The following is a 43,361-nucleotide window of genomic DNA, read 5'->3' as shown; positions in this document are numbered from 1 at the left end:
ACCCTACCTCTAGATCCCGCAGGAGTCGAGTGGCTTCCGCTCCATTTCACTATGAGCAGTAAGCCATATACAAAAGCTACGAAAAATGTCTTCTAAAAAAACCATTGATTATAAAAAGAGGGCAATGGCTAAAGCAATTCCTGTGGCGATGGATAGTGCTGTGATGATTGCCTCTGCTCCTCGGCTTACACCTGCGACTAAGTCACCTGACATTAGGTCACGAACAGCATTGGTTAACGGGATACCTGGTACTAGTGGCATTAACGTTCCGATGATCACTTGGTTCAGGTTTTCCCCTACTCCTAGTAATACGAGTCCGATCGCTACTGCTCCTCCAAGAAAAGCAGACATGAATTCAGCAAAAAACTTAACTTTAGTGTAATCTTGAAGAAAGACGATACACCAACTTGCGACGAATCCTGCAATAAACGCCGGAATCGTATCAAATAGGTTGCCACCGAATAAGTAGGAGAACGCACCCCCAGCTACTCCTGATGAGAAGTGGAGAAGAAGTGCAGAATAATTCGCTGGGGCTTTTGCAATTTTTTGAAGCTTATCCCATGCTTGGTCTCCGTTTAACTCACCACTTACAAACTCTCTTGACACTTGATTGACCAATGTAACTTTGTTTAAATCCTGCATTCGATCATCTACTCTGATCATTTGCATAACATCGCCTTTTCCATCTTCCTCAAACGATAAGAAAATGCCTGTTGTTGTCACAAAACTATGTACATTATTAAAATGAGCTGATTTCGCCATTCTTTCTAGCGTTTCTTCTACACGATAAGTTTCAGCCCCGTAAGTCAGCATAATTTCACCAGCAAGCAGGCAAATATCCATCATACGATCTGCATTCATCTAACCATCTCCAATTAGCCCTTACCATTAAACAATCTCGTTTACATCATTTGTCCAAATAAGTATAGGATATATATAAGGAGAAGAAAAGAGGTAAGCAGGAAGATTTCCACAAAGTAGGAAGATTTTTTTTCGTTTTTAGTTTTTGGCTGTTTATGTTTTACTTTTGGTCTATGTTGTTTAACCGGTTTAGGTTTATACGTTGATTTATTTGATACTGCCTTCACCATATCTTGCCTCATCTGAGACGCACTTGTGTATTTTCCTTGAATAGCATGAATGATGACGTCGCTGTATGGCCTTAACATGGACTTTTGATCTATTTGTTGTTTTAAAAATAAAACAGGTTTTTCTCCTTGTTTCTCAAAACGTTTAGGATAGGCCGTGTTGAGCATAATCATGGCTACCGCGAACAAATCATAACTTGGTTCTGCTTTTCTAGAGCCTAACCCCCAATAACCACGATCAAAAAACTCTGTGTATTCTTTGATAGAACGCCCGATAAGAGTTGTTCCTCCTACATCAAGCCACCTAATTTTAGCAGGAGGACCGACAATCAGAACGTTATCGGGTTTTAGATCTCCAAAAACCCATCCTGCGGAATGAAGTCGACTTAAATCTCCAAGCAATTGAATCATTAATATCCCTAACCATTCGGCCCCACGATTTTGCAAGTAGTCGATTAACTGATCACCTTTTAAGTACTCCATTGCATAAAAGGGAAAGGTTCCTTCAGGTGTAACGATGTCATCCACATCTAGCAAAGAAGGTCCAAGAACTTGTCCTTGAACCTTTGAAAAGTGCTTTAAAACATTGACCTCGGATGTAATCGACATACTATCTGTTCCTAATTTTAATGCAACAAGTCCATTTGTTGATTCTGCTAGATACACCGTCCCTGTCGCTCCTGCTCCAAGTGTTCTAACGATTCGGTACGGATGTTTGTGCCACTTCCCGAGAAACTTACTTCCAGATGGAAGCTTACATACCTGATTCTTCGAATAGCTGTTCTTCATCACCAGCCATCAAACTCCTTCTTGAACTTGACTTCGAGAATTTTTGCAGAGCCACTTGTAGAGCAGGCCCAGTAGGAGTAATGCCTCCGGAAGAAAGCTTTTGAAAAATACCTGTAAGAGAATTAAGTTGCGGTGACCAATCAAGCAACTTATCAATATCTTTTTTCTTACCAGGAAAAGAATAGAGTGCAAAACGGTTAGCCCCCATTCTAGACGTAAGACTAATAGATAAGTCTGTTAATGCCTCTTGAACCATTGGTAATTTATTTTTCATACTTGCACTTGTATCAACTAAGATTAAAACATCGAGATTCATTGTTTCGCCAAGTTCGTCGACCACTTCCATTACTTGACCTCTTTTCCCGGGTGATAAATCTTCTATTTCTTGATTTTGTCCTAGTATTTGTGAGAGTTCTTTATTTACAACTCCTTGAATGGTTTGTGTCATTGCTTTTCTTGTTACCATTTGAACGGTATGTGCTAGCTGTTTTGCATAAACGACTTGGCTGACCCCACCACCAGCCATTGCAATGGATTCTATTTCAGCAATTCCTTGTTCATTCAAATGATTTCCATCTACAACCCCAATTACATTGACAGTGATTCCTTCTTCTCGTGCTAGTGCAGCAATCGCAACAGGATCTTCGCCTTGATTTGAATGTCCGTCCGTTAATAGTAATATTTGCTTTAAAGTTCCTTTACCCACTAGTATCCCCTCCAAGTAGTCTGAATGTTACCATCATTCACAACCCCCTGAGGTTTTATACGTGCGATACCTTAGTTTTTCTACCTTTGCCTGTCTAATTCTCGCTTTTGTTTCAACCGAAGATTGTAAAATGTGTTTCCTATATGCTTTTTTCATATATACAAATAAAAAAGGAATTATCTCAAAAGGTCTCTACTTTGACCTTATGGGATAACCCCTTTGTCAATTAGGCGTTGGATTATCTTCATTCCTTTAAGAACTAACTCGTTTGCTTCCCCGTTTTTTTACGAGTTTAGGGGTCTTATAGATCGGAATAGCTGACCACTTCGGTGTGTTTCGTCTGATTTTTGCAACTACAACCGTCATGTCATCATCTATAGATCCATGTTCGTTACGTATTATTTTTTCTAAGATGAGGTCAGCAACTTCTTGAGGATCCTCTGTTTCTAATTCACCTAGCAGGCGCTTCATCCAAGCTTCCTTGTTTTCTACATGCTTTGGAGCATCGTAAATTCCATCACTCATCATTACTAAAAGATCTCCAGCTTTAAGTTGTTCACTAACAACATCTACATCAAACTCTTGAATCATTCCCATAGGAAGATTGCTTGCTTCAATCTTGATCACTTGATTACCTCTTTTAATAAAGCTCGGAATCGACCCAATTTTTAAAAATCTAGTATTGGCATCTTGCAAGTCAATCATAGCTAAATCTAGGGTTGAGAAAATTTCATCTGTTGTTCTCAGTGATAGAACGGAGTTGACAGACTTAATGGCTACAGTTTCTTCTATTCCGGACTGTAGTACCTTTTGTAACAGCTGCAACGTTTCATTGCTTTCTAAATGCGCACGCTCACCATTCCCCATTCCATCACTGATGGCAATTGCATACTTACCAGAACCTAATTCAATTGTCGAATAACAATCTCCTGAGACGTAAGCTCCTCCTTTAGCTACATGAGCTACTCCTGTATCAACAACAAACTGCTTAGCTGAACTAAACGACACATGATTATAACCATTAGGATAGAATCCTAATTCTTCTTTTTTGACAATAACCGTTTCTTTTAAAAGATCTGATAACATCGGCGCAATAATTTTCTCTGCTTGTCCATGTTTATTATTTGAAGAGATACTCATCTCGATCTCTAAGTTACCTTTTTCTAAACTATAAATATCCACATGACCAATTTCTAAACCTACACCACGTAAAGCTTCAAGCATTTGTTCTTCTTGATAATGATGGGCTTCTTTTTCCTTTTGAATTTCTTTTGCAAAATCACCCATTACCCTTGATACCCCTAATAATTGATCAGCAACTAGCCTTCTACTTTCTATAACTTGTTTTTTTAGTTTTTGATTAGCTTGGTATTGATTATGTTCATGCTCAATTGCTTTAATCACCTTTTCTGGTTTAATACAGTGTTTATTCCAATCTGCCATTAGAACTTGATCCCTAATAACTCCATACTCCTCTGTTTCAGTCATAATCTTTTGCAAAGAATCATATGTTTTAGAGAAGTTCTGTACCCAACATTTTTCTTTCTTGAAACAAGTTTGACATGTTTTCTCTGTCACATTGCTTAAAAAGTAATCCACCTCTCTTGCTTCATCTTCAATATTAGAAGCCTGCGCAGGTGCATGAAAACTATTTGATAATGTTTGAAACAAGGTAGAAAACTGTTCTACTCTACCTGCTGTAACATCTCGTATTTTTCTTAAATACTGTTGTTGTTCTTTTGAATGTTCAACCGTACCTGGTATATATCTAGCTAAATTACTGAACACACTTTTAGGTGTAATAAAAAAGATTAAAATAGCTAACATTGATTCCATTAATGTAACGGAAACTTCTGTGGCTCCTTCACCATACAAACCAATTAAAAGCGTACCAACTAATAGACCAATACCGACTCCCATTTTCTTACCTTCTTTTAGAAGGCCTCCTAGCAAACCAGCAAACGCAAGTAAACTCATTTGATAAAGACTAGCCACGCTAGCTAAACTTAGAATCAATCCCGTAACAACACCAACTGTTGACCCGATTGCAGCTCCACCGACAAAAGCAAAAGCGAGAACTAAGTATCTTGCTAGGACATGCTCAACCGTCATATCGTAGATCATCCAACCAACTGTTCCTGTCATAACAGAAGCTAGTAAAATAATTAAACAAACAATTTCTTCGTTTCGAAGCGGTTGTTTTAATTTACGAGCGGTAACAATCGGAACACTTTGAACAAAAATCATCGTTAAAATAAAACTTAAACCAGCTTCTACAGTTGCCATCATTAAAGCGTAATAAGAGAAGCTTCCTTCTGTAAAGAAGACAATACCTAGCCTTGTCAGCATGCTAGCAGCAAAAACCGTATACGGTAATGCCTTTGTTGCATCAGGTGCCCATTTCGTTACGACCTTTTGCAAAAGGACATAAACAACGATCGCGATAAGGACAAAACCTATTTGGCCATGATAGCCCGTTGCAGCTCCAGCTACCAAAGCAAGTGCTGCTATTCCAGCCTTCTCCCTTTTCAACATATAAACAGCTGCCAAATAAGGCAAAACAAACGGAGCCAGTTCAGAGAGAATCATAGCTCGTCCTAGTAAAAAGCCGATTATAGCAATCATGAGTCCATATTGAAAAAAGGCAACCCGTGCTAATGAAGATGTTTTTTCTGATACCCGTTTAGATATGCCCGACCATCTGTTTTCAATTATTGTTTCTTGTTCAGCGGGTTCCGTCCATTCTTTCGCATACTTCTGAATCATCAACATCCACCACCCTAAGTTTTATTCGTGTGTTCATTATAATCAAAGAGATGTTCATTTTTTGTCAAAATCACAAAGCCAATCGCCAAAAGTGTTCGACTTCTTTCGTCTCAAATACAAAGCAAAAGCTATAGAATGCAAAAATAGACGACACATCTACTCTTTTTTTAGGAGATAATTGGGTACTATGGGGAAAGATGCAGAAGGATTTTATGTATAAATTTCATATTGCATGTTTAATGAATATTTATTAAAGCAATATAGCATTTTTATAGAAATCTACTTTCGCATACATTTGAGTTTCTTCAGACGTGTTCGTTCCATTCCGCTACAGTCACTCGCTTTCCGCGGGGAGGTGTCGAGTGACTGTAGCTCGATTTCACCAAGAGAAAATTACATTGCACACACTCAATCAAATTAGATGCTTAATAACAGAAAAAAACCTACATTCATAAGAATGTAGGTTTGAGTTTATGTAATTGGTAGCGGCGGAGGGAGTCGAACCCACGACCTCACGGGTATGAACCGTACGCTCTAGCCAGCTGAGCTACACCGCCACATTATTATTGCGACAAGAATTACTATACTATCATTCCAAGATAAAGTCAACAGTAAAACAAAAAAAAAGATTAGGTGAAGTTTCACCTAATCTTTTATCTATATTCGTAAATAGAGCAGCAAATTATCCTCGGCGGGCGCCTCGACCTCCACGCTTAGATTCTGTTTGACGCTTCAAAGTTGAGATGCGCTCCTCACTATCTTTTAGGAAACGACTCATTTTGTCTTCGAAAGAAACCGTCGGACGAGCTTGATTAGGTCTTGGACCTCGATTACCGCCTCCACCACCTTGAGGGCGACTTGGACGTTGTGAGTTGAAAGGACGATCTGGTCGACTCGGGCGATCCGGTCTACTTGGACGTGCTGGGCGTTCAGATGCTGGTTTATCTACCGCTTTACGAATAGAAAGACCAATTTTACCATCCTTTTCGACATTCACTACTTTGACCGTAACTTCGTCTCCAACCTTTAAAATTTCATTGATGTCCTTAACATAATTATCAGCGACTTCACTAATGTGTACAAGGCCTGTAGAACCACCCGGCAGCTCCACAAATGCACCAAAATGAGTGATTCCTGTAACCTTACCCTGTAACTTGCTGCCTACTTCGATTGACATGAAAAAATAGATCCTCCTTAAGAAATCTGAAAATGTTCATTTTTTATATTATACCTGAACCTCAAAAAAAGTGTCAATTTGACTGGGAATCAGGTAATTTAAACAAAGTTTCACCTGGCTTTGAAAGATAATAATCACGTCTAGCAATTTCTGCAATATAATCTAGATCATTATAGTTTTTAATATCTTCATGTAGGCGTTTTTCTTCTAGCTTCAACTGTTCTAGACGTTCTTCTAGGGCTATTTTTTCCTGTTTCTTTTCCTCTATAGAATTCGCCTGGGCATACACTGTCACAAAACCTATACTTCCTAAAGCTAGAATAATAACAGCCATAGCCGTTAAGCGCCGTAAAAGGCCTCGACGTTTACGCTTTTCGTATTCAAGCTCCTGTTCACGTTGCTGGATATATGCTTTATCCATCTCCCTAACTCTAGATGTACGATTTGTGACCATGTTTATCCCTCCTTATTCTTTCTTTTTCCTCATCGACTGGATGAATTCCTTTATTTTATTCAAAATGGGCTTATATTTATTTACGAGCTTGTTCAGTCCTGTCCATTTGTATAAAAGAAGGAGAATCCATCTAAGGGGGTTCCAGATGAGTTTAAATAAGAATAATAGAACCGTTAAACAAGCTGTTAATACCATAATACATAAGGAATAGAGGACTTTCAATAAGTACTTAATCGGGTTAATAAATAAAATTAAAATTAACTTAACTGTTAATTGATAAAATTGGATCGTTCTTATGATCATTCTTTCCAAAAGCTTTTGATAGAAGTTTTGAAATAAAGCTCTATAAGCTGCGAATCCACAAAGTAAAGCTAAAAATATATAAAAGCGTATTTCACCATTATTTGATTGTAATAATACATAAAAGACAACAAGGGCCTGTACGAGCCAAAATAAAATGTCATTGCATATGACGAGCCAATTGACGGAAGGTCTCTTACGGGTAAACCGTCCATACGTATCAATAGCTGCACCAAGATATAACCCCATGGCAGCCATTGATAACATTGTATAGAACTGAATTGTTAGAGTCACTTAAATAACTTCCCAAAAAAGCCTTTTGTTTTATCTTGTTGATTTTGGTCAAGATAAACAAGGTCATAGACCTTACCCTCAATTGAGACAATCCCTTGCTCTACATTTAAATTCTTCATATGCAGATTTTGACCGCGCACAGATAAAAAGCCCATTACTGTTTCTAATAGAAACTCTTCATTGTCGAAACTCTCAACTTGCTTCACACCTGTAATATCTAATTGTCTTCTCGCTTTTAAGATTACATCGTGGTCATTTGTTTTACGGTCACGACCCATTGGTGTTCCAAATTCATAATGCTGATCCATCTTTTTAGTCCCTCCTCCATATTGCTTTCATAGCAGTGTATGAGAAAGGGAGTTAAATTAGAACAAGCCTAACTATTATGAATTACGATTGAGAAACAGGCGTTTCGCTTGTAATCGTGTACATCATCGCCGCCTCTTCTTTTCTAACGACATCTCTTACATCATCAATTCGAACAGTCACTAATTTTTGACCAAATCTAACGACTAGTTCATCACCAGCTTTGACTGCTGATCCAGCCTTAGCAACCTGACCATTAATCGTAATTCTTCCTTGATCACACACTTCTTTTGCAAGAGTACGTCGTTTTATTAATCTCGATACTTTTAAAAATTTATCTAAACGCATACGAACACCTCAATTTTTATTTTCTAATTTTTTTGCAGCTTCCCATATTTCATCAAGTTCCGTTAATGACATATCTGTCATGTTCTTGCCCTTTTTCATGACTACTTCCTCAATGTATTGAAAACGTCTTCTGAATTTATGATTGGTCAGAAGCAATGCTTGTTCGGAATCAATTTTATAAAATCTGGCGAGATTAACAACAACAAAAAGGATGTCTCCTAGTTCTTTCTCCATCTTGTCTGTATTTCCTTCTTTTACTTCTACAAGAAACTCATCCAACTCCTCCTGAAGCTTCGCCCAAATTGGAGCCACTTCATCCCAATCAAAACCAACTTTAGCGGCTTTTTTCTGTACCATATTGGCTTCCATTAAGGCAGGTAAACCCTTTGGTATTGAAGTAAGGAGTGATTCCTTTTCATTCAATTGCCCTTTCTCCATTTTCTTGATCTCATCCCAGTTTGATACCACCTCATCTGCATCGTTTACGGTTACTTCTCCGAAAACATGCGGGTGCCTACGGATCATCTTTTCAGTAACTGCAAATATAACGTCACGAATCGAGAAATAGCCATCATCCTCTCCAATTTGAGCATGTAACATAACCTGCAAGAGGACATCTCCAAGCTCTTCAATTAAGTGATCATCGTCTTCTTCATCAATTGCTTCTAATGCTTCATGTACTTCTTCGAGAAAATACTTTTTTAATGATTGATGTGTCTGCTTTTGGTCCCACGGACAACCATCAGGACCTCGCAAAATAGAAATGACATCGCGTAACTTATTAAACTCACCGTAAAGAAGTTTCTCTTCTTGAACTGGAGGTACATAAACAGCCGTTAAATTGTTTAATGTTGTTTCATGGTCAAGTTGATAAAGTGGGACAGTTGTTAACCTTTCTTCTCTTGAACCGACAGCTGTTGCAATCGTTACTTCGTAATCATCAGGTAATCTCTCCATTAAAGTCAGCTTCACCTCTGAAGCAATCATTGCATCGTAAACTTGCACGATAATCAAATGGTGTTGCAACTCAATCTCATCACGTTTTAAAGATGTTCCATCGACAATTTGACATCCTTCAATTGGATCAATACGTAGCGCTGTATACATGGCATCTAGGAAGCTCTGCCCCCCTAGGAAAGCTAATTCAATATCATGATTCTTCTCTTTTTCTACTAATAGCTGAACTGTTCTTTCTGCAACAAACGGATGACCTGGTACCGCATAAGTGAGGTCCCCTTCACCCGACCTTGTTAGTAATTGCTCTACAATCGACTGATAAACTTGTTCAAAATCATCATGCTCTTCATACGTAGAGTCAAACGCGTGAAAGCGTACGCCCTCACGTTCTAAATCGTGTATAACTGGGTGATCCATCGTACGTACAAAAATTTTATTTTGAGCAAGTAGATGTCGATAAATACCTAGTGGCAGTTGTTCTAAATCTCCTGCACCTAATCCTACTACTGTAATTTTACCCATTTAAAATCCTCCATTTTATCTCAATTACCACTTTTTCAATCCTTCTTTTATCTTCTTTCTGATCTTATTTAACTTTGGAATCTGATTCCACTCCTCCTCGTGGAAAACGGGATAAACTAGTAAACAAATAGCTAGAAACCCTCCTCCAATTGCAACCGATGATAAAGCAATGAAAGTATCTATCCCTCTAGATACTTCAGAAATAAATATAGCAAGTCCCCGTTGCCAAATCCAAGTTACCACTCCCATTCCAAATAAAACAGTCAAGATAGGCAGATAAGTTTGAGATAACCCTACATATAATTTTCGCTTCCTTTTTAAAGCATAAAGTAAAAAAATAACCATAAATGCAGTTGATATAACTGTAGACCATGCGGCTCCCATTGTGCCAAGTTTGGGAATGAAAAGAAGATTAGCTACGACCTTTACAAGTAATCCTAGAAAAACGGCAACAGCAGGCAAATGAGCATAATTATACCCTTGTGACACAGCTGCTCCTGTCACAAAAAAAGAGCTAAATAAAATAGCTAAACTCATCACTCTAATTACATTAGAACCAGTTGTGTCGGTGAATAACATATGATTGGTTGGTTCAATAATGATAAATAGTCCTACAGTGGCTCCTCCTCCAATTAACAGAGTTAACCGGTAAGAGAGGCTTTGATACTGTTTAGCTAACTTCATATTCCCTTCAATTACTGCTTTTGAGAGCATGGGAACTAAAGCCAATGTAAAAGTCGTTGTTAAAATGGTTCCAAGTTGAAGAAGCGGTTGACTTCGGTCAAATACACCTTTAGCCTCAAATGCCACAAATTCTTCTACTCCATTTAACAGCATTAACCGAACAACACTAAAAGCATCAATTAATTGAAATGAAACAAAAATTAACGCACTCAAACAAATAAATACGCTTTGCTTAATGATTTCAACATGACTTCTAAACATTTTCTTTCTGTTCAGTTGAAACGGAGAAACTAAATGCTTTAACCACCTTGCTCTAGTTAATACAACTAAAGTTAAAACACCGGTAACACCTCCGAGTACAGAGCCGTATGCCGCACCTGCTCCAACTGAATAAGCATCATATCCTTTTATGACGAACCAATATGTAAGTACTAAGATAATAAAAACACGAATTAATTGTTCAAATACGTGTGAAAAAGCTGTCGGAACTAAGTCTCCTTCACCCTGATGAAATCCTCTACCTATACTTAAAAAAGGAAGAAGAAGCACAACATAGCTCATTGCTTGTATAGGTGTTGATAATAATGGATCACCCATCATTGTCGCAATCACATCTGCCGATAAATATAAGATTCCCCAGATCAAAACAGCAAAGAAAAGCAAACCATAAAAAAATAAACTTAACATGTTCCGGGCCATATCTATTTGTCCCTGTGCCAATAATTCTGCTCTTTGCTTAGATAAAACAACAGGGAATCCATACATCGCTAGCACGACTACAATTCCATATAAAGGATATACTTGTTGATAGACATAATACCCCAGATCACCAGCTAAGTTCTGGTAAGGAATTCGATAAGCTGCACTTAAGATTTTGGCTAGTAATGCCACTCCAGATAAAAGAGCTACTCCTTTTATAATAGACTTACTACTTGAAGATATATCCTGCAATGTTCATATTCTCCTTTAATCTTATTCATTTATCTTATCATAGTTATACGAAGATAAAATAGAAGGCCAAGGACGTTGCCTAACCGAACTATTCGTGCTACTCAGAAAAAAGCTCATTCCTTAAATGTCGGAATGAGCTTTTACACTAAGTATTTTATTGCTCCATTTGTCTTGCTAAAAAGCTTGCTGCTGTTTCTGCCAATTTCTGTTCAATCATTCCAGAAAGTTCTTTTTCCTTACTGAAAATCGCTACAGCTCCAATTGGATCACCATTTGCAATAATTGGTGTAATCACATAACCTTTTAATTCATCTGAATGATCTCCAACAAGGTTGTACTCACCTGCACTCGTTTCAACCTGTGTCTTACGTTCATCCATACATTTTTCAACAACTTCACCAATACCTTTATTTGCGTACTCTTTTTTGGATGCACCTGCTACGGCGATAAAAGTGTCGCGATCTGCAATTAATACATAGTGGTTTAAACTATCAAATAATGCTTCCGCGTATTCCTTTGCAAAATCACCTAACTCAGAAATTGGCGAGTATTTCTTTAAAATCACTTCGCCATCACGATCGACAAAAATCTCAAGAGGATCTCCTTCACGGATTCGAAGTGTTCTTCTGATTTCTTTCGGGATTACTACCCGCCCTAAATCATCAATACGGCGTACGATACCTGTTGCTTTCATACTGTATTGCCTCACTTTCTAATGATGTATTCACTTGATGGTAAGTGGTAAGAAAATAACCATTTCTTTTCTTAACTATAGTATCTTTCTTAAAAAAAGAACTATTCACCAATCCATGAATTTGTTTGATTAACTAAATAATCCAACAATGGATTTTATTAGAAAGTTGGCTTTTGATTTTTTGACCTGAACCGTTACTTTTTCCCTTTGTTAAGCCCTTCGACAACCTTCTCAATATAGCTTAAGACTTGTTCATCACTTAACGTTTTTGTTTTAATAACAAATTTAATTTTTTCTCCTGCGGTCCCTAAAATAACTTCTCGACCAAATTTATGAGTCATTTCAAACAATTTTGCCCCATCCATTAACTTTGAAGTCTCAGCACTAACAATGATTTCAACCTGATCCTTCGCCTCAATAATTTGCTCAACTCGCTCTTGATTAGCAAGTAGTTTAATTTGAGTTAACCGAAGAAGAAAATCAACTTGTTTTGGATATTCTCCAAAACGATCAAACATTTCATCCTTAAGGTCTGTTATGTCTTCTACAGAGTCTGCCCCTTTAAAACGTTTGTACATTTCTATTTTCTGTTTCGCATCTTGAATATAGTTCTCAGGTATATAAGCGTCAATTTTCACATCCAACTCGACCTGGAACGGAGGCTCTTTTGGTTTATCTCCTTTTCTCTCTTCAATCGCTTCTTTTAGCATTTGAGAGTACAGGTCAAAACCAACCGATTCAATGAACCCATGTTGTTGAGCCCCCAAAAGATTCCCTGCTCCTCGAATGGTCAAATCACGCATGGCAATTTTGAAACCTGAACCAAGTTCAGTGAATTCCTTAATAGCTTGTAATCTTTTTTCTGCTACTTCTGTTAACACCTTATCTCGTTGATACGTGAAGTACGCATAAGCTACCCGGTTAGAGCGTCCAACACGTCCACGAATTTGATATAACTGTGATAATCCCATTCGGTCAGCATCATAAATAATAAGTGTATTTACATTAGGGATATCAACACCCGTTTCAATAATTGTTGTTGTTACTAAGACATCACTATTTCCTTCTAGGAAATCCAGCATTATCGTTTCCAACTCACGCTCATTCATTTGTCCATGAGCATAACTGATTTTCGCATCTGGGACGAGCATAGATAGTTGTTCGGTCATTCTTTCAATATCTTCTACACGGTTATATAAAAAGTAAACTTGACCTCCACGCGTCATTTCTCGTTCAATTGCTTCTCGAACTAGAGCAGCATTATATTCCACTACATACGTTTGAACAGGAAAACGATTTTCTGGTGGGGTTTCTATGACAGATAAATCTCGAACTCCTAACATAGACATATGTAACGTCCTTGGTATTGGCGTAGCCGTTAAAGTTAATACATCAATATTCGATTTTAATTGCTTAATTTTTTCTTTGTGAGTCACACCAAAACGCTGCTCTTCATCAACGATAAGCAGCCCTAGATCTTTAAATACAACATCTTTAGATAAAAGTCGGTGCGTACCAACGATGAGATCAACAGAGCCAGCTTTTACCCCTTTTAGCGTTTCAGTTTGTTCTTTTCTTGATCTAAAACGACTTAACACCCCAATATTGATTGGAAAATCGGCAAAGCGTTCTTTAATCGTTTCATAATGTTGTTGAGCTAAAATAGTCGTCGGAACCAAGATTGCTACTTGTTTCCCATCCATAATTGCTTTAAAAGCTGCACGTATGGCAACTTCTGTTTTTCCATAACCAACGTCTCCACATAACAAACGATCCATTGGTCTAATTTGTTCCATATCAGCTTTTATTTCTGTAACAGCTCTAATCTGATCTTCTGTTTCTTGGTATTGAAATGAAGATTCAAACTCGGCTTGCTCGTTTCCATCCTTCGAGAAAGAAAATCCTTTGCTAGCTTCTCGTTCCGCATATAGTTTAATTAAATCATCAGCAATGTCTTCAACAGATGACTGAACTTTCTTTTTGACTTTTTTCCAATCATTACCGCCGAGAGCATAAATTTTCGGATCTTTTTCTTCTGATCCAACATACTTTTGGACCTGATCTATTTGCTCAACTGGTACATAGAGTTTATCATTACCTGCATAGCGCAAATGTAAATAATCTTTATGGAGACCGTTTATCTCCAATGTTTCCACACCTAAATATTTCCCGATACCATGATTTGTATGAACAATCAAATCTCCAACTTTAAGCTCAGAATAACTTTTAATTCTCTCAGCATTAGAGATCGCTTGTTTTCTTTGCGGTCGTTTAGCTTGCTTTTTGGCAAATACTTCTTCTTCTGTCACCACAACTAACTTGTTAGAAGGCAACTCGAAACCAGCTTGAATCGAACCGACCATAATTTGAACTTGCCCATTTATTAAATCCGTTGCTTGTTCAACAATTCTAGTATCAATTCCTTCTTCTTCTAAATTAAGAGATAACCGCTTTGCTCGTTCTTCAGATCCAGCCATGAACACAATCGCTTGATTGCTTTTTTTCCATCTTTCAATTTCAGATTGCAGTAGATGCAATTGACCATGAAATTGCTGCATGGATTTACAATTCACTGAAATGATATTTGCTGGGTTTGTCGATGCAACATGTTTTAAAAACAAAGATAAATATAAAATAGCATTAGACGTTTTCTTTAACTCTTCAAATACAGGCACAGACATGGTGACATCATGGATAATTTCACCTTGCTCAAGTAGCGCCGTATTCCATTCTGCTTCTTCTTTTTCTAGATTATCGGAAATTTCTTTTACTCGAGATATTTCATCAATTACAATGACCGTTTCATTCGGAAGGTAAGAAAGCAATGAATGATCGCCTTCATAATAAAGTGACATGTATTTGTACATGCCTTGAAAAGTTGAATTTTGTTTTAATTGACTTATTTCATAAGAAATATGACGAGATAGTTTTTCCTTTGATTCCTTAGCTTTCATTTTTCGCAAAGTAGTTGTTAAGCCATCTGTCAATAACTCTGCTGCTCTTTTATAATGCTCGTTTAATAAAAGTACTTCTTGTGCTGGTCCAATAACCGCCGTTTTTCGTTCATCTTTTGATCGTTGATTATCGACTTCAAATGTTCGAATAGAATCAATCTCTGTATCAAACAATTCAATCCGGTATGGATCTTGTTCCGTTAAAGGATACAAGTCAATTATGCCTCCCCGGACACTTACTTCTCCAGGAGAAGCTACCATATCCACTCTTTGAAAGCCCATCATCACTAATTTTTCTAAAAAGGAATTAATATCACCAATGTCCGTTCCTACTTCAAGCTCAATTTGAGCCTTTTTCCAAATTGAAGCGGGAGGTAATTGACGCCTAACTCCTGCTAAAGGAGCAATTATAATTCCATCAAAGGATTGGACAAGCTTATTTAACACATCTATACGCTGAGCTTTCATTTCTGGACTGGCGATAGCAATTTCTGCTGAAATTAATTCATTAACTGGATATAAAAGAACTTTTTCTTCTGAAAGAAACCCTACTAAATCATCATAAAGCTTCTGTGCTTGATATAAATTATGTGTGACTACAAGCATCGGCTTATTCGTTTCTCTATATAGGGCAGACATAAATAGTGTTCTTGCTGAACCCGTTAATCCTGAAATTAACTGTTCTTTCATATTGGCTTCAAGACTCGATGAAACCGCTTTTACCTCTTCGTTTGATCGTAAGTATTGTTGCAATCCTAACATGTTCTTCCCCCTGTTATCTCTTCACCTACATAAGTTCAATTCTACTATGTAATGGACTCCTGCATCCGCTTATCATCTAAGATATTCAATGTCTCTTTTCTCTATTCTTGCTCGAGAACTAGAATCCTGCCAGTTTATAAACTTAGTTGGAACAGAAAAATGCTTTGGTTAAGAACCAAAGCTTTTGTTGCCTTTAATTTATTGAATAACGTGATCTAATTCATATAAGTCTGGATTTCGCATGAGAGCTTCATGACAGTCCTCACAAATGGCTTCTACGTGAATGTCACCATTTGAAGCATAGGTTACCATATCGGTACGCTCACTGCTTGATAATTGATCAAATCCTAGAGCATTTGACTCAACTTGTTGGTCAATCTCACCTAATTTTGTTTTACAATGGCGACACTGATAATGAATGGCCAAGGCAAAAGCCTCCTTTTTTGCTAGCGTAGTAAAGATATTACTATTCTTAACAGCAAAGAAGCTCTCTATACGATTCTAATTAAATTCATTCATAACTTCAAGGAAAGACTTTTGTGTCCAGGCTTCAACAGCTTTAGTAGACTGAACAATTGATTGTTTTACGTCTTCAAGCTCCTCTGGATGGTAGCTACCTAAAACATAATTAACAATTGATTCTCCGTTTTTAGGACGATCCACACCAATTCGAATTCGGTTGAATTCTGGTGTACCTAAATGCTGAATGAGCGATTTAATTCCATTATGTCCACCAGCACTTCCTTTTTGTCTTAATCTAATTTTTCCTGCTGGCAAGTCCATATCATCATAGATCACAACAAGGTCTTCAAGATCAATATTAAAGTAATCCATAAACGGTCTAACTGACTCACCGGATAAGTTCATGTATGTAAGTGGTTTTAACAAATAAACTTTTTCCCCGTTTACGAGTCCACTTCCATAAATCCCTTTGAACTTTGTTTGTGATATATCAATATTCATTTCGTTAGCACAATAATCAATGCAATCAAAACCAACATTATGTCTTGTTCCTGCGTATTTTTCACCAGGATTACCAAGCCCAACAATTAACTTCAAGACAATCTCTCCTCATGCTTGTAAAAAGAGGATGACTAAGTCACCCTCTTTTTTGCTTGTTTATTCTTCTGCTGGTTTTTCTTCTGTTTCTTCAGCTGCTTCCGATCCACTTACTTCTTCTTCACCAGCTTGACCATTTTCTTGTTCAGCTGCTTGAATTTGTACTGTTACAATTGTTTCATCATCATCATTTGTAACTTGAGCAGAAACTGAATTGCGGATATCAGCTATTTGGATAGAGTCCCCAACATTCAAGTTTGAGATATCAACTGTTATTTCTTCTGGAATATCTGCAGGTAAACATTTAACCGTAATCTCATATAAAAGGTGCGATACCATTCCACCTTCTTTTTCTCCAGGAGCTTCTCCAGTTAAATGAACAGGTACACTTGCTTCAATTTCAGAAGTCATATCTACTTCAAAAAAGTCAATATGTTGATACTCATTTTTTAATGGATCTATTTGCAAATCATGAATCATCACTTGATGATTTTTTTCACCTGAAACATCAAGTGAGAACAAGCCATTTTTACCAACAGACCGCACTGTTTTTAAAAACTCTGCCCCATCTACTGAAACAGGTTGACTATCTATTTTATTGCCATATAATACAGCTGGAACCTGTCCTTGCTTGCGAATTTTCTTTGTTGCAGACCCTCTTAGATCTTCTCTTGGATTTGCTTTTAAAACTGTAGCCATGATCACATCACCTCATATTAGTTTTAAAACTCTCTCTATACATATGTTCCCTTCTAGAGAAAATTTAAACGTTTTATGTGAAATATGTAAGGATCTGTCACATGGTTGGTACTTTGCTTCGGCCTTATCTGTGCGTACATGTGGCAATGGCTCCGCTCGCTGCGCGCCTCTTTGAGAAAACCGCTCAAAGTGGCTTAAGATCTTTGCAGCGGCTTTGCTTATGCTTCGATTTTTATAAAAGGAGAGCCCTTTCGCTTCGGCCTTATCTGTGCGTACATGTGGCAATGGCTCCGCTCGCTGCGCGCCTCTTTGAGAAAACCGCTCAAAGTGGCTTAAGATCTTTGCAGCGGCTTTGCTCATTGCTTCGATATTTTTAAAAAAGGTGAAGTTCACACCTTTTTTAAAAATATCTTAATCAAATAATTTGCTTACTGATTGGTGTTCGTGTACTCGTATGATTGCTTCTCCCATTAGAGCGGCTACTGAGAGTTCGGTTACTTTCTCGCTTTTCTTTTCGTCTTCTAGGACGATTGAGTTCGTTACAACAAGTTCTTTGATTTTTGAGTTATTAATACGTTCCATTGCAGGGCCTGATAATACTGGGTGCGTACAGCATGCGTATACTTCTTTTGCTCCATGTTCAACAAGGGCATTAGCAGCCAACGTTATTGTTCCAGCTGTATCAATGATATCATCAATGATAATAGCTGTTTTGCCTTCAATATTACCAACGATGTTCATTACCTCAGAAACGTTTGGCTTCGGCCTACGCTTATCAATGATCGCAATAGGAGCTTTAAGTCTATCTGCCATCTTACGAGCGCGCACTACCCCACCATGGTCCGGAGAAACGATTACAATATCATCTAATTCTTTTTGAGAGAAGTAATCAGCTAAAATCGGCACGCCCATTAACTGGTCAACTGGGATATCAAAGAAGCCTTGAATTTGTGTTGCATGTAAATCTAATGTCAAGACTCTAGTTGCACCAGCTGTAGTAATAAGGTTAGCTACAAGTTTTGCTGTAATTGGCTCACGAGCACGGGCCTTTCGATCTTGGCGAGCATATCCATAGTATGGCATAACTAAATTAATCGTTCTAGCTGAAGCACGCTTCAGTGCATCAATCATAATAAGTAACTCCATGATATGCTCATTTGCAGGAGCAGACGTTGATTGAATTAGATAAACGTCACAACCACGAATGCTTTCTTCAATATTAATTTGAACTTCACCATCGCTAAAGCGAGTAACTGAACTTTTTCCCATTTGAACACCAATATGTTCTGTAATTTGTTCAGCAAGTCCTTTATTTGAATTCAACGTAAAAACCTTTAAACTTGGATCGCCATATTTAGCCACTATTATTCCCTCCGGTAATCTAATTCGCTCTTATTTCTTTTTTAAATAATCAGGTTTATTCGTTTGTCTTGCACGTGCAATCGAAAGGGATTCACCTGGAACATCATCTGTAATTGTCGATCCTGCAGCAACTAAAGCATTTTTCCCAATCGTTACCGGGGCAATTAAATTAGCGTTGCAACCAATAAAAGCACCATCATCTATTTTAGTTTTATACTTGTTTTTGCCATCGTAATTTACAGTTACGGCACCGCAACTAAAATTAACATTGTCGCCAATTTCCGCATCTCCAATATAACTAAGATGTGAAGCTTTGCTTCCTTTACCGATGGTCGCTTTTTTCGTTTCAACAAAATTCCCAATTCTAGCATCATCACCAATTAGTGAATCTGGTCGGATGTGTGCAAATGGACCTATATTAACATTGTCTCCAACTTCGCTATTATACACTACAGAATGTTTAATGACGGTATTATTTCCTATTTGGCTATCTTTAAATTCAGAATGAGGTCCAATCTGACAATCTTCACCAATTGTTGTTGCACCTTGAATAATAGTTCCTGGTAGAAGCACTGTATCTCTTCCAATTTTAGCATCTGTTGATATATAAGTATTATTCGAATCAACAATCGTGACGCCTTGTTTCATCCAGTATTCATTCACTCTTCTTTTTAAAATAGACTCAGCTTGAGCTAAGGCAACACGATCGTTTACTCCAATTGTTTCATCAAAGGAAGGTGTTTGATAGGCTGAAATGGTTTCACCGTTGTTCTTTAATATTTCAATAACATCTGGAAGATAATATTCACCTTGAGCATTGTCATTACCTACTTGCTTTAAAGCTGCAAAAAGAGCCGCGTTATCAAAACAGTACGTTCCTGTATTAATTTCTTTTGTGGCTCGCTCTTCTTCTGTAGCATCTTTATGCTCAACAATTCGTGCAACAAGTCCGTCATCATTTCGGATGATTCTTCCGTACCCTGTTGGGTCATCCGCTACAGCAGTTAGGATAGTAGCTTTCGCCCCTTCATTAGCGTGACAAGAAAGAAGTTGGTCAATTGTTTCTGCTGTTAAAAGTGGTGTGTCTCCACAAAGAACAACAGTTGTTCCCTCTTTATTTTCTAAGATGTCAGCTGCTTGCATAACCGCGTGACCTGTACCTAGTTGTTCTTCTTGAACGACATAACTCACTTGGTCTCCTAATTGCTCTTGAACAATTTCCGCTCCAAAACCAACTACGGCTACTTTCTCGTCAAATCCTAAACTAGAAACTTGATCCACGACGTGTTGAACCATCGGCTTCCCGCAAACTGGGTGTAGAACTTTATATAGCTTCGATTTCATTCTTGTTCCTTGACCTGCTGCTAATATTACCGCATAACGATTGCTCATATTTCCCCTCCAGATGTTCCGTTTTCCATTACGAATATATCTTAAAACCACGGGTATTTCAAGGAATTCTCGCATAAGTCTCATTGACAACTTTTTGACAGGTTAAAATTACCACAGGAAAATAAAAAAAGAAGTTCTCAAAAAAGGGAATTTTCCGCTCTTTTAAGAACTTCTCTTAACAGTTTTTTTAAGATGCTCCTGCTTCTTCAAACTCGATTTCTTCAAATTCGCCGGCTTTTTCATATTCCGTTAACACAGCGTTTTGAATTTTCTCTCTCGTCGTTGAAGAAATTGGATGTGCAATATCTCTGAATTCTCCATCTGGAGTTCTTTTACTCGGCATTGCGACAAATAATCCGTTATTGCCGTCGATTACGCGAATATCATGAACTACAAACTCGTGGTCAATTGTTATTGAAGCAATTGCCCTCATTCTTCCTTCTGTGTTTACACGTCGCAATCTCACATCTGTTACCTGCATGCTGGCCACCACCTATAATTGTGTTTGTCATACTAAATCAATTCTCTAAAAAAATGACAAATCCTTCTTAAATTAAAAATTTTTTTCAACTTTTTATCTGTTTTTTTGACATTATTGCCATTTTCGTAGTATATGTAAGCGATTTCCTAAATTAATAAACCTAAAAGGCTTTACAAAACATTAAATTTTTCAAATAAAAAGCCTGCGTCTTTTAACTCTTGCAGGCTTTTCGGCTTGCTTATTTATTTTACAAGTGCAATTACTTCGATCTCAACTAATACATCTTTCGGTAATCGCGCTACTTCGACACATGATCTAGCAGGTTTATGTTCAGTAAAATATTGACCATACACTTCGTTAATACGCGGGAAGTCATTCATATCTTTAATAAAAACGGTCGCTTTTACAACTGTTTCAAAAGAAGCACCCGCTTCTGTTAATACTGCTTGTAAATTTTTAAAAACTTGATGGGTTTGCTCTTCCACTGTGCCGTTTATTAAATCACCTTCAGCAGTTAACGGAATTTGACCAGAGCTATAAAAAAGATTATTTACAACTATTCCTTGAGAATAAGGTCCAATTGCATCAGGAGCTTGATTTGTGTAGATTGTTTTCATCGAATTATCCCTCAACTTCCATCTTTTTTAATAAGTCTAAAACATTACCTTCTTCAATCTTTATTGTCTTATTTCTTACATCTACTTCTGATAGTCTAGTGATTGACATATACTCGTCAATCAACCTTTCTTCAACTCCAACCGTTTCAACCAAAACACCTATTCCGACCAATTCAGCTTGAAACTCTTCAAGTAGATCCATCATGCCTCGAATCGTACCACCAGCTTTCATGAAATCATCGACGATAAAAACTCGAGAACCAGGCGCTAAACTTCTTCTAGCTAATGTCATCGTTTGGATTCGTTTAGATGACCCAGATACATAATTAATGCTAACCATAGATCCTTCTGTCACTAAATGGTCTCTTCTAACAATACTAACCGGGACATTTAAATATTGTCCAACTGCATAAGCAAGAGGAATCCCTTTCGTGGCAACCGTTAGTACTGCATCAATTTTTTGATTTGCTAATACGGAAGCAAAGACTTGACCTAGCTTTTGTATGAATTTAGGGTTTCCGAGCAAATCCATCATATAAAGATAACCACCAGGTAGTATCCTCTCAGGTACTGCCAATTGATCAATTACTTCAGTGACAAAATCATTTACTTGTTCACGACTAATCCGAGGTATGTATTTAACCCCACCACTTGCTCCAGATATAGTTAAAAGGGAACCATAGCCCTCATCTTCAAAAATTTCTTTAACGATAACCAAATCCTCACTAATCGAAGACTTTGCCGATTGATATCGTTCAGAGAAATGAGTGAGTGAAATGACTTCATGGGGATGCTGGAGTAAAAAATGGGTCATATCAACTAGACGACCACTGCGCTTTAGCTTTTTCATGCTACCTCCATAAAACCGAATATTTTTTTATAATATATCACGTTCGTTCGGTTTTAATCAAGTATTTGTCGAACGTATTAACCTTACTGCAAATACATCCTGACAAAATCCCCTTAAGCCATTGTACACTCGATGCAAACGAGATTCATGTTCTACAAGGCCGAAAACAGTTGGCCCACTTCCGCTCATTAGGACACCATCTGCACCAAACCGAATCATTTGTTCTTTAATATTTCTTACTTCTGGATACATATCCAACGTTACTGACTCAAGTACATTATGTAAGTTTTGACATATCCCGGAGAAACTTTGGTTCTCTATCGCCTTAATCATGGCCTGAGTATCTGCATGTTCAATTTCATTCACCTTCAGACGTTTATACACATCTGCTGTCGAAACTCCAATAGGAGGCTTCGCTAAGATTACCCAGCAAGGTGGTGGAGATGGAATTTGTTTGATAATTTCTCCTCTTCCAGTTGCAAGAGCTGTTCCACCGTATACACAAAAGGAGACATCTGATCCAATTTCTGCTCCGAGCTCAGCTAGCTCGTCCAAGCTTAATCCTAATTGCCATAGTTCATTTAATCCTTTTAACGTCGCAGCAGCATCACTACTACCCCCAGCAAGCCCTGCAGCAACAGGGATCCTTTTTGTAATGTAAATAGAAACACCTTTACTCACATTACAACGTTCTTGTAATAAAGATGCAGCCTGATAAGCCAAATTACGATGATCGTTTGGCACAAATCCCTCTGAGACATCTACTTTTATCTGTCCATCAGCGATTTCAGTTAAATCTATCCGATCAGCCAAATCTACCATCGTCATGATCATTTCAACTTCATGAAAACCATCTTCTCTTTTTCTTATCGCGTCGAGCGATAAGTTGATCTTCGCTGGTGCTTTTACAGAATATTTCACACTTGTCACCTTCTATAATCCATTTGCTTACAATATTTTATCATTTGTACACTCAACATACCACAGTTCGAGTATTTTTCTACTATATTTGATTAATAATCAAAAAACCGGGTTTTGACACCCGGTTACTTACCTATTTTTATGGTCTTGTTGATTTACTAATTGTTGCTCTGCCATTTCAATAGCTCTTTTTACCATATTCCCTGCATCCTTGGAACGTATACTTCCCCATCCACCTTTTTCAACAGTTTGGTAAAAGCCTAGCTCTTTTGCTAGCTCCTCTTTGAATCGGCTAGACATGATGCCTCTTTTTCTACTCATGTCACACAACTCCTTTTTAAGAACCACATTTAGACTGCCGTAACTTGACTACGACAATCTTATTATGTACTAAAACACAAATATAACCCACTGAAGTAGTTACCTCAGAGGGTTATGTTTGTCTGTATATCTAGTTCTTACGTTATGCCTTTAAAACTGCTGACTCTTCTTCGTCACAAAGCATCAATTCAACCGTTTCTGTTAAGATGTCCGCATAACTATAAGAAACTCGTTCGAACGCATTTTGCTGTTCATCCAACTTCACGATAAACACAGAAGGGTATGTTTCTTCAAGGAGACCTGAACGTTCTGACGTTTTCCGACGACCACCATTTGCCTTAATCGTGATTCTCTTACCAACATTAGCATCTAATGCACGCTTAATGTCTATTAACGTTTTTGCCATTACTACACCCCACCTCACTGTATATGTAGTATAACACATTCGTCATTTTTCGTCAAACAAATAAAAAATTATATCAATTAGACAAGATTATTGTCAATGGGTTTGACGAGAAAAAATAAAAATGTTACAACTACAGGTCTCCTTTAGTATGGCAAATGACGGAAAAAATTATGTATAGAATAAATTATTAGTATTTTATAATTATTATCTTTTTTTAAAATCTAAAAAACCCTGTAGTTATATGACATTTCTAAGTCGATTCACTACAGAGCTTTTTCATTGGATTAATTTCTATTCATCTTCATATTTCATTGGCATTCCTCGTCGCATAACTCCTTTTGTCTCAACTCCACCTAATCCCTTCTCGCCTGTAATCGTATTACGTAGCACCTCAGTTAAGCTAATTCGGTCCATGAATGAAGTTAGACTAACCCTAGAGGCGATATAGACTGGATCAAGTGCATGAATGTTAATGCGTTCAGGAGAGCTAGCGAAATTTGCACCTGCTTTTATTAACGTCTCAAAGTGAGATTGACAAGCACCAGCAAAAATAACTAATTCATCACGATGGCCATTATATTTCCGTGCGACTCGTACACATTCTGCAAAGTATTTTGTATGACGGTATGACCTTGTATCATCCTCAGAACCTCTACTTTTTAAGAATGCGTCATGTCCCGTAACAACGACAATATCCGGCTGGACCATTTCGAGTAGAGAGGAGATTTGTTCTGGCATCTCTCTCTCATTCAGGTGAACACCATAAACAGGAACACCTAATTTATTATAAAGCTCCGTACATTTACGTAAATAAAGTGGATCTCCATCGATATGAAGCACGCGTCCACGCAGTTCAAAAAAATTCACATCACTTTTATATCCAGATGTTACTTCATACTCGCTACGCTGTTTCATGAGCCTTGCATCTTGCCTAAAAAGCTTATAAGAGTTTTCTTCAAGTTCTTTGGCTTTTAGCTCATGAGCGGATCTGTCTTTTTCTGAAACAATGACTACATCTTCTAATGGAGCATCAGCAAGTAAGCGCATATCTTCGCCTGCAAGTTCGACGTAGTCTGGGTACAACTCTACTACCCTAAATAGCAAATCACATTGATATGAAGGGCGAGCGACGATATCTCCTTTTTTTAGCTTCATTGTCACGCCTCCTCTCCACTTAAAATATGTCGAGAGAAGGGCTAGTGTTCCAAGTTTAAGCTAATCTTTTTAAAAGGGCATCACTTAACTTTGCAAATTCGGCCAACGATAACGTTTCGCCACGCCTTTTAGGGTCAATTTCTGCTTCTTCCAAAGCAGCTTCTATTTCCGATTTTTTCTCCTTGGGCCCTAGATTATGAACAAGGTTATTTAAAATTGTCTTACGTCTATTAGCAAAGCAGGCATGAAAAACGGTAAAGAAATAATCTTCCGACTCTACCTGAACGGCTGGTTCTTCACGAATCGTCAAACGTAATACAGCAGAATCTACACGAGGTTGCGGAACAAAAACAGTTGCAGGAACTGTCATAACCTTCTCAGCTTGAGCGAAATATTGAGCTGCAATGGACAGAGCACCATAATCTTTTGTTCCCGGCTTAGCTGCAATCCGGTCTGCAACCTCAGCTTGAATCATTACAACAATCCCGCGAATTGGTAAGTGCTCCTCTAATAACTTCATCAAAATCGGTGTCGTTACATAATATGGTAAATTGGCTACAACCATAATATCATCAACATCCTGAAAATGTTCTTCAATCATTTCTTGAATATTTGCTTTTAGAACATCGGAATGAATAATCGTCACATTATCATAAGGAGATAATGTATCTTTTAAAACAGGAAGTAGCCTTTGATCGATCTCATAAGAAACGACTTTTTTTGCTTGTTTAGCTAACTGCTCTGTTAAAGCACCAATCCCCGGTCCTACCTCGATTACTCCGGTAGACTCTGTTATATTTGCAGCATTTACAATATTACGCAAAATATTTGTATCAATTAAAAAGTTTTGTCCTAAACTCTTCTTGAAGCTAAAGCCATATTTATTTAAAATTTCTTTTGTTCTCTGCGGTGTAGCAATATCTTTTAACATTTAATTAGTTTCCTCCTCAAACACACGTTGCATAGCCGCTCCAAACTCCTCAGCTGTTATTCGAAAGGTGTGTAATCGTTTATGTAGTTGCTTTCCGTTAGCATAGCCAATTCGAAGCAATTCTCCTAAACGCTCTCTTCTTTTTTTAGCATGTACACCAGCAATCAATCCTGCTGCATGTAGATCCTGCCATGTAACTACTTCATTAAATTCAGTTGTTTCTTGTTTGGCATGCAACAAAGCTTCTCTTATCGCTTCAGGCGTTGCATTTTCTACGCCCAGGTCATTTTGATTTTTTGAAATTGCTTCTTTTTTAGGTAGAAATGCATGTTTACAGGTAGGAACTCTACCGCTAACAATCTTCCTAATTCTCTCTCCAGGATAATCTGGGTCTGTAAATACTATAACCCCTCTGCGTTCTTCAGCTAACTCAATTTTTCTAAGTGTACTCTCGCTAACTGCAGAACCATTCGTTTCAATTGTATCGGCATCAACAGCTCTTTTGACAGCTACCGTATCATCCTTGCCTTCAACCACAATGATTTCTTTTATTTTCATCCCTTTACTCCTAAAATATAAAATAACTTGTCTTATTGTAGCCCATTACTTGCGTTTACATAATAAGCTCACTTTATGTAAAGAATCATTCTTTACTTTAACACGTTCATGAAGCAAAAGACTATCTTATCTATTTTTCACATAAAAAACTAGCAGAGATTTACTCCTTTATATGTTCTCGAGTTAAATGCTACTTTCTTATATTATATTTTTTTCTATTAGTGAAATGGAGCGGAAGTCACTCGACTCCTGCGGGATGCAGAGGTAGGGCCGAGACCCCACAGGCGTAGCCGAGGAGGCTCGGCACCTCCCCGCGGAAAGCGAGTGGCTGTAGCGCAATGGAACGAACATGTAGAGGAGGTATACCCACAGAAAAATTTTTTATAGCAATAAGTTTCAAGCATTCCATTAAAAAAAAGCACAGTGTGGCGTCGCCACTCTGTGCTAACATGCTAATTTAAAATAGTTACTTTTACCGTTCGATTTCCCCAACGGAATGCATCTGATTTCGTAGGTACATGCACATCAATTTTATTGCCTTTGATTGCACCACCAGTATCACCTGCGATAGCTTCCCCGTAGCCCTCAACATAAACTCTTGATCCTAGCGGGATCACATTCGGGTCAACAGCGATTACTTTCATGTTACGGTTTTTATTAAGATTAATGCCAGTTGCTGTAATTCCGCTACAACCACTACATCCAGCAGTGTAAGCTGTAGCCGTTACTGTTAGTGTGCGACCACTTCTAGCTTCACCACTAGAACTAGAACCTGCACTTGAACTACTAGAACTAGAACCACGTGATACAGTTGGAGCTGGCTGAGTACCTACTGCTACAATTCGGTCCTTGCCTTCTTTTACCGTTTCCGTTTTAACAAGTTCACGCGATACTTCTTCACCATCTTCAAGAACTACTTCATAATGTTTATTTACTTTTCCGTTTTCTCCTGATTGAACGACTTTTTCTGTTCCCGTACGTAACTCATTATCCTTGCGGGTAACCGTTCCAAAAGCAACAGACTCTTCCACCACATCGGTGACTTTTTCTACCCGTATTACTTTAACTTCTGATTCTTCGCCAAGCCTTGTTTCTAAATCTGGCTCGACCCGATCAAGCTCACCTAGCGTAACACTTTCTCTCTCTAAAAAGTCAGCGACAGTCGTCGAAGTTGTCCATAATTCATGTTGTTCACCGTCACTAGTAAGCTCTACTTGAAAAGCAGATTCATAGATTAGATTCATCTTATCTGAAATCTCTTCACTTAATGCTGGTGCAATAAAATCATGTTCACTTACTTCAATACTTAATTCATCAATAAATTCTTCTACATTATCTGCGGTGGTCCAAACAATTTCTTCATGATTTTGAATCGTTACGAAAACTTGCTTCGCCTGATCCCATGTAATTGACATATTTCCATGTATTTCCGTATCTAAACTAGGCTCTACTTGATCATATTCTTGGACGTTCCATTCTTGCTCCTTCATCAACTCAGCAACTGTGGATGCATGTGTTTGCACCAAAATTTCTTCTTCTCCGTCAATCGAGATTGTTACAGTTGCCTTTGTCGCCTCGTATACAGCGTAAGTAATCACGCCTCCGAAGAGAATGAGACTGACAACGGAGATAACCAACTTCTTCCATAAACTCATAGCCGGAAGGAAGTGGCTCCTGTGTGCTTCCATCTCAAAACATTCCTCCTTCTTTAACGTCAAAAATTATAAACACTGTACCCCCTTTTGTCAACGTACTAATTTTTGCTAACTGCCCGCATTAGACTTATTATCTACGAAAACAAGAGCAAAGGAAACAAAAACTTATCGACACGTCCAATCTATGCAATCGTTGTTCTTTGTAGAACTAGTACGAAAAATAGAATATGTAGACAAGCTTCGTCACCATTAGTCAAAAATTGCTATCAAGAAATGCCAAAAAGTTTTTTTGCATTTAACGTTGTTTGCTTTGCTACTTCCTCGTAGTCTAGTTCTTTCAGCTCTGCAATTTGCTCTGCTACAAGCTTAACTAGAGCTGGTTCATTCCTTTTACCTCGAAAAGGATGTGGTGCTAAGTATGGACAGTCTGTTTCAATTAGTAAACGATCCAATGGAATTTCTTGTGCCACTAATTTAGGACGTTTTGCATTTTTAAATGTAACTGGCCCCCCAAGAGATATATGAAAGTTCATTCGTAAACATTCCATCGCAATTTCGACACTACCACCAAAACAATGCATAATGCCTCCCACTTCAGAAGCTTCCTCTTCCCTTAGGATATCTACAATGTCTTGATCTGCATCACGATTATGAATAACAATAGGCAATTTTACTTTCTTAGCTAGTTGAATTTGTTTTCTAAAGACTTCTTTTTGAACCTCTTTAGGTGATTTATCCCAATGATAATCTAATCCCATTTCTCCTAAAGCAACAACTTTTGGGTGAGCACTTAGTTCTTCTAACCATCTTAAATGAGCATCGGTGAAATCTATTGCGTCAACAGGATGCCAACCAACGGCAGCATAAAGAAATTCATATTCTTCAACAAGTGCTAATGCTCTATTTATCGTTTTTTCATCAAAACCGACAACGACCATATATTGCACTCCTGCTTCTTTTGCTCTTGAAATCGTTTCTTCTAAATCCTCATCAAACTGATCTGCATTTAAGTGTACATGTGTATCAAATAACACGCTTTCCTACGCCCCTTTTTTTCTCAGATATAGTAAGGGGTTATCGCAAAAAATCACTTGGATTTTTTGCGATAACAACATTTCATTATTTTACTCTCGCTCCATTCGGTAACTGACCATCAATCGTTGCAAGTTGTAGTTTTTTCCCTTTGGAGCCCGCTAAAATCATTCCTTGAGAAAGTTCACCACGTAACTTAACTGGCTTTAAATTCGTAACACAGATAACTTTTTTGCCGACTAATTCTTCTGGGGAATAAAACTTTGCAATTCCTGATACAACTTGACGTTGTTCAAACCCAAGGTCTAATTGTATTTTCAAAAGTCGATCGGCTCCTGATACTGGTTCTGCCTTTAAGACTTCCGCTACATGAAGTTCTACTTTTGTAAAATCCTCAATTGTAATCTCATTTTCTTCAACTTCAGGAATATCTTGCTCAGTTTTTGTTACTGCAGCCGTTCCCCCACCCATTAATCCGACAATATGAGCAACCTCTTCTTCCATATCTAGTCTTGGAAAGATCGGCTCTCCTTTTTGAACACTTGTTCCACTCGGGATTAAAGCAAATGACTTAAGTGATTCCCAATTCGTTATGTCATTATTAAGTCCTAATTGGGACCAAATGCGCTTAGGTGTTTCTGTCATAAACGGTTGAATCATAATAGATACTTGACGAAGCGCCTCAGCCAAGTGATACATGACTGAACCAAGTTCTTCCTTTTTAGCTTCATCTTTTGCTAATACCCATGGTTGTGTTTCATCAATGTATTTATTCGTACGACTAATTAATTGCCAAATAGCCGTTAACGCCACTGAAAATTCCATTTCTTCCATGGCATTTTCTACTTTTACAACTGTCGCTTCAACTAATTCAACAAGACTTGTATCAAATGGCGTTGCATCTTTGACGTAAACTGGAATATTACCATCAAAATACTTATTAATCATTGCAACAGTTCGATTAAGTAAGTTTCCTAAATCATTCGCTAAATCATAATTAACACGCTCTACAAACCCTTCAGGTGTGAATACCCCATCAGAACCAAACGGAACTTCTCGTAACAAGTAATAACGTAACGCGTCCAAGCCATAGCGATCAATTAACGGAACAGGGTCAACGACATTTCCTTTTGACTTAGACATTTTTCCGTCTTTCATCAACAGCCATCCATGACCAAATACTTTTTTAGGTAGTGGTAAGTCTAGAGCCATCAGCATAATTGGCCAATAGATTGTATGGAAACGTACAATCTCTTTTCCTACTAAGTGAACATCCGCTGGCCAATATTTTTGATAAAGCTCTTCGTTTTCACTTCCATAACCGAGCGCCGTAATATAGTTGGATAGCGCGTCAATCCAAACATAAACAACATGTTTAGGGTTACTAGGAACTTGAACACCCCATTTAAATGATGTACGAGATACAGCTAAATCCTCTAGCCCTGGTTTAATAAAATTATTAATCATTTCGTTTTTGCGAGATTCTGGTTGAATAAATGTAGGATTATCTTCATAAAATTTCAGCAAGCGATCTGCATAGTTACTCATTTTAAAGAAATAAGACTGTTCACGAACTTTTTCCACTGAATGACCACTGTCTGGACTTTTCCCTCCAATGACTTCACCCGCGTCATTTTTGACAGGATCTACCAATTGTCGCTCAGTGTAAAAAGTTTCATCCGGAATCGAGTACCAACCTTCGTACTCATCAAGATAGATATCTCCTTTTTCGAGCAAACGTTCAAATATTTGAGCGACAACTGTTTTATGACGGTCTTCTGTTGTGCGGATAAAGTCATCATAAGAAACATCAAGTTTTTTCCAAAGTTCTTGAATTCCAGCAACAATTTGATCGGTAAACTCTTGTGGTGTTTGACCCTTTTCAGCTGCTTTTGTCTCAATCTTTTGCCCATGTTCATCGGTTCCTGTTAGAAAACGAACATCATAACCACGTAAACGCTTATATCGTGCCATTGCATCTCCAGCAACAGTTGTGTAAGCATGACCAATATGAAGCTTATCACTAGGATAGTAAATAGGGGTTGTTAAATAAAAACGTTTTTTGTTCTTTCGTCATTCCAATTTCCTCCTCATTTTCTGCATACAAAAAGCTCTCATCCCAGAGGGACGAGAGCATAACTCACGTGGTACCACCCAAATTCCCTTTTCATTTCACAACAAAAAGGCTCATGAAGTCTCAGACTTCTTCTGTTAACGCCAGCTACGTTACTCCCTTATGTCAAACACTCGAAAGTAAACTCCTCCCAGGACCATCTTCAAACCATCATCTATACCGGTTTTCAGCTACCCCGGCTCTCTTCATAGCATAAGCTACCTATAGACGGTTGATTCTACTCATCCCTTCATCGGAAAAACCATATTCAATCAAATTCTACCCAAAATATACCTAATCCATTCAAACTAGTCAAGGTCGTGTATATAAAGTAGCAAATGGGGTCTTTTGTTTCTTTATAATCCCCTCGCTACTTAAACGCTCTAATTCCTGTTTCCACGTTTGAACATCCCAACTTTTCTCCGCCTCTTTATTTAAGCTTGACAACTGTTGCATTAAGCTCATCTCTGCAAGTGGTAAAAAGGAGTCTAAAGCTTTCATGAGCTGATCCGCATCTTGTTCTTTCATCTTCTTGAGCTCATCAAACGGATTTAACGTGTGTGGACTCGCTGAATGAGCATAACGTATTCGCACCGCCATTGTTCTTCCCATAATAGCAGAAGAAACAAATACATCACCAGATCTTAAATAGGGAAGTCGTTTTCCTTCATCATGAGTAAGATCGGTTTCTTCTTTGATCGTCTGAATATCAGTTCCCCTAACTGTTCTAAACACAAATTTAGAATTTAGCTGAGCTGTAATCGTCTCATCAAGAAGGGTCGGTCTTTGTGTAGCAAAAATAAGGAACACACCATATTTCCTTCCTTCTTGAGCAATTTCTTTTAATACTGATTTTGCTGGTGCGTCAAAACCCTTAGGAGCAAAGTTATGAGCTTCGTCTGTCACGACAATAAAAGGAGGAAAAAACTCTCCTTGTTTTTGTTGTAACTTTGCATCTCGAAATGTCCGGCGCTTTCCATATAAAGCTCCGATAACATAGCTTGAAAACACTTGTAGCAACCAAACAGCTCCTTGAATCACAACTAATTTCCCGGCATGAATCCCTTGTTCAATCGCTCTAATATTTTGCTGAAACAATCCCGCCTGATTAAGCCTGTTAACCCTCCATTGAATGCCTTTAACAGAAGCTAATGGCAGGCTACCATACTGTTCTAGCAATTTCCTAAACAAACTAAATCGACTAATTTCATCTCTTGTCATCCCACCATCATGAAGCAACGACTCTACTTTCTGTTTTCCAAGTTCTAATGCTTCAGCTAAATGGGCAACTCTGTCACTAAAAGATTGATAACTATCTTTTCTTTTATGAATGGATTGGATCACGTTAATCATAGATTCTGTCAAAGAACCAGCTGCAGAAAGCAAACGTTCAACATCTCTTGTAGACAACGCAGAAAAATCAACTCCTACATCCTGGCCAATTTGAACAACGATGTATCTTTCTCGGTAAGCTAGGGTTCCAGGTACTTCTCCCTCAGTAGCGAAATTCATTTCAAAATGAGGGTCAAACACAAGTGTTGGAATTTGAAGCTTCATAATTTCCTCAAGCATGACACGAAGTCCAAATGATTTTCCAGATCCAGATCCGCCAAAAACGCCTATATGTGGGTATTGCTGCATCGCTCTAATATCAAAAATGAAAGGCACACCATTTTGTTTTCGAAGACCATTGTGATCATCAATATGTAAGAGCCCTGTAAGTGATTCAGGCAAACTCGGTGCTATGAAATCAGTTGATTTAACCTCACCAAGAACTAGACCATTTTCAGGACTTGTTTTAACTAATAAAGATGAAATTTCACTGAATTCTGGATGTCGAACGGCTGCCCCCGTTTGAATAGGTTGGACTGCTTCTTCAAACAAACGCACTTTAGCAAGATGAATATCATCTGCACCAATGTCATAACCAATTTGCTCTAATGTCTTTAATACTTGTTCATCTGCCAATCCTTTATCAAATCCCATTGGGATGTAACGATTATAAGAAAAAGTTTCAACCACTTCTCCTTTAGGCTGATACAAGGAGTCATCCTCTATCACTAACATCTCATTCATTCTAAATTTATGATTTTTAGAAGCAACAAACACTTCATGCTGTGTAGTAACCCCAACAATTTGCATAAGCTCGGATCCCCCTTTGTCAATGTTTTTATAAAGGTCTTGCTCCTCGTTTTTTCTCGAAAAATCTTTTTCGCATCTCAGGTTCTATATACTGTTCTACTAATGCCTCAACTAACTTGTCCGTTACCCTTACTTCACGGTCAATATGATCCAACCAAAGCGGGATACCTCGGCCACCACTTGGAGTTAACGTTAATAACAGACTTGCGATCTCTTCTTTTGAAGTTGCTTGTTCCTCTAAAACATCAAAACCTGTGATCGCTGGGTCTGTGCTTAATCTTACCCAGACAGACTGTAACCCGGCTTTACTTTGAATACTCTCTACAAAAAGCATCTCTCCTTTTTCAAGTACGCCAAATAATAAATCTCGATCGTATGTATAGGGTTGTTTCCTGAAAGATTGAAACGGTTCAAGCTTCACTAAATTCTCTGTTGTTATCTCTTCTGAAACGCCTACTAGCAAAACATCCTTTTCTATCGCTTTTCTCTTCAGTTTCTCCCATTCCAAAGGAGCGTCAATTCGGTAATGAAAAAGGGCACCATCCATCATGATAATAGCTAGTGAACTTTCCTCGATTAACTGAAGAGCGACTTGTAATTCTAGTTTAGCTAATAAGTGAGATCTCCAATTTTTTTGAATTCCTCCCTCTAGTTCATCCATATTTACTTCATCTATTAACGGCGAGTATATATCTGTAGCCTGACAGGCCTGACCAGAGATTGTTTTGGCTAATGCTTGAAATAAATATAAAATATGTGGCGGTTCGCTTTTCGTTTGGTTTACAGAGCCATCAACGGCAGCTACTTCATTGCCTTTTAACCAGATTTTTAAACTATTTGTCGAAAAACGTTCAATTTGTCGAATTTCCGCTCCCGATTCGATAAGTTTTTGTCGAATAATCATTTTATTGTCACTTGAATATTGGTAAAAATGCTGCAGGTTTTCATTCATTAATTTTAACTTTTTTACTAATTCAGGATATATCTGTAACATGATTTTTTATTCACCTCCGGCTGTAACTTGCATTTTATCAGCTTTTTGCAATCTTTTGTAAAAAATTTCTTGTGTTAAATTCATTAAAAAAGAATTGACTTGATTTGGAAACACTGGTACTCTAAATGAAGATAGAAAAATGTCGAATAATGACACTAAAATAAATTGTTTTGTACTCGAGAGGAGAAAGCAGAATGAAATCTACAGGTATCGTTCGTAAGGTTGATGAATTAGGACGAGTTGTTATCCCAATAGAATTACGTCGTACATTAGACATTGCAGAGAAGGATGCACTTGAAATCTACGTTGATAATGACCGCATTATCTTGAAAAAATATAAGCCTAACATGACTTGCCAAGTAACTGGCGAAGTTTCAGATGAGAACTTATCTATTGCTAACGGAAAAATTATTCTTAGCCCACAAGGCGCTGAAGAAATTATGAAAGACTTACAAGAGTATCTTTCACGTACACAAGCATAATTTAAAAAGGGTACCTACAGTTTACGTTCTACCCAAAACTCCATGAAGAGTTTTGAGTACGTTCATGCTGAGGTGCCCTTTTTTTTATTCTTGATGAAACTCTGCATAGACCATTCTTTTTTGAATGTTTCGCTCACGAGCTACCTGTTTAATAGCATCTTTTGAAGACATACCTAAACCAATGTAATGCTCCACATGCTGAGGAACGGAAATTAGATTCCACCACTCTTCTTTTTCTTCCTCTAACGAATTTCCTTCAACTACAAGACAAAATTCACCCTTAATTGTCCCAGTCTCACACCATTTAATGGCATCCTCTAAAGTTCCTCGTTGATATTCCTCAAACTTCTTCGTTAACTCTCGGCTAATCGTCATATTACGGTTACCTAAGACTTTATACATGGCTTCTAGAGCTTCCTTTAAACGGTGAGGTGATTCGTAAAAAATCAAGGTTGATTGGTTATTCTTGATTTCTTCTAAAAAGGTTTGACGTTGCTTGTTTTGTCTAGGAAGAAAACCTATAAATTCAAACCGATCTGTTGATAACCCTGAAGCAACTAAACTAGTCAATGCTGCATTTGCTCCTGGTAGCGAAATTACTTTAATTCCAGCTTCTATTGCTTCTTTTACAAGATCTTGGCCTGGATCTGAAATAGCTGGCATTCCTGCGTCACTCACTAACGCAATGTGTTTGCCTTCTTTTAATTTTTCAATAAGTGTCTCTCCAGCTTTTCGTTTATTATGTTCATGATAACTAACTAAAGATGTCTCAATCTCAAAATGTCTGCATAATTTCATCGACTGCCTTGTATCTTCTGCAGCTATTAAATCAACTTCTTTTAAAATACGGATTGCTCGAAACGTCATATCCTCGAGGTTCCCTATTGGTGTTGGTACTAAATACAATAGGCCACTTGTATCTTCACCAACAAAACTTGTTTGTTGTCTCATTTCATTATTCCTTCCTTTAATAAATCATTATTTTCCTTCATAAACTTGGCTAAATTCTGGTCGGTATTCCCCAGATTCATTGTACACAACTAATGGCGGAAGACAAACGACTCCAGCCTTTCCATCTTTAATTCCTTCAATTAAAACCATATTTGCTTCTTTACCTTGTTTCGGGTGGATAAATTGAATTCTTTTCGGTTCAATACGATAAGCACGCATGAACGTCATAATGTCTGTTAATCTCTCTGGTCGATGAACAAGAGCTACTTTACCTTTTTGTTTAACATAGCTACTGCATACCCGAATCACCTCTTCTAATGAGCAAAGAATCTCATGACGCGCGATAGCCAAATGTATGTTTTTATTTTTTTCTTCTTCTGTTACCGTTTCAAAATAAGGAGGGTTACACGTAACCACATCAAAGAAGTCCTTCTTTATATTTGCTGGAATGTAGTTTAAATCTGCTTCAATGATCTCAACTTGATTATGTATTTCATTTAAGGTTAACGTTCGTCTTGCCATATCAACGAGTTTAGATTGAATTTCCACACCAACTAAAGATGCTTTAGTTCTCGTTGTTAGTAAAAGGGGAATTACTCCATTACCAGTACAAAGATCGAGAATATTACCTTTTTGGATCGGAACTTGAACAAACCGTCCAAGTAGGATAGCATCAATGGAAAATGAAAATACATTTGGACTTTGAATGACTTTCAATGGTGTCCCTGCAATAAAATCAATGCGCTCTTCTTTTAACAAATTCACTTTTATTTAAACCCCCCTTACCTTTCTACACTCTAATGTTTTATCTATGTGTCATTTCCAGGAAAATTATCATGAAGATAACTGATAAGAAAAAAGCAGACCCTCAATTTTGAAAGATCTGCTCCGATAACCTTTTATTTTTGGTGTAAAAATGACAAACAGAATAAACAATCGTCTCCGTCTGATCGGATACTTCCATAATGGGTATTACAAATATGAAAACCTTCTTGATACAGTCTAGCTAAATTGTCATAGCCCTCACCGACAAATGACTTTTTAACATTCACTGTTTTTTTATCTCCCACTTCTTGAATTTCTTCTTGAGCTTCTAATCGCTCACGAAGATTTTCATTTTCAATGTGAAGATAGTGATTTTCTTCAATTAAATAGGCTAACTGTTCTTTTAAGCCTCTTAATTCATGATGTAATTCCCCTAAGCGCTCTTCTAGTTGGCTCACCTGTGTAAAAATTGCTTTTTTATCCACGATGCCCCCACCCCATTATTCTGCAGCCTCAGTCGACACAACTTCCTTCGCCATTAGTTCATCCATTGTGTACTCGACTACTCGTTCCCCTTCAGTTAATTCTACTTGAATCAATCGCTCTAAAAGGTTAAGTCCTACAACCTTTCCTCTTCCATCAGGAGTCTTAATCCGCTTTCCGATGTCTGGTAGCTCTTGTTTTGCTGACTCATACATATCATTTTCATATTTCAGACAACACATTAACCGACCACAAAGCCCAGATATTTTAGCTGGGTTCAATGATAAACTTTGATCCTTCGCCATTTTAATAGAAACTGGTTCGAAGTCGCCTAAAAACGAAGAACAACATAGTACACGTCCACAAGGTCCAATTCCACCAAGCATTTTTGCTTCATCACGGACTCCAATTTGACGCAACTCAATTCTAGTACGGAAAACAGCAGCTAGATCTTTTACAAGTTCTCTAAAGTCAATTCTTCCATCTGCAGTAAAGTAGAATAAAACTTTGTTACGGTCAAACGTATATTCAACATCAACAAGCTTCATATCAAGATCATGTTGACTGATTTTCTCTGTACAAACTTCAAAAGCTTTTTTAGCAGCATCGAGATTTTCTTGTACGATTAATTTATCCTTATCTGTTGCTGTTCTAATCACTTGCTTTAGCGGAAGAACAACGTCGTTATCATCAACCGTCTTTATCCCAATCACAACTTGTCCGAACTCAACGCCTCTTGACGTCTCGACAATCACGGCTTCTCCCTTCGCTAACTGAAAAGTACCGGGGGAGAAATAATAGATTTTACCCGCTTTTTTGAAGCGAACACCCACAACTTGATGCAATCTTCTATCCCTCCTGTATAGTAAGTAACAACTTTTCCATTAAAAGCTGAGGATTGACATTGGAAGCAAGATGCTTTTTTGCTTGCAATACAGCCGACATTCTTCGGCTTAATACATCCTGAGTACTATTTAATGCTTGTTGCTCTAATTTATTTTGTTGGTCAACGTAGGTAAGGGAATCTAATTTCCCTACCTTCATATACATAAGATCGCGTAACCATAAGAGAATCATATCTAACCCGATTTCTTGTTGGGATTTTTCCTTAAATAAAGGTATCCACTTTTCTTGAACGGTAAACAAAACCTGACTCGGTCTAGAATATGTCTCTTCCATCAATTGTATCACTACGGTTCGTGCTTGTGCAATCCAATCTCCTTCTAACAGTTGCAAGGTTTCCTCATAACTCGTTGTTAAACTAGCTAACATGGTCGCTATTGTATTAGAATTGCCATCTTCTACTAATATATCAATGAATTTTCCCCGTAATAATGGAGCGAATGTTAGATGTTGGCTTCTTGAGTGAATTGTTGGTAAAACCTTACTTCCTTGCTCTGTTAAAAGAATTGCTAGTGTTTCAGCTGCTGGCTCTTCTAGAAATTTCAAGATACTATTTGCTGCTCCTACTGTCATTAAGTCAGCATGAGAAACAATATATACTTTCTTTGCTGATTCAACTCCCCGATAAGAAAATTCCTTTTGTAAATGTTCAACCTGGTGTTTTTTAATGGACTGCCCATCTGGATCAATGATATGTACATCTGGATGGTTTCCATGTTCAATTCGCTTACAATCTCGGCATTCCATACAAGGATCACTTCCTTGTCTTTCTCCGCAAAAGAAGCTCTTCGCAAGTTGAAGAGCTACTTTCTTCTTCCCTGTCCCTTTACTTCCTTCAAATAGATAAGCATGGGCTAGTCGATTTTTTTCCAGAGTACGAACAAGGAGATTGATAATTTTAGGTTGGGTATCCTTTAGTTGTTCCCACGTTTCCATTTGTTTCAACACCTTTTAGAATTGCTCAAATTGTTCAACTGGTAGTACAAATACAGTTGCTCCTCCAACTTGCACTTCAACAGGATAAGGAACATAAGAATCTGCATTACCTCCCATTGGAGAAATTGGAGCAACTAATTGATCACGACTTTTGCAATTTTCTTTAATAATGTTCATAACATCTTTCACTTTTTCATCTTCTGTACCAATAAGAAAAGTGGTATTTCCTGCTTTTAGAAAACCACCTGTACTTGCTAATTTAGTAGCGCGGTAGTCTGCTCTAACTAAAGCATCAGAAAGTCGGTTACTATCCTTATCTTGAATAACAGCCATAATTAATTTCATGTAAAACAGCTCCTTTATTCATAAAGTACGCGACTCAACAAATTGATTAATCACATTCATTGCCGCGGTGAATACAAGCTCAATTGGTTGATTAGCATCAATTTTAATGATTCGATCTCGGTAAACTGTCATTACTTTCGAATAGCCTTCTCGAACTCGTTCGTGGAATTCCAATTTTTCTTGATCCAAGCGATTGACTTCTCGGTTATAATCAGCATTAATTCTAGACATTCCAATGACCGGATCAACGTCAAAGAACAGCGTCAAATCTGGCAAGTGACCTTCTATCGCAAATTCATTAATTTCTTTAACTTCATTGAAACCTATCTTTCTTGCATATCCTTGATAGGCTAAGCTACTATCAATAAAACGATCACAAAGAACAATTTTTCCTTCATTTAAAGCAGGAATCACTTTTTCAACAAGATGCTGTCTCCTAGCAGCGGCATATAATAATGCCTCTGTTCGACTATCCATTTCTGTATGATTAACATCTAAAATAACCGTTCTGATCTGCTCTGCAATTCGAATTCCACCCGGTTCACGGGTTCGAATGACATCACGCCCATCTTGCTTAAGTTGATGTTCAATTTGATCAAGAACAGTTGTTTTTCCTGCCCCTTCTCCACCTTCTACTGTGATAAAAAAACCTTTACTCATTTTCTTCCTCCGAATCAATTACCAAGACATCAGTGACTTCTTTCTCCGATTGAAACCGAGCCCCAGCCCGCTTTAACGTTTGGATTTCACTTATGACAGATTCATCTAATTTTTCTCCAGGTAAAACAATAGGTACACCTGGCGGGTAAGGAATAATTGCTTCTGCAGCAACATATCCTATTGCTTCTTCTAATAAAATTCTTTTTTTACGTAGACTACGTATTTGCTTTGCTGTTAGCTCTAATTTTTTAACTCTACGTGAAAAAGAAATTGGTTTTTTGTTAAACTCTTGATCTAACACCTCATATTGACTTAGATCTTTTGCTAAATTTCTTATAACTTCCATTGGCAGTTGACTTTTACCTAAACCAAATACTAATAAAACATGTTTGTCATCTGCTAATTCTGTATAGAGGCAATGTTTGTAAAAAATCTTTTGAAGCTCAAACCCTGAAAGTTTAGTTGTTGTCCTTATTGTAACTTTTAATGGGTCTAAAAGATAGCTTTCGTCCCACTCCACTACTTGAATTTGTTTGATTAAAGCTAATTCTTCTTTTACTTGTTGAATCCCTGCCATAATTTCATTTATTTTTTTCTTATCTAAAGACTCGACATAGGCTCTAGCCCCGTCTAAAGAGGCCATTAGTAAATAAGATGGGCTACTCGATTGAAACATCGTCAGAGCTTCCTTTACCCGTTGTTGCATGGAATCCGGTAGTTTATTACTCATATGCAAGAAAGAGCTCATCGTTAAGGCTGGAAGCATTTTATGAGCAGATTGCACCGTAATATCTGCGCCTTGCTCTAAAGCTGAAGGTGGAAACGGCATGCCTAAACAATAATGCGGAGCATGAGCTTCATCTACTAGCACCAGTAATCCTTGTTGTTTAGCATAAGAGATAAGCTGATTAATGTTTAAACTACTTCCATAATAATTAGGATATGTCAGCACGAGCCCTTTTGCCTCAGGGTATAAATTAATAGCTTCCTTTAGCGTCTCTAATGTTAAACCAACAGCTAGTCCTGTTTTTGCATCAAACTCAGGTGTGAGAAGAGCTGGAGTAAGGTCAGCAATTTGAACAGCATGAAATATGGATTTATGACTATTTCTTTGAATAAATATGGTATCACCTGGCTCAAATAATCCGTACATCATTGCAATATTCCCGACAGTCGTACCTCCAACTAAAAATAAAGATTCCTTTGTATTATATAAGCGACTTACCGCTTGTTGTGCTTCTTGTATGACACCCGTAGGCGCATGTAAATCATCAAGCCCTTCTAACTCCGTAAGGTCATAAGTAAACACACTGGAGAAATCCGACATTGAAGGATGAAAGAATTCTCCATTCTTATGTCCAGGAACATGAAGGGAAAAAGGCCTTTGTTTCAGATGCTTTTTTAAAGCGTCAATTAATGGAGTTTCCAAAACCTTGTCCTCCTATTTAGTACTTTCCTTTATGATACTTGAATAATAACTTAATGAAAATTAAAATAGCAACATCATTCAAACATGCTACACTAACTTTATAAAGTCGTTCTTAGGAAAGAGGATTTAGATGAAGAAAAAAATTGTTCTTATCACAGGAGCTAGTAGTGGCTTTGGCTTTCTAACGGCTATCGAATTAGCAAAGCAAGATTACGTAGTAATTGCAACAATGAGAGACTTATCAAAAAAAGAAATATTAGTGTCAACTGCCAACCAACTGCACTTGGACAATTTAAAAATACTTCAATTAGATGTAACTAATCTTGATCAAATTAATGAGTTAAAAGAGTCCATTTATAAACAATATGAAACAATTGATATTTTAATTAATAATGCTGGATATAGTGTTGGGGGAATGACTGAACATGTTAGCTTACAAGAGTGGAGGGAGCAATTAGACACCAATCTTTTTGGGGTCATTGCGGTTACGAAAGCTTTTTTACCTTTAATGAGAAAAAAACGTGGGGGTAAAATCATCAACCTCGGTAGCATAAGTGGTCGATTTGGATTTCCTGGACTTGGCCCCTATGTAACTTCTAAATTTGCGTTAAGTGGCTTTAGTGAGTCATTACGTCTTGAACTACTTCCCTTTCATATTTATGTTAGTCTTATTGAAGCAGGCTCTTTTAAAACTGATATTTGGGAAAAGGCTTTATCTAATAATCATTTTGCAGACGAAAATGATTATACTCCCTACCTAAAGAAAATTTATCAGGCGGCTGAACAATCGGCTAAAAATGCAGCTGACCCAAAAGAAGTCATTCAAGTTATACAAAAGATATGTTCCTCTAATAAACCCAAATTTCGCTATCAGGTTGGAAAAGGTGTTAGATCGTTAGTTATTTTAAAGAATCTTCTTCCTTGGTCATTTGCAGAACGAATGATAATTAAACAAATTTATCGCAGTGAACAAAAAAAGCGTTAGGGTTTCATTCCCGAACGCTTCTTTTACTATAAGTTATACTATACATATTGAGAGGACACCGTTCTCATTTGCTTTACATACTTATTGTACATTTGATCACTATCATTTAAATGCACAATTTCTTGTTCACATGTTTGACAAATAAACGAGAAAGCAATTGAAATTCCTTCTTCTCTCCTCTTTTCACAAATAACACATTGTTTACCTAGCCGCATCTTCACTTTCTCAGTCTTCGGCATCTCCATCACCCCTGACCTCATTATCGGCTTCTCCTTTAAGATTCATACATTGTTATACTCTTAATCTATTCTTTTTTTGTAGTTATGTGCCTATCCATCTAAATATTTTATCTTTTTATCTGTAGGAGTCATAAGGTGGCAAGTAGTTTTTTAAACCTGCTCTTACATATCTAATTCAATAAAAACACAAAATCTTAAATCCTTTAGTTAATTTCAACAATACTCTTACTTATTTATTAAATGTTTAATACAATGTAAATAATAAGAAAAAAACAGTTGGAGGGGATTGTTTTGGCTAAGGCACTTAATCGAATAAAATCACAGTTAGCACAATTAGACAGAGAAAATAAATGGGAAGATCTTCAAAGAGATGAAGTAATTGATCTTTTAATTTTTGAAGAAATCAAAGCTGCTTCTCATGAATTAGATTTTGAAGGGGTAGGAAGAATGGTTGATTACCTACTAAAAGAAGGAGAAAAATTAAAAGAAGACTAACTTATTAGTGAGGGGAGTTGTGTAAGCAACTCCTATTTGCTGTAGATTGATTAAAAATGAACTCAGTTTTTATTTTTCACACAAAAAAAAGCACTCCATAACGGAATGCTTTATCTGCCTGGCAACGTCCTACTCTCACAGGGGGAAGCCCCCAACTACCATCGGCGCAAAAGAGCTTAACGACCGTGTTCGGCATGGGAACGGGTGTGACCTCTTCGCTATCGCCACCAGACTATTGAGAAGATTCT

The 43,361-nt window shown here is 37.5% G+C and carries 44 protein-coding genes, 1 tRNA gene and 1 rRNA gene; 3 read left to right on the top strand and 43 right to left on the bottom strand.

The genetic code is table 11. The features are described from left to right. Nucleotides 1-108: 108 nt before the first annotated feature. The 33 genes from JCM9157_RS17145 to JCM9157_RS16975 form a co-directional block, all read right to left on the bottom strand. Entirely contained in the window at nt 109-861 is a 753-nt protein-coding gene (locus JCM9157_RS17145; RefSeq protein WP_035666642.1) for a threonine/serine exporter family protein, read from the bottom strand. A 41-nt stretch (nt 862-902) separates the two neighbouring features. Next, nucleotides 903-1,877 carry a serine/threonine protein kinase PrkT gene (prkT, locus tag JCM9157_RS17140; protein WP_035666641.1) on the bottom strand — a complete coding sequence of 325 codons (975 nt, stop codon included), beginning with the start codon at nt 1,875-1,877 and terminating at the stop codon, nt 903-905. Then, entirely contained in the window at nt 1,843-2,583 is a 741-nt protein-coding gene (locus JCM9157_RS17135; RefSeq protein ID WP_035666640.1) for a VWA domain-containing protein, read from the bottom strand. The genes prkT and JCM9157_RS17135 overlap by 35 nt, the downstream gene beginning before the upstream one ends. Nucleotides 2,584-2,835: 252 nt before the next feature. After that, on the bottom strand, nt 2,836-5,349 hold the full coding sequence (gene spoIIE, locus JCM9157_RS17130; protein WP_035666638.1) for a stage II sporulation protein E: 2,514 nt from the start codon (nt 5,347-5,349) through the stop codon (nt 2,836-2,838). 480 nt (nt 5,350-5,829) lie between these two features. Further along, nucleotides 5,830-5,906, bottom strand: a tRNA-Met gene (locus JCM9157_RS17125). Nucleotides 5,907-6,031: 125 nt separating this feature from the next. Next, complete coding sequence (locus JCM9157_RS17120) at nt 6,032-6,526, bottom strand: S1 domain-containing RNA-binding protein (protein ID WP_035666637.1); 495 nt, start codon at nt 6,524-6,526, stop codon at nt 6,032-6,034. A 73-nt stretch (nt 6,527-6,599) separates the two neighbouring features. After that, nucleotides 6,600-6,980, bottom strand: coding sequence for an FtsB family cell division protein (locus JCM9157_RS17115; protein ID WP_035666635.1), 381 nt, complete (start codon nt 6,978-6,980; stop codon nt 6,600-6,602). Between the two features lie 12 nt (nt 6,981-6,992). Then, the gene (gene yabQ, locus JCM9157_RS17110; RefSeq protein ID WP_035666634.1) at nt 6,993-7,574 is read right to left on the bottom strand and encodes a spore cortex biosynthesis protein YabQ; all 582 of its coding nucleotides are present in this window, start codon (nt 7,572-7,574) and stop codon (nt 6,993-6,995) included. Then, entirely contained in the window at nt 7,571-7,882 is a 312-nt protein-coding gene (yabP, locus tag JCM9157_RS17105; protein WP_035666632.1) for a sporulation protein YabP, read from the bottom strand. Before yabP ends, yabQ begins: the two co-directional genes overlap by 4 nt. Before the next feature lie 82 nt (nt 7,883-7,964). Then, nucleotides 7,965-8,228, bottom strand: coding sequence for an RNA-binding S4 domain-containing protein (locus JCM9157_RS17100; protein ID WP_035666631.1), 264 nt, complete (start codon nt 8,226-8,228; stop codon nt 7,965-7,967). Between the two features lie 9 nt (nt 8,229-8,237). Beyond that, on the bottom strand, nt 8,238-9,707 hold the full coding sequence (gene yabN, locus JCM9157_RS17095; protein WP_035666630.1) for a bifunctional methyltransferase/pyrophosphohydrolase YabN: 1,470 nt from the start codon (nt 9,705-9,707) through the stop codon (nt 8,238-8,240). Between the two features lie 24 nt (nt 9,708-9,731). Then, nucleotides 9,732-11,342: a putative polysaccharide biosynthesis protein gene (locus JCM9157_RS17090; protein WP_035666628.1), complete on the bottom strand. Its 1,611-nt coding sequence runs from the start codon at nt 11,340-11,342 to the stop codon at nt 9,732-9,734. A gap of 154 nt (nt 11,343-11,496) precedes the next feature. After that, the gene (spoVT, locus tag JCM9157_RS17085) at nt 11,497-12,036 is read right to left on the bottom strand and encodes a stage V sporulation protein T (RefSeq protein ID WP_035666627.1); all 540 of its coding nucleotides are present in this window, start codon (nt 12,034-12,036) and stop codon (nt 11,497-11,499) included. A gap of 194 nt (nt 12,037-12,230) precedes the next feature. Beyond that, nucleotides 12,231-15,752 (bottom strand): transcription-repair coupling factor, encoded by a 3,522-nt coding sequence (mfd, locus tag JCM9157_RS17080; RefSeq protein ID WP_035666626.1) that lies wholly within the window; start codon nt 15,750-15,752, stop codon nt 12,231-12,233. A 198-nt stretch (nt 15,753-15,950) separates the two neighbouring features. After that, nucleotides 15,951-16,178 carry an anti-sigma-F factor Fin gene (gene fin, locus JCM9157_RS17075; protein WP_035666625.1) on the bottom strand — a complete coding sequence of 76 codons (228 nt, stop codon included), beginning with the start codon at nt 16,176-16,178 and terminating at the stop codon, nt 15,951-15,953. A 75-nt stretch (nt 16,179-16,253) separates the two neighbouring features. Then, nucleotides 16,254-16,811, bottom strand: coding sequence for an aminoacyl-tRNA hydrolase (gene pth, locus JCM9157_RS17070; protein ID WP_035666624.1), 558 nt, complete (start codon nt 16,809-16,811; stop codon nt 16,254-16,256). A gap of 60 nt (nt 16,812-16,871) precedes the next feature. After that, nucleotides 16,872-17,510 (bottom strand): 50S ribosomal protein L25/general stress protein Ctc, encoded by a 639-nt coding sequence (locus tag JCM9157_RS17065; protein WP_035666623.1) that lies wholly within the window; start codon nt 17,508-17,510, stop codon nt 16,872-16,874. A gap of 411 nt (nt 17,511-17,921) precedes the next feature. Next, nucleotides 17,922-18,872 (bottom strand): ribose-phosphate diphosphokinase, encoded by a 951-nt coding sequence (locus JCM9157_RS17055; protein WP_035666621.1) that lies wholly within the window; start codon nt 18,870-18,872, stop codon nt 17,922-17,924. Between the two features lie 30 nt (nt 18,873-18,902). Next, nucleotides 18,903-20,264: a bifunctional UDP-N-acetylglucosamine diphosphorylase/glucosamine-1-phosphate N-acetyltransferase GlmU gene (gene glmU, locus JCM9157_RS17050; protein ID WP_035666620.1), complete on the bottom strand. Its 1,362-nt coding sequence runs from the start codon at nt 20,262-20,264 to the stop codon at nt 18,903-18,905. A 187-nt stretch (nt 20,265-20,451) separates the two neighbouring features. After that, on the bottom strand, nt 20,452-20,745 hold the full coding sequence (gene spoVG, locus JCM9157_RS17045) for a septation regulator SpoVG (RefSeq protein ID WP_035666619.1): 294 nt from the start codon (nt 20,743-20,745) through the stop codon (nt 20,452-20,454). A gap of 242 nt (nt 20,746-20,987) precedes the next feature. After that, nucleotides 20,988-21,362 (bottom strand): RidA family protein, encoded by a 375-nt coding sequence (locus JCM9157_RS17040; RefSeq protein ID WP_035666618.1) that lies wholly within the window; start codon nt 21,360-21,362, stop codon nt 20,988-20,990. 4 nt (nt 21,363-21,366) lie between these two features. After that, a complete protein-coding gene (gene purR / locus JCM9157_RS17035) occupies nt 21,367-22,212 on the bottom strand; it encodes a pur operon repressor (protein ID WP_035666617.1) in 846 nt (281 codons plus the stop codon). 57 nt (nt 22,213-22,269) lie between these two features. Then, complete coding sequence (gene ispE / locus JCM9157_RS17030; RefSeq protein ID WP_035666615.1) at nt 22,270-23,133, bottom strand: 4-(cytidine 5'-diphospho)-2-C-methyl-D-erythritol kinase; 864 nt, start codon at nt 23,131-23,133, stop codon at nt 22,270-22,272. Nucleotides 23,134-23,262: 129 nt separating this feature from the next. Further along, complete coding sequence (locus JCM9157_RS17025) at nt 23,263-23,454, bottom strand: small, acid-soluble spore protein, alpha/beta type (protein ID WP_035666613.1); 192 nt, start codon at nt 23,452-23,454, stop codon at nt 23,263-23,265. Nucleotides 23,455-23,596: 142 nt separating this feature from the next. After that, nucleotides 23,597-23,860 carry a biofilm formation stimulator Veg gene (veg, locus tag JCM9157_RS17020; protein WP_035666611.1) on the bottom strand — a complete coding sequence of 88 codons (264 nt, stop codon included), beginning with the start codon at nt 23,858-23,860 and terminating at the stop codon, nt 23,597-23,599. A 291-nt stretch (nt 23,861-24,151) separates the two neighbouring features. After that, a complete protein-coding gene (gene yabG / locus JCM9157_RS17015) occupies nt 24,152-25,015 on the bottom strand; it encodes a sporulation peptidase YabG (protein WP_035666609.1) in 864 nt (287 codons plus the stop codon). Between the two features lie 55 nt (nt 25,016-25,070). Then, the gene (gene rsmA, locus JCM9157_RS17010) at nt 25,071-25,946 is read right to left on the bottom strand and encodes a 16S rRNA (adenine(1518)-N(6)/adenine(1519)-N(6))-dimethyltransferase RsmA (protein ID WP_035666606.1); all 876 of its coding nucleotides are present in this window, start codon (nt 25,944-25,946) and stop codon (nt 25,071-25,073) included. Then, nucleotides 25,947-26,504 (bottom strand): ribonuclease M5, encoded by a 558-nt coding sequence (rnmV, locus tag JCM9157_RS17005; protein ID WP_035666604.1) that lies wholly within the window; start codon nt 26,502-26,504, stop codon nt 25,947-25,949. A gap of 452 nt (nt 26,505-26,956) precedes the next feature. Next, nucleotides 26,957-28,192: a resuscitation-promoting factor gene (locus JCM9157_RS16995; RefSeq protein ID WP_035666600.1), complete on the bottom strand. Its 1,236-nt coding sequence runs from the start codon at nt 28,190-28,192 to the stop codon at nt 26,957-26,959. Between the two features lie 233 nt (nt 28,193-28,425). Further along, nucleotides 28,426-29,193 (bottom strand): TatD family hydrolase, encoded by a 768-nt coding sequence (locus tag JCM9157_RS16990; protein WP_035666598.1) that lies wholly within the window; start codon nt 29,191-29,193, stop codon nt 28,426-28,428. A gap of 85 nt (nt 29,194-29,278) precedes the next feature. Continuing rightward, the gene (gene metG / locus JCM9157_RS16985; protein ID WP_035666596.1) at nt 29,279-31,228 is read right to left on the bottom strand and encodes a methionine--tRNA ligase; all 1,950 of its coding nucleotides are present in this window, start codon (nt 31,226-31,228) and stop codon (nt 29,279-29,281) included. 388 nt (nt 31,229-31,616) lie between these two features. Further along, a complete protein-coding gene (locus tag JCM9157_RS16980) occupies nt 31,617-33,446 on the bottom strand; it encodes an ATP-binding protein (RefSeq protein WP_035666595.1) in 1,830 nt (609 codons plus the stop codon). A gap of 28 nt (nt 33,447-33,474) precedes the next feature. After that, on the bottom strand, nt 33,475-34,440 hold the full coding sequence (locus JCM9157_RS16975; RefSeq protein ID WP_035666593.1) for a DNA double-strand break repair nuclease NurA: 966 nt from the start codon (nt 34,438-34,440) through the stop codon (nt 33,475-33,477). 194 nt (nt 34,441-34,634) lie between these two features. Between JCM9157_RS16975 and abrB the strand changes: the two genes are divergently transcribed. Beyond that, nucleotides 34,635-34,922 (top strand): transition state genes transcriptional regulator AbrB, encoded by a 288-nt coding sequence (gene abrB / locus JCM9157_RS16970; RefSeq protein ID WP_035666591.1) that lies wholly within the window; start codon nt 34,635-34,637, stop codon nt 34,920-34,922. Between the two features lie 84 nt (nt 34,923-35,006). On the opposite strand, the gene rsmI is transcribed toward abrB, so the two are convergent. From rsmI to JCM9157_RS16930, 8 genes are all read right to left on the bottom strand, one after another. Beyond that, nucleotides 35,007-35,873: a 16S rRNA (cytidine(1402)-2'-O)-methyltransferase gene (rsmI, locus tag JCM9157_RS16965; RefSeq protein WP_035666590.1), complete on the bottom strand. Its 867-nt coding sequence runs from the start codon at nt 35,871-35,873 to the stop codon at nt 35,007-35,009. Nucleotides 35,874-35,900: 27 nt separating this feature from the next. After that, entirely contained in the window at nt 35,901-36,638 is a 738-nt protein-coding gene (locus JCM9157_RS16960; protein WP_035666589.1) for a tRNA1(Val) (adenine(37)-N6)-methyltransferase, read from the bottom strand. Nucleotides 36,639-36,772: 134 nt separating this feature from the next. After that, nucleotides 36,773-37,123 (bottom strand): DNA replication initiation control protein YabA, encoded by a 351-nt coding sequence (gene yabA, locus JCM9157_RS16955; protein ID WP_035666588.1) that lies wholly within the window; start codon nt 37,121-37,123, stop codon nt 36,773-36,775. A gap of 15 nt (nt 37,124-37,138) precedes the next feature. Continuing rightward, a complete protein-coding gene (locus tag JCM9157_RS16950; RefSeq protein ID WP_035666587.1) occupies nt 37,139-37,966 on the bottom strand; it encodes a PSP1 domain-containing protein in 828 nt (275 codons plus the stop codon). Nucleotides 37,967-37,970: 4 nt separating this feature from the next. Beyond that, nucleotides 37,971-38,960 (bottom strand): DNA polymerase III subunit delta', encoded by a 990-nt coding sequence (holB, locus tag JCM9157_RS16945; RefSeq protein WP_035666584.1) that lies wholly within the window; start codon nt 38,958-38,960, stop codon nt 37,971-37,973. 15 nt (nt 38,961-38,975) lie between these two features. After that, complete coding sequence (darA, locus tag JCM9157_RS16940; protein WP_035666583.1) at nt 38,976-39,305, bottom strand: cyclic di-AMP receptor DarA; 330 nt, start codon at nt 39,303-39,305, stop codon at nt 38,976-38,978. 18 nt (nt 39,306-39,323) lie between these two features. Beyond that, nucleotides 39,324-39,965, bottom strand: a complete 642-nt coding sequence (gene tmk / locus JCM9157_RS16935) for a dTMP kinase (protein ID WP_035666582.1) — start codon at nt 39,963-39,965, stop codon at nt 39,324-39,326. Then, nucleotides 39,958-41,394 carry an aminotransferase class I/II-fold pyridoxal phosphate-dependent enzyme gene (locus tag JCM9157_RS16930; protein ID WP_035666581.1) on the bottom strand — a complete coding sequence of 479 codons (1,437 nt, stop codon included), beginning with the start codon at nt 41,392-41,394 and terminating at the stop codon, nt 39,958-39,960. Before JCM9157_RS16930 ends, tmk begins: the two co-directional genes overlap by 8 nt. 130 nt (nt 41,395-41,524) lie before the next feature. Here JCM9157_RS16930 and JCM9157_RS16925 point away from each other — a divergent pair, with 130 nt between their 5' ends. After that, nucleotides 41,525-42,379: an SDR family oxidoreductase gene (locus JCM9157_RS16925; RefSeq protein ID WP_035666580.1), complete on the top strand. Its 855-nt coding sequence runs from the start codon at nt 41,525-41,527 to the stop codon at nt 42,377-42,379. A 38-nt stretch (nt 42,380-42,417) separates the two neighbouring features. On the opposite strand, the gene JCM9157_RS16920 is transcribed toward JCM9157_RS16925, so the two are convergent. After that, nucleotides 42,418-42,618 (bottom strand): sigma factor G inhibitor Gin, encoded by a 201-nt coding sequence (locus JCM9157_RS16920; RefSeq protein WP_035666644.1) that lies wholly within the window; start codon nt 42,616-42,618, stop codon nt 42,418-42,420. A gap of 291 nt (nt 42,619-42,909) precedes the next feature. Between JCM9157_RS16920 and JCM9157_RS16915 the strand changes: the two genes are divergently transcribed. Then, nucleotides 42,910-43,113, top strand: coding sequence for a hypothetical protein (locus JCM9157_RS16915; protein ID WP_035666579.1), 204 nt, complete (start codon nt 42,910-42,912; stop codon nt 43,111-43,113). A 116-nt stretch (nt 43,114-43,229) separates the two neighbouring features. Here JCM9157_RS16915 and rrf read toward each other — a convergent pair. Next, a 5S ribosomal RNA gene (rrf, locus tag JCM9157_RS16910) occupies nt 43,230-43,345 on the bottom strand. Nucleotides 43,346-43,361 lie beyond the last annotated feature (16 nt).

Source organism: Halalkalibacter akibai JCM 9157 (assembly GCF_000513135.1).
Taxonomy (GTDB): Bacteria; Bacillota; Bacilli; order Bacillales; family Bacillaceae_D; genus Halalkalibacter; species Halalkalibacter akibai.
The sequence above is the reverse complement of the archived record's forward strand: the minus strand, read 5'-3'. Positions and strand labels throughout refer to the sequence as shown.

Excerpts from the sequence above, each read along its gene's own strand:
- JCM9157_RS17065 (WP_035666623.1), bottom strand. The coding sequence starts at position 17,510 with ATGGCTACAGTTTTAAAAGCAAATCCAAGAGAAGATCTAAGAGGGTCT.
- prkT (WP_035666641.1), bottom strand. The coding sequence starts at position 1,877 with ATGAAGAACAGCTATTCGAAGAATCAGGTATGTAAGCTTCCATCTGGA.
- purR (WP_035666617.1), bottom strand. The coding sequence starts at position 22,212 with ATGAAAAAGCTAAAGCGCAGTGGTCGTCTAGTTGATATGACCCATTTT.
- rsmI (WP_035666590.1), bottom strand. The coding sequence starts at position 35,873 with ATGAGACAACAAACAAGTTTTGTTGGTGAAGATACAAGTGGCCTATTG.
- tmk (WP_035666582.1), bottom strand. The coding sequence starts at position 39,965 with ATGAGTAAAGGTTTTTTTATCACAGTAGAAGGTGGAGAAGGGGCAGGA.
- rnmV (WP_035666604.1), bottom strand. The coding sequence starts at position 26,504 with ATGAAAATAAAAGAAATCATTGTGGTTGAAGGCAAGGATGATACGGTA.
- JCM9157_RS17100 (WP_035666631.1), bottom strand. The coding sequence starts at position 8,228 with ATGCGTTTAGATAAATTTTTAAAAGTATCGAGATTAATAAAACGACGT.
- JCM9157_RS16995 (WP_035666600.1), bottom strand. The coding sequence starts at position 28,192 with ATGGAAGCACACAGGAGCCACTTCCTTCCGGCTATGAGTTTATGGAAG.
- JCM9157_RS17145 (WP_035666642.1), bottom strand. The coding sequence starts at position 861 with ATGAATGCAGATCGTATGATGGATATTTGCCTGCTTGCTGGTGAAATT.
- spoVT (WP_035666627.1), bottom strand. The coding sequence starts at position 12,036 with ATGAAAGCAACAGGTATCGTACGCCGTATTGATGATTTAGGGCGGGTA.
- JCM9157_RS17120 (WP_035666637.1), bottom strand. The coding sequence starts at position 6,526 with ATGTCAATCGAAGTAGGCAGCAAGTTACAGGGTAAGGTTACAGGAATC.
- mfd (WP_035666626.1), bottom strand. The coding sequence starts at position 15,752 with ATGTTAGGATTGCAACAATACTTACGATCAAACGAAGAGGTAAAAGCG.
- spoIIE (WP_035666638.1), bottom strand. The coding sequence starts at position 5,349 with ATGATTCAGAAGTATGCGAAAGAATGGACGGAACCCGCTGAACAAGAA.
- JCM9157_RS17115 (WP_035666635.1), bottom strand. The coding sequence starts at position 6,980 with ATGGTCACAAATCGTACATCTAGAGTTAGGGAGATGGATAAAGCATAT.
- yabG (WP_035666609.1), bottom strand. The coding sequence starts at position 25,015 with ATGAAGCTAAAAAAAGGAGATATCGTCGCTCGCCCTTCATATCAATGT.
- glmU (WP_035666620.1), bottom strand. The coding sequence starts at position 20,264 with ATGAGCAATCGTTATGCGGTAATATTAGCAGCAGGTCAAGGAACAAGA.
- JCM9157_RS16980 (WP_035666595.1), bottom strand. The coding sequence starts at position 33,446 with ATGCAAATTGTTGGGGTTACTACACAGCATGAAGTGTTTGTTGCTTCT.
- veg (WP_035666611.1), bottom strand. The coding sequence starts at position 23,860 with ATGGCAAAAACGTTAATAGACATTAAGCGTGCATTAGATGCTAATGTT.
- spoVG (WP_035666619.1), bottom strand. The coding sequence starts at position 20,745 with ATGCAGGTAACAGATGTGAGATTGCGACGTGTAAACACAGAAGGAAGA.
- yabN (WP_035666630.1), bottom strand. The coding sequence starts at position 9,707 with ATGGGTAAAATTACAGTAGTAGGATTAGGTGCAGGAGATTTAGAACAA.
- JCM9157_RS16975 (WP_035666593.1), bottom strand. The coding sequence starts at position 34,440 with ATGTTACAGATATATCCTGAATTAGTAAAAAAGTTAAAATTAATGAAT.
- darA (WP_035666583.1), bottom strand. The coding sequence starts at position 39,305 with ATGAAATTAATTATGGCTGTTATTCAAGATAAGGATAGTAACCGACTT.
- abrB (WP_035666591.1), top strand. The coding sequence starts at position 34,635 with ATGAAATCTACAGGTATCGTTCGTAAGGTTGATGAATTAGGACGAGTT.
- JCM9157_RS16925 (WP_035666580.1), top strand. The coding sequence starts at position 41,525 with ATGAAGAAAAAAATTGTTCTTATCACAGGAGCTAGTAGTGGCTTTGGC.
- rsmA (WP_035666606.1), bottom strand. The coding sequence starts at position 25,946 with ATGTTAAAAGATATTGCTACACCGCAGAGAACAAAAGAAATTTTAAAT.
- holB (WP_035666584.1), bottom strand. The coding sequence starts at position 38,960 with ATGGAAACGTGGGAACAACTAAAGGATACCCAACCTAAAATTATCAAT.
- JCM9157_RS16920 (WP_035666644.1), bottom strand. The coding sequence starts at position 42,618 with ATGCCGAAGACTGAGAAAGTGAAGATGCGGCTAGGTAAACAATGTGTT.
- JCM9157_RS17040 (WP_035666618.1), bottom strand. The coding sequence starts at position 21,362 with ATGAAAACAATCTACACAAATCAAGCTCCTGATGCAATTGGACCTTAT.
- yabP (WP_035666632.1), bottom strand. The coding sequence starts at position 7,882 with ATGGATCAGCATTATGAATTTGGAACACCAATGGGTCGTGACCGTAAA.
- JCM9157_RS17025 (WP_035666613.1), bottom strand. The coding sequence starts at position 23,454 with ATGAGTAGAAAAAGAGGCATCATGTCTAGCCGATTCAAAGAGGAGCTA.